The sequence below is a fragment of the Lysinibacillus cavernae genome, assembly GCF_009724685.1.
Classification (GTDB): Bacteria; Bacillota; Bacilli; order Bacillales_A; family Planococcaceae; genus Lysinibacillus; species Lysinibacillus cavernae.
On record NZ_WMEF01000015.1, the window covers coordinates 1 to 57,671 of the forward strand.

Sequence of the window (57,671 nt, forward strand, 5' to 3'; positions counted from 1 at the left end):
CGCTCGAAATGATGGATAGAACAGGGAAAGTGGAGGATAGAACGCTCAGATTGATGGATAGAAGAGAAACAGGTGGATAGAACTCTCGAAATGATGGATAGAGCAGGAAAAGTGGAGGATAGAATGCCAGAAGTGATGGATAGAGCTGGGAAAGTGGAGGATAGAACGCCAGAAGTGATGGATAGAGCAAAGAAAGAAGTGGATAGAATGCTCAAATTGATGGATAGAATGCCCGAAGTGAAGGATACAGCAGAAAAAATAGTATATAGCCATCCAAAAAAGTGATGGACTGCAAGCTGGCTCATGCAGTCCATCGTTTTTTAGATTATTGAGTTGGAGTGGGCTTCACTGCAACGACCACTGTAGCAATGGCCATTGTTACAAGGATGATGATTCCTAAGAAGCTACTATTTTGTAGTAAATTATCTGCACTTCCGCCAAAAATAATGGTGTAATAGCCATCAGCTCCGTAAGTAGCCGGCAGCAAAGCAGCGGCATTTTTGTACCCTTCAGATAGCATTGTTTTTGGCACAAGAACGCCTGAGGTTACTAGTTGGAGAGATAGGGCACAAATATTGATAACCATACCAATATTACCAAAGAGGATGACAAACACTTGTGCTAGGCAAAGGAAAGCTAGATACATCACAGATTGAAAGAAATATATAGCTAGAAAGCTTTCATTACTAGTAATATCAAAAAGATGCATCAAACCAATCGTTAACAAAGGTAGCGAAAAGGCTACCCCGATATTCAGCAGCTGTCTTGCAAAAAATAATTGCCACTTCGATAGGTTTTCTTGAACAATTTGTGCTGCTTGCTGGTGTTGCATAATCATTACCATAGCTCCGACGAAGGATGAGATGATGACCATAAGTGGGACAAAGTTTGCGGCAAATCCCTTCACATCATTGGTTTTAACAATGGTACTGTCGACTGCGTGGGCTTTGACATTCATCACCGTCGTCTTGACAGAGGCGGAAATTTGTTGTGCTGTATTTTGCTCAAAAGGAAGCTGTGTAAATTGTTGTGAAAAAACTTCTATCGCCTGATTTTGTTGCATTGGATAGAGGGTATGATTTATTTCTTCTGTTAGTTGCTTTGCTACTCCCTCCATCATGTTTTTCGCCATACTAGCATTGGCTTGATTAATAGCATAAATGATTTCTGCCTCTTTCCCTGCTTGTAATTGACTAGTAAAGTCGGCTGGAATTTGCATAATCATATTAATTTGTCGTTCGTTTAATGCCTGTTCTGCTTTTTTCATTGACGAATAGTCCTTTATTGTAAATGGAATGGAGCCTTTCATGTCCATTGCTACCTGTTGACCCACTTCGAGATCTTCAGCAACAAAGCCAATAGTTAATTGCTCGGCTCTTTCATTGACACCATCATAGGCGGTCATCCAAATAGTAAAGAAGATTAATTGAAAAGCAATGGTAGCGACAATGCCTATATAAGTTTCACGAACTCGCAATAAAGCTTGTAAACCTTTCATTTTTATACCCCCTTTATAAGTAAGTACTTACTTGCATTGATAGGAAAAATTTTTTCTAGGAAACGAGTCCCCTAGAAAAAATAGCTACACTTGTCTGTAATAGTTCTTCGGTTGGTATGTCCGACACTATAGTACCAAGACGGGCGCGAGACATAAAATGACCAAAATTAAGGGCAATAAGCGATAATGCTGCTGCTTCAAAATCAACCTCTCTTACTTTTCCTTGCTGATACATTTCTTCAAAGTAATGGATGAGTTCCTTTTTGATCAAGAGAGGCATATTCGCAATTTCTTCACTAATCTCAGGAAATTGTATGGACTCCTTAAAGGCAATCATCACAAAGTCTTTAATCGACATCAAAAACTGAAAATGCTTTAATGAGATGTTTAATAAATCTTTTTCTAATTCCCACGTCATATTTTGATTGATCTCCTGTTGTAAAAGAGGATAATAAGAAAATTGTTCAATAATAGCTTTCAATAAGCCTCGCTTGTTGCCAAAATGGCGGAAAAGAGTGACTTCATTGACGCCTGCTAGTTCTGCGATCGTTTTTGTAGTTGCAGCTGTATAGCCTTTTTCACTAATCAATTGTAGAGCAGCTTCGATAATTCGTTCTGCAGTTCCCTTCATTGTCAAAAACATACTTCCTTTCATGCAAGTAATCACTTACATCCTAGCATATTGTCCTAGTATCTGCAACAGCATGGTTAAACTAAAGGGAATAACAGGGAAAAAGTCGTTGACAACTATATCGACTGCTGATATATTTTACTTGTATCGACAGACGATATATTGATGGACGATATAAAGGGGGGGGTTGTATGACGCAGGAGCATCCGCCATTAACAGAAGGCGTTTATTATATATTATTAGCGTTATATGAGGCTAGGCATGGTTATGGCATTATGCAATTGGTGGAGGAAATGAGCAATGGGCGAGTTCGTTTAGGCGCAGGTACTATTTATGGCGCTATCAAAACATTGTTAGAAAGAGGTTGGATTGTGGCACTCGATGAGGATGGCAGAAAGAAAGAATATATTATTACTGAAACTGGAAAATCGGTAATTGAATACGAAATTTTGAGATTAAGGGAACTTTTTGACAATGGTATCCGTATAACGAAGGGAGTTGAATAATATGCATAAATATCGATTGATGATTAATCCCTATGCAATTGAAAATTGGGTCAATGACATGGCTTGTCAGGGCTGGCATTTGAAAAAATTCACATGGATTCGGTTTACGTTTGAACGTGGAGAACCAGGTAGCCATATTTATCGCTATGATGAATTGGAGCGATTTGGTACCGACTATGAAGAAGACTATCTCGAATTTCTTCAGTCCTCTGGCATTGAGCAAGTAAATCGTTCTGGTAATTTTGTGTTTTTTAGAAAAGCTGTACAGGAAGGGCCATTTGAGCTGTTTACAGATAAAAAAACAAGAATTGGGAACCTGTCAAAAAAAATGACCATCTTGCTTTCTCTTATTCTTCTTAATTTAATCATCGGAATAACGGGTTTGATTGGCGATTTTTCTAATCAAACGGCTGATTGGATTGGCTTCACTTTAAATAGCTTGAATTTAATCGTAGTTGTGTTATTCTCGCTCCCATTATATAAGCTTATGCGTGTACGAAACCTATTAAAGAAGGAACTAGATGTTTTTTCAGATTAAATTAGAATCAATTATTTTCTGGGAAATCAGAAAACTTTAATGAAGTAAACGTCATAATAGGGGTGAGATAATGAAGAAAAGAATATATCGTTTTTTTATTGATTACGAAAAAGAAGAGCAGTGGGTCAATGAAATGGCGGATCGGGGGTGGAATTTAAAAAAGTCAGTAGTAGGATACTTTGTATTCGAAAAAGGGACGCCGAGTCAATATATTTATCGTAACGAATTTGTGAATAGAAAATCAAAGGATTATTTTGAGTTTCTAGATACGATGAATATAGAGTGTGTGGCAAAATTTGGTTGTTGGGCCTATTATCGAAAACTAAAATCAGAGGGCCCCTTTGAAATATTTACAGATACAACCTCAAAAATTAACTATATAAAATCAATGAATCGGATGTTTATACTTTTGTTTCTATTGAATATACTAGCTGGAATTTATAATTTTTCGATAGGGTCTTCGGGACCATCTGTAGGATTATTAAACGCTAGTGTAGGATGCTTTAATTTTTTAGTAGCTGTCATGGTAAGTATTTCTATTGCAAAAAATCAAAGCCGTAAAAATGGCTTGAAACAAGACTTACATATATTTGAAGGATAAGGAGGATGACAACATGACTTTACAGTTACAGCATGTCACGAAAAAGTACAAAGATTTTACAGCTGTGGATGATTTGAATTTTACCATTGAAAAGGGTGAAATTTTTGGCCTAATTGGTCAAAATGGAGCAGGGAAAACAACAACATTCCGTATGATTTTAGATTTACAGGAGACTACAGCAGGTACCATTACTTGGAATGGGCAGCCAGTCAATGCCATTAACCGAGATGTACTTGGCTATTTACCTGAGGAGCGTGGTATTTTCCCAACGATGAAGGTAGAGGAGCAACTTTACTTTTTTGGTGAATTACGTGGCATGAAAAGAGCAGAACTAAAAAAGGAAATTGATTTTTGGATTCAACGTTTTGAACTGGAAGAAAAACGAAAAGATAAGGCAGAAACGTTGTCAAAGGGGAATCAACAAAAGGTCCAGCTTATTGCGAGCTTTATCCATAAACCGGAATTTTTAATTTTGGATGAACCGTTTAGTGGACTAGATCCTGTCAATAAAGATTTACTAAAGGATGCCATTCTACTATTAAAGAAGCAGGGAACAACTATTTTATTCTCTAGTCACCAAATGGATAATGTCGAGGAGCTTTGTGATCATTTGTGCTTATTAAAACGAGGTGTTTCTTTATTTTCTGGTAGCCTACTAGATTTAAAGAAACAATATGGTAAAACAAAGCTTGCTGTTCGTACGGATTGGTCGACAACTCAGTTATTGGCATTAGAAGGTGTCAAGGATGTGCGAGTAGAGAAGGAGCAAACTGTTCTTACATTAGCAGACGAAAGCTTCGCCCAAAGTATCTTCGAGCAGCTTTCTAATGGGAAATATATTGAAAAATTCAGCTTGGATTATTTATCGTTGGATGAAATCTTTAAAGATAAGGTAGGTGGCAATGTTGTCGAAGTTTAGTTTACTAATGATGCAATTATATAAATCAAAAATTAAATCTAAATCCTTTATTTTAATGACATGTTTATATGTACTTGTCATGTCTGTGGCTGTATTCTGGTCAGAAATTAAAGAACTTTTTACGGGTGATGATGAAGCGCAGCAAATCGCAATTATCAATGAAACATCTGCTGATTTAAGCGATATCTTTGTTTCTAATGGAGATATGGCGTTTATCCTGGATGAAAAAGATGTTTCAGCACTTGAAAAAAAAGTAAAGGACGGCAAGCTTGATGCCATTGTGACGATTAACGATCAAAATGGTCAGCTACAAGCAGAAATTGCTACGTTTACACCACTGAAATTAAATGATCAATCAACATTATCATCTTTATTACAATATGCGGGTCAGCATTATGCCGTACAGCAATTATCTTTATCACCTGAGCAAGCAGCACAAATCATGGCTGCTCAAACAACGATCTCGACTAAAAATTTAAACGAGGAGTCAGCTGGTGGAAAAAGTGAAGAAGAAAAGCAATCAGGGTTAGTTGTTTCCTATGCAGTCGGCATTTTAATCTATTTCTTTATTTCTACATTCCTATCCATGATTACGACTGAAATTGCCTCTGAAAAAGGTTCACGCGCAATGGAAATGCTTTTAGTAAGTGTCAAACCAGCAACGCATTTTAAAGCGAAGATTGCAGGGGTATTATTGCTCGCTTTAACACAGATGGGCATGATTGCAGCAGTATTCCTAATCTATGCGAAGTTTATTAAAGACGGAATTGTGTGGGATATGGCTGCTGACATTGTCAAAGAACTGTCCATTGGCTATGTAATCTATGCCATTGTATTCCTACTGTTAACGGTCATCCTTTATCTAATCATTGGGGCATTATTTGGCTCATTAGTTTCAAAAGTAGAGGAAGCAGGTCAAGTATTAATGCCTGCCATGATTATTACAATCATTGGCTTCTACGTAATGCTAACAGGCATGGGGAATCCAGATACGATTATCATTAAAATATTCTCCTATATCCCTCTAACTTCAGGTATGATTATGCCGATGCGAATTGGAGCTACAGATATTGGAGGCATTGTACCATTCCTATCATTAGGTATTTTAATCGCAACAATCGTTGTCGTGTATCTATTCAGTTTATCCTTCTATAAGCGCAGTGTGCTGACATATAGCTCAGGCGGCGTTATTCAAAAAATTAAAACGGTATTAAAAGTAACAACATAAGTCAAAGGCAGCTACATGGATGATGTAGCTGCCTTTATGTTGCTAAGACTCTTTTTTATAACTATAAATTCCATAAAGAACAACACCAATTAAAAAGCCTATTCCACTTCCTACACTAACAGTAACTACTAGAAAGCTAGGTTTGAAAAACAGTCCTACAATTACGCCAACAGCACAACCAAAAATCATGCCCAATGGTATCAAACTATCGATTAAATCTTTAGTCATACCTGACATTCCTTTCCGTCTTATGTTATTTCCATTGTAAAGGAATAGTTTGGATATGCTAAGTGGTTTAGTTATTTTTGTTAATTATTTCTTTGATTAGTTGATATTTAAAAAGCTACCATTTACGACAAGGAATTTACGTAATTAGTCGAATTTTGTATGGAAAGAAGCTATAATTTATAAAAAGGAAGATTCTTCAACAGAACCGGAATAAAGTGTTTTAGTTATTCTAGTCGAAATGAAACTTTTTTTCGTGGTAATCGTAAGTAATTAGTAGAGATAAATTGCAGGGGGTAAAACGTATGTCTGAATTTAACAATGATCTTTTAAAATCCAAGGACCCATTCGCTTCAGAAAATCCTTTATTACAGCCGAATCCACTTTTACAGCAAGAACCTGAGCAAAAGCCAGTACTTGTGTCGGAGCAGGAGTTATCACAAATCGCACAAAATCAGCTAATGTTAAAGAAAGATCCAGAGGTCCATGCACTTGCACAAAAAATTGATGTAAAAGATCAAATTGCCATGCTAGAGCTTGGTAAAGAAACAGCGAGTGGCATTTCTACTTTTTCAGATAAAATGCTGGCAACGATGAAAGCCAGTAAGCTGGAAGAATCGAGTGTTCTATTAAACAATCTCAATAAAATTATGGATAAGTTTGATCCACAAGATTTTGCGGAAGAAAAAAAGGGTGGTTTCATCTCAAAGCTCTTTAATAAAGGAAAAGAGCAATTGGAAAGATTCTTATCTAAATATGACAGCATGAACAAAGAAGTAGACGTCATTTACCGTGAAATCCAAAAATATGAAGGTGAAATGAAGCGAAACACCATCGATCTTGAGAATCTGTATGACCAAAACTTAAATTATTTCCAATCTTTAAGTAAGTTTGTCGCGGCGATTGAAGTAAAAATAGAGGATGTTCGCGCATCATTACCAGCCCTTGAACAAAAGGCACAAACGGGCGATCAATTAGCAGCAATGGAATATGAAACAATGCTCCGAGCTGTGGAATTATTAGAGCAACGTCGTTATGATTTAGAAATGGCGCAGCAAGTATCATTCCAATCAGCACCTCAAATTCGCTTAATGCAACAAGGGAATAACCATTTAATCGGAAAGATTAATTCTGCCTTTGTGACGACGATCCCAATATTTAAACAAGGTTTGATACATGCAGTCACATTGAAACGTCAAAAGCTTATTTCTGATTCTATGGTTGAATTAGACCGTCGTACGAACGAAATGCTAGTTCGCAATGCTGAAAATATTAGTAAAAACAGCGTCAATATCGCGCGTCAAGCTGGTAGCCCGAGCATTAAAATTGAAACAATTGAAACAACATGGCAAACGATTATGACTGGGATTCAAGAAACAAAGCAAATTCAAGCAGAAACAGCAAGAAATCGTGAAGAAGGGCGTAAACGAATTGAGCGTTTGCAATTAGAGTATGAAAAATTAAAAAAAATGTAAGCAAAAAGCTTCTTGCAGCAATGTTTGCAAGAAGCTTTTTTTACTTTGACAAAAACCAAAATAGTGATTATGATAAAATTAAATGAGAATGATTATCAAATAAAAAGGAAGCGGATAGATGTTACATAATGCAATACGATTATTTGAATGTATTCGTGGAGGAGTGAAGAAGTAATGCCGAATAAGTTAAAGCCCTCTCCATTGTCATATGAGCCTTTTAAAGATGGAACACTTGCTCTATACACGACAGATAGCTTAATGATCGTTCCCCAAAACCGCTATTTAGAACTGTTGCATATTGAAGAGTTATACAATACTATGCATACAGATTTAGATAAAAAGCAAGATGGTCTAGAACGAGAACGAAAAATGGTTAAAAAACAAAATGCGCAGCTTTCAGAAGAGATGCAAAAGTTGAAACAGCAAAATACGGTCCTTCTAAAAAAGGTAACAGAATTTAATTGCGTGGTAGAGGAGATGAAGGTGCTCCGCCAACAAAATACGGAGCTGCTTATTGAGTTAAGTAAATACACAGCTATGTCAAGGGAGTCACTGACAGGTCCTCTGAAGTCGATGATTCGAGATATGCGTGAGCAAGGGGTTGGCATTAAAGAAATCCATATTCGCATCAAACGCCAAATCAATCCAGATATTAGCTATAATACAGTGCGCAAATACATTTCCGAGCTAGAGTCCGAACAGAAAGGTTAACGCCTATTACAAGAAGCTAGAAATTAGGCATTTACAGTTGCCACTCAAAGTCCTATAATGAGTCTATTCTTTAACTAGTTTAAGATTATAGGAGATCGTTTATCGATTTCAATAAGAGTAGGAGCGTAAGTGGCAATGTCAAATGAAAAAAAAGGGGTTTTGGCGGCGTTTTTAGCCTATGCCTTTTGGGGTGCCTTTCCTCTATATTGGAAACTACTTGAACATGTACCAAGCATGGAGATTTTATTATCACGTGTAATTTGGTCCTTTGTCTTTACGGTACTTGCTGTCATCGTATTTCGAATGCGTAAGGATCTTCTGGTAGACTTAAAATATTTATGGTCACATCAAAAGCATTTCTGGCAGCTTGCGGGTGCGTCCTTCGTTATTTCAATGAACTGGTATTTGTATATTTGGGCAGTAACACATAACCATTTAATTGAAACGAGCTTAGGGTACTATATTAATCCACTATTGTCTGTTATTTTTGGCGTGATTTTCTTTAAAGAATCGCTAAGTCGTGCACAATGGTTAGCAACGGGAATTGCTTTTATCGCTGTGATTATTTTAACGATTAGTTATGGCTCTGTGCCATGGGTAGCATTATTAATCGCCTTGTCCTTCGCTATTTACGGTGTACTGAAAAAGAAAATTACACTAGATGCGACAAGAGGGTTAGCAATCGAAACGTTATTGATTTTACCCTTTGCATTGGGCTATTATATTTATCTGTTTGCAACCCATCAAACTTCGTTTTTACATGTCGATGTAAAAACAGATATCTTGATGATTTTCAGTGGGTTAGTAACTGCTGTGCCGCTTATCTTATTTGCGAAAGGCGCACAAAATATCCCATTGTATTTATTAGGCTTTATTCAATATGTTTCGCCAACGATTGTCTTAATTTTAGGCATCGTTCTGTACAAGGAGCCATTTAGTCAAGTAGAGCTCTTAGCATTCAGCATTATTTGGGCCGCTTTACTACTATTTTCAGGTTCTAAAATCATTGAGACAAGAAAAGCCCATCATAAATCTGTGACATAAAAGACTTGTAGAATGTTCTACAAGTCTTTTTTCATGACTATCCCAAAAGTGGCTCCTCTTTTGTTTTACGGCGGCACCTTTACTTTTATGTCAGCATATAGTAAAATGATGTCAATAATTAGATAACAATGATAATTTAATGTGAGGTGCTTGTTTGTGAGTGCGGTAGGTTCTAACTAGGTAAAAATTGAATGAAATAAATGATGTGACGACTGGGGATAACTGTCATTACCATACCCCTTGTTTTGTCATGGATTTATTTCAAAAACCTATGTAGATACCTACTATACTTTAATTAAGCGTGGCGTACATGGATGAAACTTCAGTTAGATGAAGTTTAATTTGTGATGCATTTGCCAGTCGCCTTTTGAAGATAAAGCTGTGGGGATCTCCCGCAGCTTTTTTTATGATTAATCATCATTGCTATCTAATATTGGGTAGGTGTCTTCATGCATGATAAAACATCAGAATGAGGAGCATGATCAAATGAATAGTACTACTCTTGACAAATTACAATACCATGAATTAAAGGATATCGTTAAATCCTACTGCGTTAGTGGATTAGGGAAACAACTTTTAGATAAATTAATGCCAAGTTCAAGCATAACAATTGTGAAAAATCGCTTAAATGAAACAACAGAAGCTCGTGCAATTTTAGATGCAGAGGGCCATGTCCCTTTTTTAGGTGTATCCAATATCGAACATATCATGACAAAGCTTGAAAAGGGCATGCTATTGGACCCAAGTGAGCTAGTAAGTATCTCTGACTTTTTACGAGGCTGTCGCAATATCAAAAAATTTATGTTGGATAAGGAATTTTTTGCGCCAGTCCTTTCATCTTACGCCAACTCAATGGCTGAATTTAAAAGCGTGGAAGAGGAAATTAATTTTGCGATAAAAGCCAATCGTGTAGATTCGGCTGCAAGTCGCGAATTAAAGCGAATTCGTCATCATATGGAAACGACAGAGGAAAAAATTAAAGAACGCTTAACGAAATTTTTGAATAACAGTGCGAACAAACTTTACATTCAGGAATTCTTTATTAGTCAAAAGGACGATCGCTATACGATTCCAATTAAGGCTTCCTACAAAAATCATGTACAGGGCACAATAGTGGAGATTTCTGCAAAAGGGGCGACCGTTTTTATGGAGCCGAGTGTCGTTGCTAAATTAAATGTAGAGTTGGCAACCTTAAAGGCTGAGGAAGCGGTGGAGGAGTATCAGATTTTAGCAACATTATCAGGACTATTAATGGAACATCTTCACGCCATTAACATTAATATGGAGTTGATTAGCCAATATGATATGGTCTTTGCTAAAGCTAAATTCAGTAGGCAAATAGGCGGCATGGAGCCACGTCTAAATGATTTTGGTTATATCAATTTAGTCAATGGTAAGCATCCGTTACTATCAGGAAATGCAGTGCCCCTTCAGTTTGCTATCGGTAAAGACTACCGTAGCTTAATTATTACTGGACCAAATGCTGGTGGGAAAACGGTCGTGTTGAAAACAATTGGCTTATTAACGTTAGCAACGATGTCAGGCTTCCATATCGTAGCGGATGAGGGAACCGAGATGGCTGTATTCGATCATATCTTTGTCGATATTGGTGATAATCAAAGTATAGAAAATGCGCTGAGTACGTTTTCATCCCATATGAAAAATCTCTCCGACATTATGAGAGCAGCTAATAATCATACACTCTTACTATTTGATGAAATCGGCAGTGGTACTGAGCCAAATGAAGGTGCAGCTCTGGCGATTGCGATTTTAGAAGAGTTCTATCAGATGGGCTGCATCACAGTTGCGACAACCCATTACGGCGAAATTAAACGATTTTCTGAGATGCACCCTGATTTTATGAATGCGGCAATGCGTTTTAATAGTGATACACTAGAGCCGCTTTATCAATTAATCATCGGCACATCTGGAGAAAGTAATGCCCTATGGATTTCAAAAAAAATGAATGTCCGTGAAACAGTTTTACAAAGAGCAGAGGATTATATGAACAACAAAGATTATCAGTTGACACTCGTTCAAGACAGTAAAATTCGCAAACCTAAAGTAGAGAAAACGAACGTGGTAGCGACGTATACATTTACAAAAGGGGACCGTGTGAAATTAGTAGATTATGATGATGTGGGGCTTGTTTATAAAGAAATGAATCAGTTCCATAATGTTAGCGTGTATTGTAACGGGCAAATGCTAGAGGTGAATGTCAAACGACTTGTACTAGAGTTACCAGCGACAGAATTATACCCTGAAGGATATGATTTGGAGACGTTGTTTGTGGACTATAAAGAGCGAAAGCTACAGCATGATATCGAACGGGGGTCAAAAAAAGCGCTCCGTAAAATTCAAAAGGAAATGAAAAAAGATAAATTGAACTGAAGATTAAGCAAATAAGTATGAGAGGCTGGGACAAAAGGAAAAAATGTTAGACCGAAATGCAATCGGTCTAACATTTTTTTGATTTAGAAAGGAATTATATATTCATTTAAGCAAAAAAAAGTTATTATCTATTTCCGCTATTTTTCAAAATAATTGAGTTTTGTCCCAGCCTCTTAGTATGCTTATATTATTAATATCCTGGGGCTCATAAACCGAATTTAGAGTAAGAAAAACTTAATTTTAGTGTTGTAGTATCTCTTCAATACGCTATGCTATCCATTGGATTTTTTTAAGATGAGTTCGATTTGCACCGAACTCATTATTTTTTATTCTTAAACAGAATTAATCTGTGCTTTTATCGTAAAATAGGTTTCCTCGATTTTTCGTTTGTAAGGTAAATCGACTAATTCCTGTGAATCCAGATAGGCCATTTTGGCAATTTCATAAGCTGTTGTTAACTCACCGAAATGTGCATAGCAAAGGGCTTTATAGGAAAAGCATTCATTTAAGCCCAAAATATCATATGGGTGGATGACGAAAATAGGTGTTGCTTGGAAATGCTCAAATGCAGCCCTCGCTTCCTCATAACGACCGAGTAAATATAAGGACTTTCCTTTTTCCGCATAATAATAGTTTGAATCCAAAATTTCTAAATCCTCATGCTTGAGCTCATTAAAGCTCTCAATTTCTATTAACGCCTGCTCATAATTAAACATGTAATTATTATAATAATGTGCCCGTAAAATATAGATTAAAGCATCTACTAGTGCGCGTTCGGCAAATGCCCGATATTGCTCCAGCTTCATAAACATATGCTCTGTTTGTTCAAAGTCATGGTCAATCATCGCGCAATAAGCACCAATACGATACATATCATCAATTTGATAGAACAGTTGGTTTTTATGAGCATTCGTAATGGTTTCGTTTATTAATTTTTTTCCTTCTTCATGTTCTCCGATGGCAAGCTGTAAAATGCTTGTATAATAAGCCATTAATAAAGCATCACGAGAATCAAACTGATAATCCTCTTGTTCAATCATTTCTTGTGCCTGTAAAATACAGGCATAGGCCAAGTCATATTGACGTTTTTCCGCCAATATGTTCATTTGAATGATGAATGTTTTAAACCAATGGCTAAGTAAATTAATTTCCTTAAAAATAGTGCGGGCTTGCAGGAGGGATGTTTCCCATGAAGCTAATCCTACTTCATACTGTGTGACAGCATATATATACAATAAACGGCCTGCTTCGTAGCTATCAGGAAGGCCCTCTACTGATGGTTTTATCAAATCAACAATTTCTTGATGACGAACTATATCTCCCCATTTTACCTCTGCAAATAAAATTTCAACCTGCTCTAAAAGTGAACGAATGGATGAAGGTGTTACTTCTTCGAGTAATTCACTAGCCTTGACACCTAACCGTTCAGCAATATAGTCAAGGCTTTCCATAGAGGGCTTGGCCTTTTCATTTTCTATTTGACTTAGCATTCCTTTTGTTAGACGATCACCGGCAAGCGCCTCTAATGTTAATTTTTGTTCTTTCCTTAATTTACGAATTCGTGCGCCTAGAGAGTTCACTGCCTCGCCTCCTTTTGTTTAATTATATTAAACTTTTTGTTGCGTGAAAAGAGGGAGCTATGGTATATTTTGTTTAATAGTATTAAACTTTTTAATCTAATTAAAAAACGAAGGGGTTTTAGGATGAATGAAGCGGAGAAATTAAAAAAGGCGTCCTATCATTTATGGACGTTTACAGCGAGTAAAATGATTGCCATGTTAGGAGCAAATGTGATGGCGTTTGGTTTCAGCTTGTATATTTTAGCCATGACTGGTTCGGCCATGAGCTTTGCAACGAATATGATTTGTTCTGTGTTGCCACGTGCCCTTGTAGCACCTTTAGCAGGTTATGTTGCGGATAATTTTCCGAAAAAACGAACAATTCTACTAGCACAGGCAGGGACCATTTTGACAGTTGGGGGCTTACTGTTATATACAGAAACGGTAGGGATGTCAGTTTATGCTATTTACATAGCTACAGTTTTTAATACAATCTGTTCAGCATTTTCTGGGGTAACGTTTTCATCCGCAATTGCCACGCTTGTTAATCCAGAGTGTTTACAGCGTGCTATGTCCTTTAATCAAATGTCCATGTCAGTGGCTGCGATTGGGGGACCAGTCATTGGAGGTATGATGTACGGATTTTTCAACATGGATGTATTTTTGATGGTCAATATAGTGGCCTATGCCATTGCCTTTTGTTTAGAGGCAACAATGGATTTTAACCTCTATAGTACAAGAGGGGAAGATGTGAAGAAAGAAAAGGTGTGGGAAGGACTTAAAAATGGTTTCCATTATATAAAGCAACGAAAGGTCATCAAAACCATTATGTGGGTCGCCTTATGGATTAACTTATTCTTTTCAGCCATCGCTGTTGGAGGAACGTACATTATCTTTGAATTGCTGAAAGTAAAATCCACGCATTTTGGTTTTATTCAGGCTTCAGGAGCAACAGGTATGCTTATAGCTTCCATTTATTTTGCGACTAGACCAGAAGTGAAGGTGCCATTACGTTTCTCGAAAATTAGCTTATTGCTATTGTCAGGAAGTGTGGCCTTAGCCGTCATTCCATTAGTCACAGATTTATCTTATGTAGCCATCGTCTTCTTTTATCTAATCATCTATTTTATTTTCGCCATTTTCGAAATGGGAATTAATATGCCAATTGGAGTGTATATGCAAAAAATCATTTCAGAAGAGTATCGTGGGCGTGTCTTTGGACTAATGGAAACGATGGCTATGTCCATGATGCCAATTGGTATGGTGGTCTATGGTATGTTATATGATACATTACCTGCAACGGTTATTTTGCCAGTAACAAGCGTGATTATTATTATACTTTCTTTAGTATTGCTACGTCCAACCATTTTAAGAGAAGCACATCCAGAGTATTATAATAAAGAAGTTCTGACAGAAAGTGTTCCTAATTCAACAACATAAACAACGGGCATGCATTCATTTGCATGCCTATTGTTGTTTTATCTGTCCTCAATCACAATATACGTTGCTTGAATAGGGCCATGTACGCCGACGATTAGAATCATTTCGATATCTGCTGAATTACTTGGACCAGTAATAAAATTAATGCAGGAGGCAATTTTCTCACCACGGCGGATTTTTTCACTAATCCAACGTGCTGCTTGTGTCATGCGAGGAACAATCGTACTTTTAGGAATTAAAATAATCGATTTTTCTGGTAAGAAACTAATACTTCTGCCTTTATCCTTGCTACTAAAGAGCACTGCAGTACCCGATTCGGCTAATGTTATTTCACTTATGGTAATACCGATATTTGCCTTCTCAGCTTGTCGAATATTTTCCTCCTGTTGCTGTGCATTCCATTCATAGAGTTCAATATTAGTTTGTGGCCAGTGTTCAGTCATTAATTGAGATAGTCCATAATCTTTAAACCGTTCGTCCTTCCATGTTATGACGGACTTACCACCATAATTGTCTACAACGGATTGTAAATCTTGTGAAAGCTTTGCAGTATCGGAAATGACAATATGAGTATGAATGTTGGCACATTGCTTCTTTAAAACCGCAACTAATTCCTCCTTTGTCGCATCTTTTAGAACACGATCTTGTGGTTGATATTGCCAAGTTGGGCGAGGAAGCTCTGTTTTAGGTGAACGTCCGAGCTGCTTCGCTATGTTTAATAAAAAAGTCTCTCGATGTTGAATCCTACCAGTCATTTGTGGTCGCCTCCTTTTGTACGGTGCTTCATCCAATCTCTAAAGTTGTCTTTATTGGGTGCAGGAAAATCTCTTGCTTCAGTCCAGGCTTTTAATGGACCAGGACCGTTCGAAATTGTGTTGTCCTTCGTAAAAGGAGACATTACTGGTGTCGCCATTTTTGTCGCCATTTTATACAGAGTGGGGGAGGAAGCCCCTAAACCAAATGCCTTCATTAATAGCTTTTCAGAAACGGGTGCTTTGCCTTCGTTTTCTACAATGACTTGACGATGTCGATGAATCAGCTGATGTAAAGGGATTTTGACAGGGCAAGCATCCGTACAGGCACCACACAATGTAGAGGCATATGGAAGTTCTTTAAAATCATCATAGCCACCTAATAATGGGGAGAGAACAACACCGACAGGACCTGAGTAAATAGAGCCATACGTATGCCCGCCAACATGACGATATACAGGACAAGCATTGACACAAGCAGCACAGCGAATGCATTGTAAAATAGGCTGGAATTCACTCCCTAAAATAGCAGAACGTCCATTATCAACAATGACTAAGTGGAATTCCTCTGGCCCATCCGTATCACCCTCGTCTTTAATTCCAGTTAACGTTGTAATATAGCTTGTTAGTTTTTGACCGACAGCACTTCTTGTTAATAAACTAACAAGGACCTCCATTTCTTCAAATGTAGGGACGATCCTTTCCATCCCCATGACCGTAATTTGCGTTTTCGGTAGAGCTGTGACTAAATCCGCATTTCCTTCATTCGTTACGAGTGTGATCGAACCGCTTTCTGCAATGGCAAAGTTACAGCCTGTAATACCAATTTCGGCTGTTAAATAGTCATTCCGTAATTTTTCACGAACATAAAGAGCAAGTTCCTCTGGCTTTTCTGTTTGATCGTAGCCTTGTTTTTCTTTAAAAACATCACGGATTTGCTCTTTATTTTTATGCAAGGCTGGGGCAACGATATGGGATGGGGGTTCGTGATCAGCGACCTGCAAAATGTATTCACCTAAATCTGTTTCAATTACCTCACAACCAAGTTCCTCTAAAGCCACATTTAAGTTAATTTCCTCTGTAACCATCGATTTGGACTTCACAATTTTCGCAGCATCTTTCTTTTTTGCAATGCTTTGAATGTAATCGGTTGCTTCTTGTGCAGTTTGGGCAAAGAAAACATGTCCGCCTCTTTTTGAAACATTTTCACTTAATTGATATAAGTAATAATCAAGGTTTTCTAACACGTGCTTGCGAATTTCTTCCCCATGTGCACGCCATTCTTCCCAATGTCCCAGTTCTTCTGCTTGTTGAAGTCGACGTGTTTGAAAACGTTCTTGGGCACTTGAAACAGCACTACGCATGAATTGATTTTCTAGCTCTTTCGTTACACGATGATGAAAACGATCATCACTTGTTTTCATAGCCATTGTTGTTTCCCCCTCTTATTGGCAGTTTAATACCTCTGCAATATGCATTACTTTAATCGGCTTTCCTTGGCGTTGAATACGGCCACCGATATTCATTAAACAACCAGCATCTGCCCCGATTAAAATATTCGCCCCGGTTTCTTCCACATTGTGTACTTTTTCATTGACCATTTCTCCAGAAATATTGCCCATTTTGACAGAGAATGTTCCACCAAATCCACAGCAACGATCCTTGCCGGGGAGGTCCACATAATGTAAACCCTTGACGTTTTTTAATAGTTTAAATGGTGCCTCTGTCACGCCAAGTAGTCGAGTCATGTGGCATGATGTGTGGTAAGTAGCATGGCCCTCTAAATGTGCGCCAACATCTTCAACCTTTAATACATGGACAATAAATTCTGTAAATTCATATGTTTTATCTGCTAATGCTTGTGCTTTTGGCTCCCAAATCGGGTCCCCCTTAAAAACTAGCGGGTATTCCTTAAACATAAAGGCACAAGAACCAGAAGGGGAGACCACATATTCAGCATGCTCAAAGGTTGTAATCATTTTTTTCATCGCATTCTTCGATTCTTTTACATAGCCGCTATTGTAAGCAGGCTGCCCACAGCAAATTTGGTTCTCTGGAAAGTCAATAGTACAGCCAAGTCTTTCTAATACTTCAACGACTGCCTTCCCTACATTTCCTTGAAACATATCCACTAAGCAAGTGGCAAATAGTGAGACGTTCATATTCATCGCTCCTTTATACAAACAACTGGTCATCTGATGACTTTTCTTTAGTTTTATCATACAACAATTTATAACGACAATAAACGTTTTTTTAATGAATTTTCAGAAAAAAAAACTACCTAGTGAGACTAGGCAGTTTTAGTGTGATTTGGGTTCTGTTGTTTCAAAATACTGTAAAAGCACTTTTTCAACATTACTTAAATGAGATGCCATAGCATGTTTGGCTAGCTCCTCATTTTGTTGTTTAATAGCGAGGAAAATTTGCATATGTTCGTCATATAATTGTTCGCTCGTTGTTTTTTTGGAGTACAACCAAATTCGGCGTGTTTCTTTCATCGTTTCAATCATAAGTCCAGAAATTTGATCTAGGATTGTAGCGAGGAGGGGGTTATGTGATGCAGTAGATAGAGCCGCATGAAATTGATAATCTACTTTTTCACCAAGTTCACCATTACCATGGGCTTGCTTCATCTCCTCTAAAATTTGTAGCATTGCTTGAATATCCTGTTCTGTGCGATGGATAGCTGCACTTGCTGCTGCTCCTACCTCAATAATCTTGCGTACTTCTAATAAATGAGCAATATCCTGTTTATTCGTTAACATGGCCGTGGACAAAGGGAAATCAAGCTGATTGGACGACACACTTTTTACAAAAGTCCCAGAGCCTTGTTTGATTTCAATCAATCCCATTGCCTTTAAAGCAGAAAGTGCCTCCCGTACAGCAGATCGACTAACTTGTAATTGTCCAGCAAGTTGCTCTACTGAGTCAAGACGATCACCAGGTTTTAAAACGCCGGATCGTATTTTTTCATGCAAGATTTCGGACACTTCTTCATAAATTTTTTTAGGTTTAATCTTTCTTAATTCCAAGGAGCTACACCTCTTTTTCTCGAACAATTGCTCAGACTCTATCACTATTATACATGAAGATAAGTCATTTACTCACTGAGTAACAAGAATACTTTGTTTTGAGGGGTATAACAGTCGAAATTTGAAAAAAAGCAATTCTATAAAAAACCTTATAATAAGGTCATCAGATGATAAGATTTTCTGATAAATATAGAGTGGGTTGTAAAAATAAATGGTTTCTTACAATAACATGTACGTAGTAGTATGTAAGCTTGTTTCAACATTAGCCGCAAGTAATCGACAATGTCAAGACTGGAGGAAAGAGGTTAGCTTTTCTTTTTATAGATAGGGAGAATATTGGCGAATTTTGTTGACAGGAAATCAGCAGGGGCGCATAATGCAGAAGTAGCTTGATGGAACTTCTTAAAAATCTCATAATTTCGTCATGAAACGTTCACAAACAGAAAGTACGCATTTTATCAAGTTTTTTGGTACGATGGAGGCAGTAACTGTAAGGAGCGATTAAAAAATATGGGATCTGATATTAACGTATTTTTAGCTTTTGGTGCAGGGTTTTTAAGTTTTATTTCACCATGTACTCTCCCACTGTATCCAGCATTTTTATCGTACATAACGGGTATGACATTAGATGAGCTAAAATCAGAAAAAGGTATGCTACAAAAGCGTGCCATTTTCCACACATTATTCTTTTTACTAGGATTTTCAATTATCTTTATCATTATTGGATTAAGTGCTTCCTATGCGGCAGAATTTTTCCTTAATTATCAAACTTTATTACGACAGATTGGAGCTATTCTAATCGTAGTATTTGGTTTAATGATTGTAGGATTATTGCAAATAGATTTCTTAATGAAGGATCGAAAATTTCAATTTAAAAATCGACCATCTGGCTATTTTGGATCTGTCTTAATTGGTATTGCCTTTGCGGCAGGTTGGACACCATGTACAGGACCAATCCTTGCATCGATAATTATGTTAGCTAGCACAAATCCAGGTGCGGGCTTTAGCTATATGTTTGCCTATTATTTAGGTTTTGCGATTCCATTCTTCGTGCTATCTTTCTTCATTTCACGTATGACATGGATTCGTACACACAGCCAAAAAATTGTGAAAATCGGTGGTTATGTGATGATTGCCGTTGGGATCTTGTTATTCTTTGATGGACTAACGTATATTACACGCGTTTTACAGCCGATTTTCGGTGGATTTACAGGCTTTTAATTTGTTAAACTAAAGAGGCATACCGAACTTTAGCGTGGAGGGAGATGAGCATGTGCCTACAGTTTTAGTAGTGGATGACACGCTATTTATGCGTGTTGCAATCAGTAATATGTTTACAGAATGGGGTTATGAGGTAGTCGGTAAGGCAGCAAATGGTAAAGAAGCTGTGGCGATGTATCGTGAGTTACAACCAGATTTAGTCACAATGGATGTAACGATGCCCGTTATGACAGGTATTGCGGCAGTAAAAAAAATTGTCCCAGAATTTCCGAATGCAAAAATTATTATGGTGACTGCATTAGGACAACAAAAATTAATCGTAGAAGCGATTGAAAGTGGAGCAAAAGATTTTATCACAAAGCCTTTCGAACCAGAAAGATTAAAGGCTGTAGCTGATCAATTACTTGGACAAAATTGCTAATTAGACATTAGAGGAGGATTTTTTTTATGTTGAGCAGTATCCCTTCTCACTATTATGTTATAGGGTCGACCATCATGGCCATTCTGATGGGGAGCTTCGTGATGGTCATACGAATGAGAGCTTCCAAAAAACCAACAAATGAGAAGAAAATTATTATTCCACCAATAGCGATGTCTTCTGGTGCACTGATGTTTTTATTTGAGCAATTCCGAGTGCCTCCAATGCAAATATTAGAGGCAGCGGCTGTGGGAATGGTGTTCTCGACCATATTAATTGCTACATCAAAATTTGAAGTAAGGGGTCGAGATATTTATTTAAAACGTTCAAAAGCATTCGTTTTTATATTAATGGGTTTGTTAATATTCCGAGTGGTTGCGAAAATGATTTTAAGTAACTCCATTGATGTCGGTGAATTAGCAGGTATGTTCTGGATATTAGCCTTTGCCATGTTAGTACCTTGGCGAATTGCTATGCTGCTCCAGTTTAAAAGAGTCAAAAAAACAATTCCAAAACTACACTAGAGTTAAAGCTAGTGTAGTTTTTTTGTGCTTCAGCGTGGATGTAACTCTGTTAGTGGTGGATAGAACTCCAAAAGTGAAGGATAGAACGTGCAAAGTGATGGATAGAACTCCAAAAGTGAAGGGTAGAGCGTGCAAAGTGGTGGATAGAACTCCGAAAGTGACGGATAGAACCTCGAAAAGTGAAGGGTAGGGCGTGCAAAGTGGTGCATAGAACCTCGCAAGAACAGGATAGAGTGTGCAAAGAGTGAATAGAACTCTAAAAGTGAAGGATAGAGCGTGAAAAGTGGTGGATAGAATCATCAAGCGTAGATAGAGCCGCAAAGTAGTGGATAGAACTCCAAAAGTGAAGGATAGAGTGTGCAAAGTGGTGGATAGAACCTCGAAAGTACTGGATAGAGCCACAAAGAGTGGATAGAACTTCAAAAGTGAAGGATAGAGCGTGCAAAGTGGTGGATAGAACTCCAAAAGTGAAGGATAGAGCGTGCAAAGTGGTGGATAGAACTCCAAAAGTACTGGATAGAGTTTCAAAGAGTGGATAGAATCTCAAAAGTGAAGGATAGAGTGTGCAAAGTGGTGGATAGAACCTCGAAAGTACTGGATAGAGCCACAAAGAGTGGATAGAACTCCGAAAGTGAAGGATAGAGCGTGCAAAGTAGTGGATAGAACTCTAAAAGTGAAGGATAGAGCCTCGAAAAGTGAAGGGTAGAGCCTCGAAAAGTGAAGGGTAGGGCGTGCAAAGTGGTGCATAGAACCTCGAAAGAACAGGATAGAGTGTGCAAAGAGTGGATAGAATCTCAAAAGTGAAGGATAGAGCGTGCAATGTGGTGGATAGAACTCCAAAAGTGAAGGATAGAGCGTGCAAAGTGGTGGATAGAATCATCAAGTGTAGATAGAGCCGCAAAGTAGTGGATAGAACTCCAAAAGTGAAGGATAGAGTGTGCAAAGTGGTGGATAGAACCTCGAAAGTACTGGATAGAGCCACAAAGAGTGGATAGAACTTCAAAAGTGAAGGATAGAGCGTGCAAAGTGGTGGATAGAACTCCAAAAGTGAAGGATAGAGCGTGCAAAGTGGTGGATAGAACTCCAAAAGTACTGGATAGAGTTTCAAAGAGTGGATAGAATCTCAAAAGTGAAGGATAGAGCCGCAAAGTAGTGGATTGAACTCCAAAAGTAGTGGATAGAACTCCGAAAGTGGTGGATAGAACACCGAAAGTGACGGATAGAACTTCAAAAGTGCTGGATAGAACCCCAAAAGGAACGAATACCCCTTCACACACGCGCAGCTAATAAGAGAAAAACGCTGCACAAGTTTCTGTGCAGCGTTACATTAATCGAATAAATGTTCATATGGGGCGATGTCAATTTGCATTTGCTCTAATTTTTTGCGTAAAAATTTGTGATCGCGTTTTGGTGTTGCTTGGATATATCCACGAATAATGAGGTCGTTATTAATGGCTGCCGCTTTTTCCTCTAAAGCTAGCGCGCCAATTTTCCCTGCAATTTTTTCCTTTGCCACTTGTCTAAAGAGCTCGGGTACAGGGCTTACTAGCTCATATAGTAAGTCTTTTTCAGCTTGTCCCCATAAGTGAATAGTTTTATCTAAATAGTATTCTTGCCAATCTAAATCTGATTTTCCATCTTGCTTAGGTAGTGCTTTTAAAAATTTTCGGAACATGAAGAATCCGCCAATAGCCATCAATGAAATGAGGACAACAACCCAAAATAAAATAAACCATAAAAACCAACCTTGTAACAAATCGTTCACCTCTTTGCCTTCTCTTACTCTATTATAAAAGCTTACGAAAAAAAATTCATCCTAAATGTCTCTTTTTTAGCAATTCACCATTATATAGTGTGTAGAAGGGAGGTGACGCGAGATGGTAAACACTCATTTTTTAAATGCTACACTGCGCCTCAAGTATGTGGATGGCTATGATGAACAAAACGAACCAACGTTCATAACGAAATCGTATCGAAATGTCAATAATACACATCATGCAGACGATTTAGTAGCTGTTGCACATGCCATTGCTAGTCTATCATCGCAGACACTTTCAAGCATTGTAAAGCAAGAAACACATGAATTATCTTAAGGGAGGGATCACTGCATGACGCAAGTATTAGAATTACAATTTGCTACGGCTGACGGTAAAACGACATCACTTACGATTGATGCACCAAAACCGAATGTTACAGCAGCTGAAATTCAGCAGGTCATGGAAACCATTATGGCTAAAAATGTTTTTGTTGGACAAGCAGGAGCCTTGTCAGCCATAAAAGGAGCGCGCATTGTCGAGCGACAAGTAACAGAATTTGAAGTAGCAACAGAATAGTTCAAAAATGGTCTTTGCACAGTGAACTGCAAAGACCATTTTTACCGTAAACGAAAGGAGGAGTCCTAATGGAACAGTGGTTGAACATGATATCCGATATTGGTTTTCCGATTTTAGTGTCATTTTATTTATTGCACCGTGTCGAAGTAAAACTAGATGCGATTCATGCTGCGCTTGTTTCGTTAAAATGAAATTGATTTCACAAAGATGTACGAAAGCTGTCACTTTGAAGTTCTTGTCAACGCTTACAACCTACGTTAGGATGAGGATAGTGTAGGTTAGGGAGAGTGTTGACATGAAACGTAAATTAATGGGGCTAGTCTTTCTTTTAGCCTGTGCGTCTGTGCTAGGCGCATGTGGTAATTCAAAATTTAAAGCAGATTATAGCCTGGAAATACCTGATTTTGAACATGTTAATCAACGAGGTGAGACTGTTTCCTTAGAAAGTTTAAAAGGAAAGCCTTGGATTGGCATGTATATTTTCACGAACTGTGTGTCGATTTGCCCTCCAATGTCATTGAACATGGCACAAGTGCAAGAAAAGCTCCAGAAAAAAGGAGTAGAGGATTATAACATCGTTGCCTTTTCAATAGATCCAGACGTTGATAAACCAGAAGTATTAGCCAATTATATTAGTAAATACAATGTACCAGATGAATCTAAATGGAATCTTCTTACAGGGTATTCACAAAAATATATTGAACAGTTTGCGGTTAAAAATACGAAGATTTTAGTGAAGGACGATCCTAACAGTGACCAAGTCATTCATGGTAATCAATTTTTCTTAGTCGATAAAGATGGTGTCATCGTCAAAATGTATAATGGTTACGCTGAAAATATTGAAGATGTACCTATTGATACGATAGCTTCTGATATCGAAACATATATTGATGAAAATTTATAAATAGGTAGAAAACCGTCTCGTACATTAGAGGCGGTTTTTTTTTGCCATTTTGAATCTGGAAAAATAATCTTTTTCTGGTTGGGAATCGTTTATAGTGTAGAAGGAGGGAGAATGCATGTCTGATAACGAAAAATTAGAACAGCTAATGGCTATACATACGGAGCAATTGTTTCGAATTGCTTTTTACTATACAAAGGATTTACAAATAGCCGAGGATATCGTGCAGGATGTTTTTATTAAATTCTATCATCAAAAACAATATGAAGAACGAGGAGAAATGAAGGCCTACCTTGCCCGCATGACGATCAATAAATGCAAAGATTACTTAAAAAGCTGGGCATATCGAAAAATCACATTTCAGCATAAATTTTTTACAAAACAAAAATCTGTATTGCAGGAATCACTTATTCTTCAAGATGAACAAGCTCTATTAGATGAAGCGATTTTACGCTTACCAATCAAGCAGCGCGAAGCAATTGTCTATTTTTATTTGGAGGAGATGACGATTAAAGAGATTCCTGAACTACTTGCAATTCCTGAGGGTACGGTGAAATCTCGGTTAAAGAAGGGCAAGGAGCTATTAAAAGTGGATTTACAGCATATTGAATGGGAGGTGCTTTTCCATGGATAAGCATACAATGCACGTATTACAGGATGTATCAGAACACAAAGAAGCAATTATTCAAAAGGTTCGACAACAAATACAGCAAGAGCCTTTTCCGTCTGAGCCAAAATGGACGTATCGTGCAGTCACCATCATGATTACTTGCTCTATTTTATTATTCATTGCCTGGCAAGCAGCACAACCATTGGACCAGCTTGCGACAGAGGTAACGGATGAGGAGAAGATACTTACATTCACTGATTTATTTCAAACAGAGGTAGAAGGAACAGCTACCACATACAGTCAGTATTTTCAATTAGCTGATCAACTCAATCAGCGCGAAAATATAAAGTTTTATGCACCACTTCAAGGTTTCAAGGCTATGCAAGAAGTAGCAACTACGATGGGGGATGCCGTTCATCTAATAGATCCTGAAAATCTCCCATTTAAAGCAAATATTCAAGAGGTCTATGCGGTAACATCGGATATGAAAGATGGTAGTCTACAAAAGCAATTTCAATTTAGCTATAAAGAAAAGTCTCTCACTGGTGTGGATTTACAATATGTTCATTTTACTGTAACTAATGTAGCTAGCAACCCTTTAGCAAACCGTGAAATTACTGAAAATATCGAGAGTATTGAAGGGAGTAATCTCAAGAATGTAGGCATTAATTTTATAAACCCAATGTATTATCGAGAGATGACACCAGAATTGGGTTTTGTTTACATGTACTATAATTACGATGAAGCAGCCAAGCGAATTTTTCATATGACTACTAGAGCCAATGAATTTTATACGTACTATAACGGCTATGTCTATCATATCGGTTATCAATTAAATGGGGACCGACAAAAGGTTCAAGAAAAAATGACAAGCATCGTAAGGGAGTTTATTCTTGGCGATTAGCTTGTAGAGACATTCCATGTTAACTAGTATAAAATGGTAGAAATAAGGGATGGGGGTTCAAAAATGACGGTGGCACAAACTTATTTACATGTGGTCCAAAAAAGATTTAAAAGTGTGAAAGAGTTAGGCGATAAAGCACTTGCCCAATTAGAGGAGACACAATTGCACTGGTCGTATAATGAAGAATCCAATAGTATTGCGGTCATTGTGAAGCATGTAAGTGGCAATATGATTTCACGCTGGACGGACTTTTTAACGACAGATGGGGAAAAGCCTACTAGAAATCGAGACGATGAATTTATGGATAGTCTACACACCAAAGAAGCCATTATTGTAGCTTGGGAAAAGGGCTGGCAAGTATTTTTAGATGCTTTAGCAAATTTGGCGGAGTCTGATTTGCAGGGACATGTCACAATTAGAGGTGAACGGCTAGAGGTGATGGATGCGATTGAAAGACAGATGGCACATTATGCGCAGCATGTTGGCCAAATCATTTATATCGCGAAACAAGTAAAGGGCTCTGATTGGCAAACGCTAAGTATACCAAAAGGACAGTCGCAAGCCTTTACAGAGGCCATGCTCGACAAACATCAACAATAAATAAGGAAGATCGTAGCAATCATCAATCGCTACGATCTTTTTTTATGCTAGATAAAGCTTATACAGGGCAGTTTCTGAGTCGATAGCTTGAGCTAATTCAAATGCTTCCTGCTGATTTTTTTGATTCGTGATGACTTCATAGAAAAAACGAATGAGAAACATGAGATTCGCGTTACCCTCTATATAATCATCAGGTGCTAAGTAGGAGTGACAGCCACTCTCTAAAAAGGCAGAAGCTAGCTGCTGCCAACCTAATGTACAGCCTGCTGCAATGATTTTCACGCCCTGTAGCTGACAATAGGATCGGACATCCTGAGGTCCAAAGTATATACTTTTTGGTTCATTGTCTTCATACACATCTTCGCCTAACTCAGGTAAACAAAATCGTCCTTCATCGCCATGGAAATTCAAAATAAGATAGTCCATTTTGTTGTGAAGGTCATTCCCAGACAAGACATCAATTAAATCATTCGGTCTTCCGATTAAATGAAGCGTCACACTTGCACCAAAGGACTCAAGGGCTGCTCTGATGGCCATCGATTCGAAATCACAATCAGGTCCTACTGCTATATTGATATATAATTCAGGCTTACTCATATTCATCTCCACCTCCATGATTAGTATAAATGAAAGTTATTGGATGAGTAAACTGTATATAGAAATAAATACTATATATGTAAAATGTGTTGAGGGGAGGCTAAATATACATTTTTACTTTTCGTTATTCTGAGTACTAGCACTCTTCTACTATTTATTTACAATGGAAGGCTGCAAAGAGGGGTTTCTTCTAAAATAATCCCATTCTTTTGGTTTTATCTCTACGGTTTCCAAATATTTTTTACCTATTTAAACTAGCGATATAGTGGATATTATTGTCAATAGATTGAACGTGGAATTCTTATTTTTGTTAAATTTTAGCGTTAATTTATGAGAATGGTTGTATATTATATAGGTTAATAGGTTTAGGTAGGATATACTCAAGGTGATTATAGGAGAATAGAGGGAATCATATGAGACTAACTGTGGAACGGAAACTGCAAATTGCTTTTGGAATTGTACTAGTCTTCTTGCTGCTCATAACTGGCATTGCTATGTACTACTTGACTAATAATAACCAGACACTAGCAGAAATAGAAGGTAATACGGAATTAATTCATTTATATCAAGATGTCTCGTTCCAAACTGTACGAGCAAATGCAGCGATCCGTGGCTATATATTATATGGTAAGGAAGACATGCTCAACAATCATCATGACATTCGCAATACCTTACATACGTCGATAAATCGTCTTCAGGAAATAAGCGATAACAATTCGGACTTTGAGCAGTTTTTACAACAGCTCGATGACTGGGAAAAGGCAATAGATGGGCAGATTGTCCCGTTGTATCAACGTGGAGAACATCAACAAGCACAACAAGTAGCTTTACCGATTTTAGGAGAAGGCTCTCAAAAATTGGTTGTCTTTGGAAAGACAATGGCAACTGCTCAACAACAAGATATGCAGGCACATATTGAGAGTACCAAGCAAAAAGGAGAAAGAAGTGGTATCGAAATTATGATACTAGCAGCTATATCTTTCTTTATTAGTATCATCATTGCGACAGTATTCGGCCGCCGTATTGCTAAAAGCATTCAGCTAACAGCTATCGAAATGGGTAAATTCTCAGAGGGGAATTTGCACGCCCATTTACAATTTAAAACAAAGGATGAGTTTGCACACTTAGCTGAATCCTTCAATATCATGTCTGAAAAGCTTCGACAAATGATGAAACAGGTAGGGAACTCCTCCGAGCAGGTAGCAGCCACATCGGAACAGCTAACTGCTAGTAGCATGGAGGTTACACAGGCGACAGAAGTGGTCACAGCATCCATTCATGACATTGCCCAAGGAATCGATCAGCAAGATACGTTAACAAGCGATGTACGGAATTTATCTGCTCATATTTTGAAGAAAATGAATGATATTTCCACAAGCATACAAAATGTCAATCATGCGACAGTCGAAACGAAAAATATGGCTAGTATAGGTCGTTCCTCTGTACATGATGTAACCGAACAAATGAATGAAATCTCCGCCAATACAAGCGAATTAAATACACGTGTACAGGATCTTGATGACAATACTGCTGCCATTGTAGCAGCTGTGAATGTCATTAAAAGTATTGCGACACAAACCAATCTATTAGCGATCAATGCCTCTATCGAAGCGGCACGAAGCGGTGAACATGGGAAAGGTTTTGCCGTTGTCGCAGAGGAAGTCCGCAAGCTAGCAGACGAGTCTAATTTGGCGGCAGTTGATATTGAAAAAGTGGTGGCACAAATTACTGATAGCACAAGAATTATCGAAGAAGATATGGTCAACAGTAATGATTCTGTCCATGTCGGTCGTGAAAAGGTCGATGTGGCAAGAGATAATTTTATACAGATTGATGATGCTATTAATGATGTACAAGGACAGACCGAGTTAGTGACCTCAGCCATTCGCACAATCCATCAGGATATTGAACAGTTAGTCAAAGAGATTGACTATATTAGTGAAGTGTCGATGAAATCCAGCCATCATGTACAAAGTGTTGCAGCCTCTTCAGAAGAGCAAACTGCGTCAATGGAGGAAGTTGCTGCTGCCTCTACACATCTAGCAAAAATGGCTATAGACCTACAAGAGTCCATCCAATCATTTAAATACTAAATCAAGCTTACCCCTGAATGTCATCAATTTTATGGCATTTATAGGGGTTTTTTATTTATCTGTAAAACCTGAATAGTAAGAAAATCATAAAAGTAGTGTGAAAAAATATATTTCGTCCGATAAAAGCTTTGGGAGAAATGTAAAGCAGATAAAGAAAGGGAAAGGTTGTGGAAAAATATCTGGCTTACTCAAAAATATAGCATGAAAAACATTTAGGATATTTTTTCACTTCAAGAAACAAAAGGAGACTGATCTATGAAAAAAATATTTAGCAGTTTTAAGGGCAAACTCTATACGCTGTTTGCACTAGTATTACTAATTCCTGTCATATCTGTTGGGAGTCTATCTTATTTATCTGCAAGAGACTCTATTAAAGAAGAAATCTTATTTAGTGCCAATGAAAGTGTGGAAATTCTAAATAAGCTCATTGATAAAACCATTAGTGAAAAAATAAATGACATTAGTGTGATTAGTAGCGAAATAGACGCGCTACAGTATCAGCAATCACATGCATCTATGCTTTCAAAATTTCAGCAATATGCAAAGCATAATCCAGACGTTTCAAGTATTTATATTGGCATGAATGACGGTGCATTTACGCAAGAGCCGTATTTGAACGATTCAGACTATAATCCATTAGACCGAGATTGGTATAAAGAAGCAACGGCCCTTAAGGGAGAAACGTTAATCACAAATCCTTACAAGGATGCGGGAACTGGAGATATGGTTGTGACAGTTGCTAAGCAGGTCAAGGATCATTCTGGGGTTGTGGCAATTGATATTAAACTAACAGACCTTCAAAAAATTGCAGATTCAATTCAAATCGGAAAAAATGGCTATTCCTCTATTTTTGGTGAAGACAATTTGGTCATCTCACACCCTACGCTAGAAGCGGGAGGAGAGCTGAAAGAAAGCTTCCTTGATCAAATGTACGAAAGCCCATCTGGCACCTATGAATATAGCTTTGATGGCGATGACCGTATATTGTTCTATACGACAAATGAATTGACTAATTGGAAAATCACAGGAACAATTTTTGCTAAAGAAATTGACGAGTCAGCTTCCTCAATTTTATATCATACAATTCTTGTGCTAGTAGCCGCTATTATTATAAGTTCCATCGTCTTTTATTTTGTAATGAAGGCTGTTATTAAACCAATTAAAGCCTTAAAGGATAGTGCCGTTACAATTAGTAAAGGTGATCTGACAGAAACGGTAGCGATTACGTCGAACGATGAAATTGGACAATTAGGACAAGCGTTTAATGATATGCAAGAAAGCTTACGAACAGTTATTCAAAAAATCGAACAAAATGCAGAGGAAGTTGCTTCTTCGGCAGAAGAACTAACAGCCAATGCTAATCAGACAAGTATTGCAACAGAAAAAGTAGCCATTTCAATTCAAGATGTTGCATCAAGTGCAGATTCACAAACGATCAGTGCCAATAAAAATGCAGAGTCACTGCATGAGCTTTCAACAGCTATTTTTCATATTGCGGAAATTTCCTCTGCTGTTACGGACCTTTCACAGCACGCTACATCGCAAGCGGATGAAGGTGGGCAAGCCGTTCAAAATACGAAGAATCAAATGCAGTCTATTCATTTATCTGTAGCGGATTCTAATGCGAAAATTCAGACATTACATGAACGCTCTCAGCAAATTACATCCATTTTAGATGTTATTACGAACATTGCGGATCAAACAAACTTACTGGCATTAAATGCAGCCATCGAGGCCGCAAGAGCAGGTGAGCATGGGAAAGGATTTGCTGTCGTGGCAGATGAAGTCCGCAAGTTGGCAGAGCAATCACAGGCATCGGCAAAACAAATTTTTGAGCTTATTCAAGGCATTCAGCAAGAAACAGAGCAATCAGTTCGTATTATGGCGAAGGTGACAGAGGATGTGCAAAGTGGTTTGCATATTTCTGATGAAGCCATTACAAAATTCAGCGTAATTATGGCAAGTATGAATGAAATTACACCTAAAATGGAGGAAGTATCTTCTGCTTCTGAGCAAATGTCAGCAGGTGTCCAAGAGGTAGCAGCGGTTACAGAGGATTTGGCATTCTCAGCTAAAGGCAATGCGACTGCGTCTGAGGATGTAGCTGCATCAACAGAGGAACAATTAGCTTCAATGGAAGAAATCAACGCCTCTGCACAAGCACTCGCACATATGGCAGATGAATTAAAGCAACTGATTAGTCAGTTTAAATATTAAAGCACAACGCCACTCCTTTAGCTTAAAAGGAGTGGCGTTATGTTGTTAGCGATCTTCTTCCCAACAATCAGTGTTTTTTAATGTTGGAATTGATTTTGCATAAAAGACTGGGTTCTTGCCTGCTTTGCGTTGTTTCGTAAAGTCATCCAACACGAGGAAGGCAATTTTGCCGAGAATCATAATAATGGAAATATTGATGAGAGCCATGAGCCCCATAAATAAGTCAGCTAAGTTCCACACAAGTTGTACTTGAGCCATAGAGCCAAACATTACCATGGCTAATACTAAAATACGATAGCTAAACATCCAACCTTTATGTGCATTCAAAAATTCAATATTGGATTCACCATAATAATAGTTACCGATAATGGAACTGAAGGCAAAGAAGATGATGGAAATAGCAATAAAGTAAGGAGCCCATTCACCAACATGGACAGCTAAAGAATTTTGCGTCAAAATTATGCCGTTGCTTTCACCTTTATCATATAAGCCAGCTAAAATAATGATAAAAGCTGTCGCCGTACAAATCATAATCGTATCAAAAAAGACACCTAAACTTTGCACAAGCCCCTGCTTGGCAGGATGTGAGGTATTGGCAGTAGCTGCTGCATTTGGCACACTACCCATCCCAGCTTCATTGGAAAATAACCCACGACGTACACCTTGCATGATAGCAACTCCGATTGCGCCACCAGCAGCTTCTTGTAGGCCAAATGCGTGTGTGAAAATTAGTTTAAAGACATTCGGAATTTCCGATAAATTTGTCACCACAACAAAAAGAGCTACAAGTAAATAGAAGATGGCCATGACAGGTACAAGAATTTGTGTAACCTTCACAATTCGATGTACGCCACCAAAAATAATTAACGCTGTTAATACAACAAGCATTATGCCAATGGCTTTTGGACTAATATCAAAAGCTTCCCCAACGGAAGTAGCGATTGTATTGGACTGTACAGCATTGAAGATAAATCCGAAGCTTAATGTTAATAGAATACTAAAGATAATGCCTAGCTTTCTTTGCCCTAATGCCTTTTCTATATAGTAGGCAGGCCCACCTCGGAATGTCTCGCCATCCTTTACTTTATACACCTGTGCTAATGTACTTTCAATGAAGGCTGTTGCCATCCCTAAAATAGCAATAATCCACATCCAAAAGACTGCACCTGGTCCACCTACACCAATGGCTAAAGCAACACCAGTAATATTACCTGTGCCGACACGAGAAGCAGCACTAATCGTAAAGGCTTGGAACGGTGATACACCCGACTCGCCCTCTCTTTTTTCTACAATTAAACGAAACATTTCAGGAAAAAGACGAATTTGTACAAACTTCGTACCAAATGAAAAATATAGCCCTGCTGCTAAAAGTAAGATAATCAGGATATATGTCCATAAAATATTATTTCCGCTATCAACAATAGTTGAAATCCATTCCATAAGTTGTCCCTCCTTTCACAGTACGCTTTAGTCTACACTGTTTTTTTATGAAAAATCAACTTTTCTAAAATAATGAATTGCGATAAAATTTTGATATTTATAAATTTAAAGTTAGATATTTTACTCTTAAATAATATTTTTTAGAAAAATCAATAATTTTTTCTTCGAGACAGGATTTCTTTGGAATTGAATTTGGAAAATTCTCTTATTTCAGGCGTATAATAATAGATTAAAAGGAGTGTGATTTTGATGAAAACGATTGGTTTAATTGGTGGTATGAGCTGGGAATCCTCCGCGGAATATTATAGGCTCATAAACGAGCAAGTAAAACATCAGCTAGGAGGTCTACATTCTGCCAAATGTATTTTGTATAGTGTAGATTTCCAGCAAATCGAGCATTTTCAAGCTAGGGGAGAGTGGGACGAAGCTGGTCATGTCCTTGCACAAGCGGCGCAATCACTTGAGCGTGCAGGTGCAGATTTACTCATTATTTGTACGAATACGATGCACAAGGTCATTGATGTCATCGAGGCGGCCATCACAATCCCGATTTTACATATTGCGGATGCAACGGCTAGACAAATTAAAGAGGCAGGATTACAGAAAATAGCACTCCTTGGCACTATGTATACAATGGAGCAGGAATTTTATAAGGCTAGGGTGGAGGGATTTGGTATTGACGTTATTGTGCCAGACAAGATTGCACGAATGGAGGTAAACCGTATTATTTATGAAGAATTGTGTTTGGGCAACATTGTATCTGCCTCTAAATCGTACTATATGCAAATCATCGACGAGCTTGTGAAAGCAGGAGCACAAGGAGTGATTCTAGGCTGTACGGAGATTGGTCTACTTATTCAGCAGGAGGATGTCCACGTTCCAGTATTTGATACAGCCGCCATCCATGCACAGGCTGCAGTATCGATAGCTATTCAGGAGGAGACGTAATATGCAAGGAAAAATAAGACAATGGGGCATTGAAATTGGCTCGTTACCAGTAGGAACGAAAAACTGTATTACCGATGTAGCAGGCGTACAAGTTGGGCATGTCACATTAGATGAGCCAGTAAATCAGGATGGAGCTTATGCATGTACAGGCGTCACAGCGATTTTACCGCATGGAGGCAATTTATTTCAGCAAAAGGTGACAGCGGCAAGCTATGTACTGAATGGTTTTGGAAAAACAACGGGGCTTGTGCAAGTGAATGAGCTTGGTGTGATTGAATCACCTATTATGTTAACCAATACTTTTGGCGTGCCAGCCGTTATGCAAGGAACACTGCGCTATATGTTGGACATGAATGAAGACATTGGACTAACAACTGGAACAATTAATCTCGTTGTAGGCGAATGTAATGATAGTTATTTAAATTCGATCAGGGCTTGTCCAGTGACACCTGAGCAGGCTATTGAAGCTATTCGTCAAGCTTCTAATCAGACGGCACAGGAAGGGGCAATTGGTGCAGGAAAAGGGATGATGTGTTTTGGCTATAAAGGGGGGATTGGTTCATCTTCCCGCATTGTTAAAATAGAACAAAGTGAGGTTAGCTATACAGTAGGCTGTATGGTACTTAGCAATTTTGGACAAAGCTCTGAGTTTATTGCCGAGCGTTACGTAACCTCAAATACGCAAAGTCAATCGACCTTATCTCCGACAGATGGTTCGATTATTATTGTTCTTGCGACAGATGCTCCACTTAGCAGCCGTCAACTAAAACGAGTGCTTAAACGTTGCGGTATAGGTCTAGGACGGACAGGCAGCCATTATTCACATGGAAGTGGCGATATTGTTATTGGTTTTACGACTGCACACAGTATTCCACATGTCACAGATCAACTTGTCGAAACACGGACACAGATACGTGAGGATCATCCAGTTATGAATCAGTTGTTTACCGCTGCTGCTGAAGCGACAGAGGAAGCTATTATCAATTCACTTTCACAGGCACAGACTACGATTGGTCGCAATGGGCATACAGTTGAAGCCTACTCATTTAAAAAAGCATAGCGAGAAAAGTTATTGAGACATAAACAACGTTTCAATAACTTTTTTTGTGCAATAAAAACAGCATTCGGCATTTTTTTAGCATGAGTGAGCAGTGCTACGAATAAAATCCTTAAATAGAGGATAAAGGAAGTATTTCGACCAACTTTTGACGTAATGTGTGTCATTGTAAGAGAATAACCAGTATCTTGTAATTATTCTTTTTTTATCTAGTCAATGTTATAGAGATATGATACTATTCATTTTAAAAAACTGAATTATCTAAAAATTTGAGGTGGTGTTCCACTATAGTAAACATCTTTCAACCAATAGCGGCAACTATTGATGTGAACCCTCCTATGGTTCCGTCTGTTTGTGAAAGCTTTGAGCCTCTTATCCAGATAACAGACAATCATCCGAGAATATTCATCGAGCCTATTTACTATCAGCAACAGGTACCTAATAGTTTACGAGCTATCTATGTACGTGAAGGCGTATCTGAGTGCTTGCATGATGCATTAACGTTATTACCTCAAGAATATAGTCTATTACTTTATGATGGCTATCGTCCCTTTCAAGTACAGCAGTATTTGTTTACCTATTTTTCTAACCAAGTAGCAAAATTATTGCCACATTCGACACCGCAAGAAATCATGCAAGTAACTAAAAAGTATGTTGCCTTTCCAAGTGAAGAATCAGCACATTTGGTACCACATTTAACAGGGGGAGCAATCGATGTCACGCTAGCTGATGTCCATGGTAAAGCATTGGATCTTGGTACAGCATTTGATGAAATGAATGAAAAATCAGCTACACGGTATTTTGAAACGTACGCTGAAGAAAATCCTCAGGCTTGTCAATATAGGCGTTTGCTGTATAACTGTATGACATTTGCTGGATTTACGAATTACGCGGAGGAATGGTGGCATTACGATTATCAAAATGCGGCTTGGGCAAGACGTGTTCAAGCTCAGGTAGCACATTATGGAGCAGTACGCGCAACAATACAAAATCATAACGTAAAGGAGTTTAAATTTTTATGAAAATTTATATTAGTGCAGATATTGAAGGCATTACTGGCACAACCACATGGAGTGAGACTGAATTAAACGCACCAGATTATCAATTTTTTCAAAGACAAATGACACGAGAAGTGGAAGCGGCTATTGAAGGGGCCATAGCAGGGGGGGCAACAGAAATTTTATTAAAGGATGCGCATGATTCTGCTCGCAATCTCGACATTACTAATTTACCAATCAATTGTAAAGTAATCCGTGGCTGGACATACGATCCAATGTGTATGGTAGCAGGTCTTGATCAAAGCTTTGATCGTGCCATTTTTATTGGCTACCACAGTAAAGGTGGAAGTGAGCGCAATCCGCTGGCTCATACACTTTGCACATATGCTGATGTCAAAATGAATGGTGAATATGCAAGTGAATTTTTAATCAATACGTATGCAGCGGCATTACATGGTGTTCCTGTGTCGTTTGTTAGTGGTGATGTGGGTTTAACAGAAGAAATTCAGTCCTTAAATGAACACATTCAAACGTTTGCCACAAAAGAAGGGATAGGGAATGCGACGATCAGTGTCAGTCCACAGCTAACCATTATGGAAACAAAGCGACTGGTAGAGTCTTCTATGCAAGTGCCACGTGCCGATTTACAGGTCACTTTGCCAGAACGCTTTGTGGTGGAGGTTATTTATCGTGACCATACACGAGCCTATCGCAACTCTTTCTATCCAAATGCCACATTCAAGCCACATAATACCGTGGAATTTATTACAGATGATTTTTATGAGGTATTACGTCTTTTGCAGTTTTTGACATGATGAAGAAACCCATTGGGTGAGGGGTCTGCTTAACAATGGTTGAAAAGCGCTCAGTAATAAAACCACTCAAAAGGGCATCAAAGGTGGTCCATTCAACGGAGGGCTTTGCTCAAAGGTATATTCAACGAGCAGTAGGACACGCTGTCGCCATGGATTGATTTCATATAAAAAGGATATTATCGAACCTAATAAAGGCATCGTAGCAAAACAAATTGCATAGTGCCGTTGTCCATTTCATCGATAGACGATCAATTTAGACGGACCTAGCTTATGTTTGAACGATTCTATTGATCAGCCTCACAATAGGATTTTCATTATAAAAAGATGACTAGGGGGATGCTTGTGAAAAAGTATTGGTTGCTGTTAGTATGTCTGGTCGTATTGTTTTGTGTAGCCTGTAATGATAAGTCTTCGAATGAAAAATCATCGGAATATCGGGTCGTGTATTCGGGGGAAATTAAAACGTTAAATTATTTAAAGACGTCTGAAACAAATGAATTTGCGGTGGCCGCGAATATGGTGGATGGGCTCATTGAATATGATAAATATGGAGTTGTCCAGCCAGGATTAGCCAAAGAGTGGTCTGCTAATGATGATGCAACCGTGTGGACATTCAAGTTGCGTGATGATGCGAAATGGGTCACACATGAGGGCGAGAAATATGCAGATGTTGTTGCACAGGATTTTGTGGACGGCTTACACTACGTTCTTGATGCAAAAAATGAATCATCGACAGCATGGATTGCGACGGTAGTAAAAAATGGGGAAGCATTTTATAACGGTGAGATGACCGATTTCAAGAAAGTTGGCATAAAGGCGCTAGATGAACATACAGTAGAATATACTTTAGAAGCACCGACACCTTATTTTCTTTCTATGTTGAATTACGTTTGTTTCTTCCCAGTGAATGGACAGTTCATTGCAGAAAAGGGAGAGAATTTTGGCACAACGCGTGAAAATTTCCTTTATAATGGCTCCTATATTTTAGATAAATTCGAGCCGCAAAATGAGCGTGTTCTTGTAAAAAATGAGTCGTATTGGGATAAAGACAAAGTGCTGATTGACCGTATCCGCTATAAATACAATAAAGAAGCGGCAACAGTTGCGCCAGAGCTATTTTTACGTGGAGAAATTGATTCAGCTAGTATTCCAACATCGATTATTGATGAATGGTTTAAAGATGATAAGAAAAAATCTCAGGTTCGTCAAACACAAAATAACTTCTATACCTACTTCTATGCACTCAACTTCAACCCACAATTTGACGCACAATATGAGCCAGATAACTGGAAGGTCGCTGTCAACAATAAAGATTTCCGGAAATCATTATTCCATGCGCTTGATCGTGTTTCTGCGATGTTAACAGTTGAGCCTTATAACCCTGCAGATTTGTTGAGTAATACCATTACGCCGAAAAACTTTGTCGATGTTGAAGGAGTGGATTATACACAATTAGCGCCACTTGCTGCCATTTCCAATGAAGATTCCTTCAATAAAGACTTAGCACTGGAATTTAAAGAAAAAGCTAAAACAGCTTTAGCTGGTAAAGCAACATTCCCGGTGAAAGTATTAATGCCCTATAACTCGGGTAGCCCAGATTGGGCCAATCGTTCTCAAGTAGTAGAGCAGCAAATAGAAAAATTACTAGGAACAGATTATGTCGACATGATCGTTGAAGCTGGTCCATCCACAGGCTTCTTATCTGAGGTGCGCCGCCCTGGTAAATTTGCTCTTTTAGAAGCGAACTGGGGTCCTGATTTTGCAGATCCATCTACGTATACAGATCCATTCACAGTGGATGGAACTTACAATAAACCAGAATTAGCAGAGGGTTATACAGAGGCAAATGGTAATACGACATATCAAAATCTTGTGGATCAAGCCAAAGAAACGATTGACACGGCGAAACGCTATGAGCTATTTGCGAAGGCAGAGGCCTTTTTAATTGATGAAGCCTTTGTTATTCCATATTCAGTAGGTGGTAGTGGCTATGTGGCTTCCAAATTAAATCCGTTTGAGGCACAGTATTCTCCATTTGGTGTAACAGCTGAGAAATTTAAAGGACAGCAAGTGCTTGAAAAGCCAATGAGTAATGAAGACTTCAAAAAAGCGCTCGCACAATGGGAGCAAGAACGAGCTGAAGCTTTAGCAAATGCTGAAAAGTAGTATTGAATCGTAGTTACTAAAGGAGATACCGAAAAAAATAGTCGGCATCTCCTTTAGTCTTTTTGACAAAGGAGGATGGCGCGATGTTGCAGTATATAGGAAAACGACTCTTACAATCCGTATTAACCCTTTTTATAATCATAACCATTGTCTTTTCATTATTACGGTTAATGCCGGAGGAAGGGTATCTAGGAGCGGCAGCGGATAAAATGTCACCAGCTCAGCAAGAAATTTACCTAACAAATCTAGGATTGCGTGATCCATTGCTTGTTCAGTTGGGTCATTTTTACAACAATTTACTGCAAGGGGATTTAGGAAAATCAGTGACCTATCGCACAGATGTCCCTGTTGTTACGATTATAGGAGATAAAATTTCGTATTCTCTGCTTTTCGGATTAGGAGCAGTTGCTTTATCTCTTATCATAGGTGTCCCTTTAGGCATTATGATGGCCTACCGCAAGGGGCGTTGGCTGGATCGACTTGGGACAGGCTATATCGTTTTTGTTGTTGCAGTCCCTGCAGCCGTCTATTACTTAGTTATCCAAATGTATATTACGGATCTCTTTCAATTACCGATGCTTTTTGATGAATACAGGCCAATCACATGGATTCTTCCTCTTACGTCAATGGCTTTGGCACCGACAGCTTCCTATGCGATGTGGATGCGACGATACATGGTTGACGAACTGAACAAGGACTATATTAAGCTGGCAAGGGCCAAGGGTGTGAAAGAACGGACATTGATGTTCAAGCATGTATTACGAAATGCCTTTATTCCCATGGCACAATATTTACCTGCCACTATTTTGTTTACGATTACAGGCTCTATCTATATTGAATCGTTGTATTCCATTCCAGGGATGGGCGGCTTACTCGTTGATGCCATTCAGAGACAGGATAATACGATTGTACAAGGTTTAGTGCTAGTGTTCTCTTCTCTTGGCATTATCGGACTTATTTTAGGGGATATTGCGATGGCTCTTGTGGATCCACGCATTAAATTAGGCAAGGGAGGTGGAGTACGTTAGTGGGCATGTATACAGACGAAATCAATAATATTTCGAATAAGTCTCGTGAAACATTGTTTGAATTTGCTGAAGTCGATGCACGTCAGGCAGAAGAAATAGGTTACTCTAATTACTCTTATTGGCGATCTACATGGCAATCCTTTTTGAAAAATCGACTAGCCGTTTTTTTATTAGTTGGCGTGCTTATTATCGTAGGTTTTACCATTCTCCAGCCCTATTTACCAGTGCAAAAATCACCCACTGAAATTTACCTAGATGAGCAAACAGGGATGCAGGCACGTAATATTGCGCCAAATGCAGAATTTTGGTTTGGCACGAACTCGATTGGTCAGGATTTATGGTCTCGTATTTGGGCTGGCACAAGAACGTCTCTATTTATTGGCTGTGTTGTCGCATTAGTGGAGGCAGTAGTTGGTATTACGATAGGTACGCTGTGGGGCTTTTCACGGAAATTAGAAGCGCCTATTACACAGCTTTATAACGTTGTTGATAATATCCCGACAACCATTGTTTTGATTTTAATGTCTTATATTTTACGTCCAAGTATTTCAACAATTATTATCGCCATGTGTATAACGGGTTGGGTGGAAATGGCTCGATTTATTCGCAATCAAATTGTTATTTTACGTGACCGTGAATACAACCTCGCCTCTAAATGTTTAGGCACACCTGATTATCGGATAATCCTAAAAAATCTATTACCCTATTTAATTTCTGTAATTATGTTACGGATGAGCCTAGCCATTCCTTTCGCGATTGGCGCTGAAGTTTTTTTAACGTATATCGGCTTAGGGCTTCCAATCAGTGAGCCGTCTTTAGGGAATTTAATCAATGAAGGGCGCGTCCTCATGATGTCACCAGACTTACGCTATCAGCTCATCTTTCCAAGTATTGTGTTAAGTGTCATTACGATTGCATTTTATATTATTGGTAATTCCTTTGCAGATGCAGCAGACCCGAAAAACCATGTGTAAGGAGATGAAACAAGTGACGCCAAAAAAATCCCGCATATTAGTTATACAAAATTTAGTTATTCAATTTACGTTACGTGGTCGCGTATTAACAGCTATCCGAGATATTTCACTCGATCTATACAAAGGCGAAAGTTTAGCCATAGTCGGTGAATCAGGCTCAGGTAAATCGGTGCTGATGAAATCCATTATGGGCTTGCTTGATAAAAACGGCAGCATTAAGCAGGGGAGAATTATTTATAATGCACAGGATTTGGGCCAGTTTACGACAGAGCAAGAATGGCTAGGTATTCGAGGTAAAGAAATAGCAATGGTGACGCAGGACCCGATGACATCATTGAACCCGCTCAAAACAATTGGTAAGCAAATAGAGGAATGTGTTGTCATGCATCAAGGCTTAAAAGGCAAGGAAGCCTATGAGGAAACACTGAAATTACTAACAGATGTAGGAATTACTGATGTGAAAAAGCGCTATAAGCAATACCCTCATGAATTTTCAGGGGGGATGCGCCAACGCATTGTGATTGCCATTGCGATTGCCTGCAAGCCAGCTATTTTAATTTGTGATGAACCAACGACAGCTTTAGATGTAACGATACAAGCTCAGATTTTACAGCTATTAAAGAATCTCCAGCAAAAGTACGGCTTATCGATTGTCTATATTACGCATGATTTAGGTGTTGTTGCAAAGGTGGCTGATCGTATTGCGGTGATGTATGCAGGTGATGTGATCGAAGTCGGAGAGACACACGAAATTTTCTTTAATAGTAAACATCCATATACGTGGGCACTAATTTCCTCCTTACCCCAGCTTGGCTCTAAGGGGGAACAATTGTATTCCATTAAGGGCACCCCACCTAATCTTTTTCAAGAAATAAATGGTGATGCCTTTGCACCTCGCAATCAATATGCATTAAAAATTGATTTTATAGAGCGTCCTCCTTTTTTTCAAATTAGTGACACGCATTATGCGCGAACATGGTTATTAGACCCGCTCGCACCAAAAGTAGATCCTCCCGCAGCTTTACAAGCGTTTTTTGCAGAGGGGAGGAGTTATGCCAATGACTGACAAAGAAGTGCTTGTAGAGGTAAAAAATTTAACAGTTGTTTTTGGCAAAGGAAAAAATAAATTTACAGCGATTGATGATGTCAGTTTTCATATTTTCAAAGGTGAAACATTTGGTATAGTAGGCGAATCAGGCTCAGGGAAAACAACGATAGGTCGGGCAATTATGCGCATCAACGAGGTCACAGAAGGGCAAATTCTGTACCATGGCAAAAGTATACAGGGTAAAATCCCAAAAGATTGGGACAAAGAAATTACGCAGAAAATCCAAATGATCTTCCAGGATCCGATGGCATCCCTTAATGAACGAGCGAAGGTTGACTATATTATTTCAGAAGGTTTATATCCCTCAAAAAAATATAAGGATGAGGCTGATCGTCAGCGAAAGGTTCGCAATGCCTTATTAAATGTAGGGCTACTACCAGAGTTCTCAAGCCGCTTTCCACACGAATTTTCAGGAGGACAACGCCAGCGTATCGGCATTGCCCGTGCCTTAGTGATGGAGCCAGAGTTCATCATTGCAGATGAGCCAATATCTGCCTTAGACGTATCCATTCGTGCACAAGTATTGAATTTACTAGCAAGCTTGCAACAGCAAAATCATTTAACGTATTTATTTATAGCACATGATTTATCGATTGTCCGTTTTATTACTGACCGGACAGCGGTGATTTATAAAGGAAAAATTGTTGAGCTGGCGGAAACGGAAAAGCTTTTTGCCCATCCTCTTCATCCTTATACAAGGGCACTGTTATCAGCAGTTCCTGAGCCAAATCCATATAAGGAACGAGGAAAAGTGGTAGAAGTATACGATCCGTCACAACACAGCTACGATCAAAATCCTCCTTCATTCGTTGAAATTGAGGAGGGCCATTTTGTTTTAGCGAATGAAGAAGAACTAGTCAATTATCGCACTTCACTGAAAATGGAGGTAAATAAATGATTCATCCAAAGGCATTGAAAAAAGGTGACACCATTGGTCTGCTTAGTGCTTCTGGGGCAACACCATCAGGTAAATTGCAGCCAGCTATTGCTAGTATTGAAAAGCTAGGGCTAAAAGTTGTCGTTGGAGAAACATGTCACGCAAGGCACGGTTATTTAGCAGGATCTGATGAGTTGCGAGCAGCTGATGTCAATCGAATGTTTAGAGATCCAACCATTGATGGTGTTTTTTGTATACGTGGAGGATATGGCGCCACAAAGATTTTACCGCAATTAGACTTTGATATGATCAGGGCGAATCCTAAAGTATTTGCTGGCTATAGTGATGTGACAGCTTTACATATAGCCTTGAATCAGCTTTGTGGCTTTGTTACCTACCATACACCAATGCCGTCTACTGAATTTATTAGACAAGAGATGGATGATTATACATGGCAATCCTTTATCCAGCAGATTATGGCGAATGAAGAAAAAGCACTTTACCTGGAAAATCCTTCTGAACAATCAATGTCAACACTTGTAGCTGGCAATGCCACAGGTCAGCTCATCGGTGGCAACTTAACATTAGTCACGGCATCACTTGGCACACCATATGAAATTGATACACGAGGTAAAATACTTTTTTTAGAAGATATCGATGAATCGGAACAACGAGTGGATCGCATGCTGACGCAATTAAAACTAGCAGGGAAACTAGATGACGTGGCGGGCATTTTATTGGGTGCTTGGACAGATTGTGGACCAGAAAATCCCCAAAAGCCAGAGCATAGCTTATCACTACAAACTATTTTCGAAGAAATTCTAGTTCCTCTAGGTAGGCCTATTATTGCTGATTTAGCATGTGGACATTGTTTACCAACAATGTCTTTGCCTTTAGGAAGCACAATCATGATGGATGCAGACAAACAACGAATCCATGTTGCTGGGTAGGTGTGCTATGGAGCAGATGATTCAAGAGATGATCAAAGAGACGCCTTATAACGCGCATCTATTTGTTAAAAATCTAAAAACCAACCAGTTGCTCATTGACTATCAGTTGGAGAGTTCCTTTTCTAGTGCGAGTGTAATAAAAGTTCCTATTCTTCTAGCGTTATTAACGTATATGGAGAACAACAATATTTCTCTTGATTCTACGCGTTCGATTTCTCCAGACGATTGGGTAGATTTTAGTGTGATTAGTGAACTGCGGCTTACACAAAGTACTTTATATGAGCTTCTTGTATGGATGATAATTACGAGTGATAATACGGCAACTAATGTATGTATCGATGTAGTGGGGATGGAATTTTTGAATGACTATTTTCGTCAAATTGGTCTACAGGACACGGTGCTACAGCGAAAAATGATGGATGTTGAGCGCCTTGCAAAGGGCATAGACAATCGCACATCAGCACGGGACATGGCTCATCTCTTTACACGTATTTATCAACAAGATGTATTGTCACCCTCTTACAGTAAACTGGTCATTGATATTTTAAGTCGACAGCGCGTACATGACTCCTTAATGCGCTATCTAGTGGATGATGTCAAACTCGCACATAAAACAGGTGGACTTGATACCGTAGATCATGATGTAGGGATCGTTTACAGTAGCGCAATCGATTATAGTATCGGTGTATTTTTAACGAACGTGACGGATAATGATCAGGCTCGTCAACTAATTGGTCGTCTATCAAAAGTTGTTTATGACCAATTGGTGGAGCGGAAGGGGAGATAGCAATGAAGGCTACTGTGACAGCAATGATTGCCAATTTGCATAGTAAGCCAGATCAATCTTCTGAATTAGTAGATGAAGTACTTTATGGGATGACCGTAGACATCACCAAGGATTTGGGCGAGGGATGGGTGTACATCCAAACAGCCTATCGCTATGAAGGGTATTGTCAGAAAGCTGACTTGCTACTAGATGAAGCACTTGCATCTACTTGGCAACATGAATCACGGCATGTCATTATTCAAAGCTTTGCGGATGTTTTACAGCAACCCCGTATTCAAAGCACTAAATTGATTACACTTGTGAAAGGCTCATCAGTTTGTGCCATTGCAGTTGATAACTTACAGGAAGAATGGTCAGCCGTACAATTAGTATCAGGACAAACGGGGTATGTTCGAAAAAAATGGCTACATGCAAAAATAACAGACCATCCATCATCTGAGCAGCTATTTCGCGAAAACGTTGTGCAAACTGCGTTAAGTTATTTAGCGACACCTTATCGATGGGGTGGTAAATCGCCGTTAGGTATTGATTGCTCGGGTTTGTGCTCGATGGCATATATGTTAAATGGCGTTACTATTTATCGGGATGCCAAGATTGTTGAAGGCTTTCCAATTGTGAAAATAGACAGAGACCTTATGCAGAAGGGTGATTTAATTTATTTTCCAGGTCACATTGCTTTATACATGGGGGATCATCTTTATGTTCACTCATCGCTTGGTGGTAATGAAGTGACAGTTAATAGCTTAGATGAATATCATCCACTCTATCGACACGATTTAGCGACTACCTTACAAGAAGTAGGTACTTTATTTCAGGAGAAGCCAAATAGTTAGGCTTCTCTTTTTTTAGGAACATACTAGAGAGCGATAATCGATAGGAAGTGTGCTATAATAGTAAAAAATTTTGAGGGTAGGAGGGGAGTAGTTGTCACTAGACTTACAAGAATTGTTGCGTTCCGTTTTAAGAGAAGAGTTGGCGCCAGTCAATCACCGTTTAGAGTCTATGGAAACTCGCTTAGATACGATTGAAAGTGAAGTTCGAGATATAAAGAAAGATGTTCATATACTGAAGGGTGAAGTCCGAGAGCTGAAGGAAGATGTTCATGTACTAAAAGGTGAAGTTCGGGAGCTGAAGGAAGATGTTCTTGTAATGAAAGAAGACATTCAAGAGCTTAAGGAAGATGTTCATGTATTGAAAGATGAAGTCCAAGAGCTAAAGACAGATGTCCATGTATTGAAAGATGAAATTCAAGAGCTAAAGACAGATGTTCATATATTGAAAGATGGAGTCCAAGGACTGAAAGATGGACAAGCTGAGCTTCAAAAAAACATCGTCGAGAACTTGGGTAAATTTACGGAAAAAATAGCCCATCAAGTAGAGGACAGCTCAGGTGCACTAAATACACGTGTCTTTCAGATCGAAACTACTATCCATCGATTAACAAATTCAGTGAATGTTTGATGTTATGCTTTAATAGGTTAAATCCTATAAAGCTTTTTTTATGGCCATCAAAAGTTTTGTGCTTACGAAGAGACTGAGATTAACAATAGATAATGCCACTAGCTGCCATAAGCCGATTAAAAAAGTACTCATGTATAATTCAAATGTTGCCTCACCTGGGGGCATGTGGGGGTAGGGCTCTAATTGACGATAATGCCAAGCAAAATAACAGGCTAATGAAGTACCCTGCCCTACGTAGATGAAGATCGAATGGATATAAAATGGTATTTTTAGTCGACAACACCATAGCAATAGGTTCAGCAATAGTATGATCGTAGGGAAAATGAAAAGTTGAAAAGAACTCTCATCTATTTTTGTTGCAAATAAAAGGTTGTAGCAAAACTGTATGAATGGCAAAAGTACAAGATTCACGGTGATAAGACTGAGTAGTTGTTTACGCGTCACGATGTTCCTATCCTTTCCGCATTTTTCATGTAGACGTTTGAAATACGAATGGGTTTCATACAATAAACCCTCCATACTCGTTGTTGATGAGCATGAAGGGTTTAGGTTAATAATGATAAATATTTAGCTGTTGACCTGCTTCAAGGCGATCTGATCGAAGCTGATTCCATTGTTTAATAGATGTCACTTTCACATTGTATACCTCTGCAATTTTCATTAATGAGTCCCCGTCAGTCACAGTAATCGTTTTCTTGTCCTTTACAGGGCTATCATATTGTTGTAGGTCATAATTTGCGATAAGTGTATTCAATTTTTCGCTGTATTTTGAATCGGTAGCATAAGAGCCTGTTAAAAACTTCGTTGCATCTGTATAGGCATTTGTGTTGCTTCTGTAAACGCCCGCATAAAAATCTTTGTTCCAAGAAACCCCGTTACGCATTAACTTTACATAATCTTGCATTGATTCCTCATAGGAAGGGTATTTACGGAAGGCAGCCATAATCGTTGATAGATTGCCTGAACCGTCATCTTCTGTCGTTTCGAGTGTCACGGAGTTATTTTGATAGCTGCCTTTCATGCCAAACAGATTATAATTGGGGGCAGAGCCGAGACCACTTTGCCCGTGCTCGCTCTCTAGTATAGCTTGGGCAATCATTACGGATGCATATAAGTCGTTATCAGCACCAAGGTCTCGTGCAATCTCAGCAATCTCGCCAATGAACTCTTCCACACTTGGTCGATCATCAATGACCACAGGCTCTTCTCTTTCAGTCGTATTAAATAGCTGCGTCACCATATAAAACGAAATACAAATAACAACAATGGTGATGATGAGTCCTTTTAAAAAATTAACTACGTATTTCATAGTACGCTTGATGTTGGTCGTGACCACATCTCCCTCCCTTCTATCAAAGTATAGCTATCTCTCATTATTACAGAGAGTGAAAGAGATGTATAGTTGAATAGATTCCATCATTATTAGAACGTCACCAGCAACAATTAGTTCCATGTCATGCCACTTAGATGTCCATCTTAAAATTCTTGGACATAAAATGTTTAAATCTCTCAAAATACTGTTCGGAAGCCTCCCAGCGTCTAATATTTAAAAAGGCTATCTCTTGGCGACCATAATGGTTAGGAGGTTGATAGTGCCGAGAAACATAGGATTGATTTTCTAATGTATAAAAATAATACGCTTCGTCAGGCGTCTGAATTTCAATACGAGCGTTTATAAAATCCCCATCCTCATCTGTATAGGCTTGACGGAAGCTATAATATTTGGAACCGTCCCAGAAACCATCATTGTCCTCATCAAGCCCTTGAATTTCTGGATGCTGTAAAATATGTTCCACATACTGAACTTCGATGTTGTGCAAATAAAGGGTTGCAACATTTACACAGGTTAATAGCTTGATCCAGTGATCGTGAATATCGATTAATTGCTCTTGCGATAAATCCGTAATGTCCCACCATTCAGCTTCTTTTTCTAGTGTTTTTCTCAAGAGGGAGACGGATTGATCGTCATTGAGCCAAATAAAATAATGATACTGTGCAGTCTTCATATAAACGCTGTCATTACGCTTGTCTCCGTCAGCATTGATATGGGCTCGCTGAACCATGAAATGCACATCTTCTTCCTCAATATCGAAAGAAGAATTGTCTTCGGTCATAAGAATACACCGAGTCAGTTTCAAAATATTTTCTGCATCCATACGATTGTGCGTAAAATATACATGAGTTGCCTTCGATTTCAGGGGAGCGTCATGTAAATGAGCAAGTGCGGAACGTCCTTCTTTCAGAATACTTACTAGCGTCGCAAATGAAAATCCAATATCATCCTCATCTTCATCCTCATCCATATCTAAAAAAACTTCATCGATTAACACATCCTGAATAAAGATGGGAAGTCCCTGAAAAACACCATCTCCGTGCCAAACGTTTACGATACATTGTATTGACTTTTGTCCATTAACAGTGAAGTGATACTCGTCATCCTGAACTAAAACAGTAGCTTGAAGATTGCCTTTCACAATGGTTTCCCCATGATTATAGGAGCCACACAAAATATCCTCGACTGACAAATCTCCGTGTACATAGATTTCCTGTCCACCTACGGCTATATTTTTGGCTGTCAAATTGCCCATTACCAAAAGCCCTATCGCACCATCTGTTTCTGTATTATAAAGGTTGTCTATTGTTAAATTGCCATTGATAAAAATAATAATCGTGTTGTCTTGCTGTGGAAAAGGCATGCCCCAATCCAAATCAAGAAAAGGGAGCGTTAAATCGCCCTCATAGTACGCAGCAAAATCGTTATTCCTAAAATCTTTGTAAAACTTTGCCCACCAAGAGTCTTCTGGAAACTTTTCAGCTAGTTGGCTAATAGGCATGAATTGAAAGTCGTTGCTCATAGTTCACTACCTCTCGATTTGCTATTTTTTTCATCTTCTCATAACTAGCAATTGGTAGTCAATTTCATAGATTGGTAGTTAAAAGCACAAATTGATAGAAAATGGTATGATGAACTTTAAAGAGATCTTGCTTTCGTTTTTTTGTTTGTGAAATATTTATAAGTGAAATAACGTCACTAATAACGAAATTTCATTAGCGAATGAAAAGGAGATGACAGATGATAACATTTGACAATGTTTCAAAAAAATATGGTAACGACCATGTGGCAGTCAAAGCCCTGAACGTAGAGATAAAGAAGGGTGAATTTTTTGTTATCGTTGGCCCGAGTGGATGTGGCAAAACTACTTTATTGAAGATGATAAACCGATTGATTCCATTAACAGAGGGTACTATCTGGATCAATGGCAAAAGAATTAGCGATTACAATATTCATGAATTACGCTGGAGTATCGGTTATGTATTACAACAAATTGCTCTTTTTCCACATATGACGATTGAAGAAAATATTGCTGTTGTACCAGAATTAAAAAAATGGAGTAAAATGAAAATCCAAAAACGTGTTGATGAGTTATTGAAGATGGTTGGGCTGGAGCCTGAAACATATCGTCAGCGTAAGCCAAAAGAGTTATCAGGAGGCGAACAGCAAAGAGTTGGCGTCATCCGTGCCTTAGCAGCTGACCCAGAGATTATCTTAATGGATGAACCTTTCAGTGCATTAGATCCAATTAGTCGTACAAAACTCCAGGATGATCTACTGGAAATGCAGCGTACGATACAGAAAACAATTGTATTTGTTTCGCATGATATGCAGGAGGCACTGAAATTAGGGGATCGCCTTTGTGTCATGAAAGATGGACAAATTGTCCAGGTCGGCACGCCTCAAGAGATTGTACAAAACCCTGTAAATGATTTTGTTCAACAGTTTATTGGTATTAAGGGTAATTTATTTGATATCCATGCTGTTATGCAACCAATTGAAGCAGCAATCGAGTTAGGCGATACAATTACTGTGAATGATTCGTTCACTACAATTCTAGAAACATTAGCCCAGCATGACTTTTTAGGTGTCGAGGACGATGGAAAACGCATCGGTATGGTGACAAGAGCATCTATGCTGCACTATTTTGCAGAGAACGCTAAAGAAAGAGGACATGCCCATGACTAATATTATGGAGATGTTTCAGGAACGGAAGGAACAACTACTGACAGCATTACTAGAACATATACAAATCTCCTTTATCGCACTATTTTTTGCGGTCATCATTGCCATTCCTCTAGGTATCTATTTAACAAATAAAAAGAAAATAGCAGAAAGTATCATTGGTGTCAGTGCGGTCTTACAAACGATTCCTTCATTAGCACTACTTGGTTTATTAATACCACTATTTGGTATTGGAAAAGTTCCTGCGATTATTGCCTTAGTCGTTTATGCGCTATTACCTATATTACGCAACACCTACACGGGCATTAATGAGGTAGATCCTTCATTGAAAGAGGCAGCGGTAGCCATGGGAATGAATATGCCTAAGCGTTTAGTAAAGGTAGAATTACCACTTGCTATGCCTGTCATGATGGCTGGGATACGAACAGCGATGGTGTTAATTGTTGGTACAGCAACATTAGCCGCTTTAATTGGTGCAGGAGGATTAGGAGATATCATTTTACTTGGAATTGACCGTAATAATACATCACTAATTCTGCTAGGAGCTATACCAGCAGCCATTTTAGCACTGATATTTGATATTTTGCTCAAAAAACTAGAATCCCTGTCATTTAAACAGACATTGACGACATTGTGTTTCATTAGTATAGCGGCATTAGTAATGATTTTTTTCCCGCTACTAAGTGGTAAACAACAAGATGAAATTGTTATTGCAGGAAAGCTTGGTGCTGAACCAGAAATTCTCATTAATATGTATAAATATTTGATTGAGCAAGAAACAGATTTAACTGTGCAATTAAAGCCAGGGCTTGGTAAAACCTCGTTTGTATTCAATGCGTTGAAATCGGGGAGTATTGATATTTACCCTGAGTTTACGGGCACAGCCATTTCGGAATTTTTAAAAGCAGAAGCCATCAATAATAGTCAATCGGATGTCTACCGTCAGGCGAAAGATGGAATGTTGGAGCAATTTGATATGGTCATGCTTAACCCCATGAAATATAACAATACGTATGCATTGGCTGTATCAAAGGAATTGGCAGAGTCCTATCAACTACAAACCATTTCAGACCTTAAACCAATAGAACAGACGATTAAAGCAGGTTTTACGTTAGAATTTAATGACCGGGAAGATGGGTATGTAGGTATTCAAAAACGTTATGGCATTGCATTTTCAACTATTGCTACGATGGAGCCAAAGCTTCGCTATCAAGCAATAGAATCGGGTGATATCAACTTACTAGATGCATATTCAACAGATAGTGAAATTCGTCAATACAAGTTACACGTTTTAGAGGATGATCAAGCGTTGTTTCCACCATACCAGGGAGCACCATTACTGAGGAAAGCAACGTTGTTAAAATATCCAGCCATTGAAAAAGCCTTAAACAAACTAGCTGATCAAATTACAGACGATGAAATGCGGGGAATGAATTATCAAGTGAATGTGGAAGGTAAGCTTGCAGCAGAGGTAGCAAAAGCTTATTTAGTAGATGCAGGATTACTTAAATAAATAAGATGTAACGACCCTCTAGCGATTAAATTCTAGAGGGTTTGATTTCTATTACTAGTTATTTAACGATAAACATTAAAAAATTATTGATAAGGATAAAAGGCACTGTATAATAAAAAGAAAGAAAGGGGATGCTTCAATGGAGCAAACGATTCAAAGCAAAGAATTTCAATTGTTGACAAAGGGGCTTCGTACCGTGTTCACCATCATCATGGTGTTGATGATTTTTGGCTTGACAACGCTTGCCATTTTTTTTGTTGGGACGATGGTGGTGTCAGAACAGGAAGTAAATCAGGTAATAGCCAAGGGAAGTGTGACGGCTTCCGTTCATTTTGAAGGATTGCAAATTATGCTGGCAGACCAGGTGGCAAAGGATATTCATTACACAAAAAAAGATGTTTTGACATTACTATTTACTGCTACAATATACATAACTATTTTATTATTAATTGTTGTTCAAGTAAGGAATATTTTAAGTAATTTATTAAAAGGTATCATATTTTCATTAGCTAATAGTAAAAAAATAGAGAGAATTGCATACTGTGTGATCGTGTTGAGCTTGACAGTGAGTGCATTCCGTACATATATTGCCTATCTTATCATGCAACAATTGAACCTTGAGTCACTATTTGTTGGGACGAAATGGATCGAGGGGATTAGCTATCATTTTACAGGCATTAATTGGACACTATTACTATGTGGTGTGGTGATTTGGACCATTGCACGTATTTTCCGATACGGTGCATTTCTACAGGATGAATATGATGCGACAGCTTAGGAAGTGAGAACATGACCATAATTATTCGCTTAGATCGCATGCTAGCAGATCGTAAAATGCAGCTGAGTGAACTGGCAGAGAAGGTTGATGTGTCGATTGTCAATCTCTCAAACTTAAAAACGGGTAAGGTAAGAGCCGTGCGTTTTTCTACTTTAAATGCGATTTGTAAAGCGTTGGGGTGCCAGCCAGGAGATATATTGGAGTATGTAGAGGAAGAAGATTAAATGTAGCAGCGACGAAGAAAGGATTTTTCTAAAATGACGGCTTTTAGTTTTTTATTCATTGCTATTGTAGCAGAGGTTTTTGCAAGCTCCATGCTAAAGCGCACGGAGGGTTTCACTCGTATTTGGCCATCCCTCGGTGTGGTAGTTGGCTATGGATCGGCTTTTTATTGTTTAGCTTTAACATTAAAGGTTATACCTATCGGCACCGCCTATGCGATATGGGCGGGTTTAGGCACAGCATTAACAGCTATTGTTGGTGTTGTATTGTATAAGGAAATTTTCAATCGCAAGAAGGTAATGGGAATTCTGTGCATTATTATGGGTGTCGTGGTCCTAAATCTTGCGGGTGGTCATTAGGAGGCTTGACAGGATGAAAGGCTATTTATTTTTAACATTATCGATTATTAGTGAGGTCTTTGCGACAACAATGCTCAAGCTTTCCGATGGTTTCACTCTACTAGGTCCATCTTTGGCAGTGGCATTGGGCTATGGGATTTCATTTTATAGCTTATCATTATGCTTAAAAACATTGCCATTAAGCTTAGCCTACGCCATTTGGTCGGGTGTCGGCACAGCTTTAACGGTCATTGTAGGTATTATGGTTTGGAACGATATTTTTAATCTCTACTCTGCAATAGGCATTGCCCTCATTATTGGAGGCGTTATTTTGTTAAATCAAGGGGATAAAAATGACAAAGTGGCGGATAGCAATGCAGAAGTGGACTGTTAGCAATGTAAAAGTGGCGGATAGAACTGCAGAAGTGGTGGATAGAGCTGTAGAAGTGACGGATAGAATTACAGAAGTGGCGGATAGAAGAGCAAGAGTGACGGATAGCATACAGAGTGACGGATAGAACAGCAAAAGTTGCCGATAGAACTGCAGAAGTGACGGATAGAACAGTAAAAGTGACGGATAGAATTACAGAAGTGAAGGATAGAACAGCAAAAGTGACGGATAGCATGCAGAGTGACGGATAGAACAGTAAAAGTTGCCGATAGAATTACAGAAGTGACGGATAGAACAGTAAAAGTGACGGATAGAATTACAGAAGTGATGGATAGAACAGCAAAAGTGGTGGATAGAGTGCAGAGTGAAGGATAGAACTGCAGAAGTGGTGGATAGAGCTGTAGAAGTGACGGATAGAATTACAGAAGTGACGGATAGAAGAGCAAGAGTGACGGATAGCATGCAGAGTGACGGATAGAACAGCAAAAGTGGTGGAAAGTGTGCAGAGTGACTGATAGAACTGCAGAAGTGACGGATAGAACAGTAAAAGTGACGGATAGAACAGTAAAAGTGACGGATAGAACAGCAAAAGTGACGGATAGCATGCAGAGTGACGGATAGAACAGCAAAAGTTGCCGATAGAAATGCAGAGTGACGGATAGAACAGCAAAAGTGGCGGATAGAAATGCAGAGTGACTGATAGAACAGCAAAAGTGACGATTAGAACAGAAAACAAAAAGCTCATTGAAGGGGAAAAGTACGATGATAAAAGCCATTGTTTTTGATTTTGACGGTACGATTATTGATACAGAAACGGCTTGGTATAGCGTTTTTAGAGATGCCTATGCACGCTATGGTGTTGAGTTATCGTTAGAAACGTATGCTAGATGCCTTGGTACAAATCTTCAAGATTTTAATCCTTATACATATCTTGTTACACATCATCAAATACAATTGGATGTGGTGGCATTTCGATCATCTATTCAACAATGCCATGCACAGCTGATGGAAAAGGAATCGCTGAGACCGGGTATTTTAACTTTGCTGCAGCAAGCAAAGGAAGCGGGTTTACAAATTGGTTTAGCTAGTAGCTCAAGCCGTCAATGGATTGATCAGTATGTCGATAAGCTCGGTATACGAGAATTTTTTGATTGCTATTGTACTGCTGACACTGTAACAAATGTTAAGCCTGATCCGGAGCTATATTTGCAGGCACTGGAACAATTAGGTGTACAGCCTAACGAAGCAATGGCAATTGAGGATTCTCCTAATGGTGCACAAGCAGCAGTAGCGGCAGGACTCTATACATTGGTCATACCTAATGTACTTACTAAACAATTACCATTTGGTGTGGGGCATCACACTATTGATACATTAGAACAATATGATATACACGATCTTTTAGCATGTTTCTCTAAATAATGTTATGACAAAGACCTCTCCATTCATTGGTAGAGGTTTTTTTAGTTTCTTTGTGAAAAAGTCGTCATATTTGTTATCGCTACATATTATAACGAGAGGGCAACTTACATGGACCAAAACGCTTACTCAGACTAGAGAGGGGGCTATAAATTGAATAGTGAGAAGAAAAAAAACCACTTTTTATGCGAAGCTTTAGGCGATTTGAAAGATCTGCAGGACATTATGATGAATTTTCATTCTAAATATTTCGGTCAGCTGCTTGTCAAAATAGTCGGGAGTGATACAATTCCATTTTTTTTAATTACACATAGTGGCGCTCATTTGAGGTTAATGGATACGGTCAAACAGTTTGAAACGGAATATTTCCGTATTGAGGCGATCGATAAAGAGCGTTGTCGTGGCACAGTGTCTTTGTTGCGGGCTTTTGATTATGAAGGGAACGATACAAATTCTATTGCGGATGTGGTGAGGTTAGAAAAAACGAGTACGGAAAAATCCATTGAACTTAGTGGTATTTCTGCAATTCAGCTATTAAAGCCAGACATGTTGAAAGGGAAATTTATCATTGAGCCTAAATGGTAGAGCCATATTAAACTACTAAAGCTAGAGCATCTGTCTATGCGTAACGGATACAAAATGAATGTAATAGAGAGAGAATCTAATGAAAGGAAGTTTAGCGATGACGATTATTGGTATGCTGCATCATCGACTTGATCCGACAACCGTTCTCAAGTCGTATGCCTATGCAGCAGTTGCGAAGGCAGAAGGGGCACAGTTTTTTTACTTCACACCTAAAAGTGTGGACTTTGCCAAACGATCCATTCGAGCAAAGGTCTATGAGAATGGGCAATGGCAGGAAAAAACAATGCCCTTTCCAGATGTTATCTATAATGCAGGAAGTCCTGAGAAATTATCCGTGTCAAAAGATATTATCAATCGTTTAAAGGAAGAGATTCCATTTACGACCTATTCAATAGGGAATAAATGGAACGTAATGAAGCGCTTGAAGGAAGCAAAGGAATTTGAACAGTACTTAATTCCATCTGAAATTGTGGAGGATATCGATTTATTTCACAAGTTCATTAATTATTATAAAAGGGTTGTATTTAAACCGATTGATGGTCGAAAGGGTAAGGGGATTTATTTTATTACGAAGGCTGGAACGAAACATTTTGAGGTTAGAAAGGATAGCACAAATACCAACTATTCAAAACCTCAATTAGACGCATTGATAAAGGAGCAGCTTGCATCTGGTACCTTTATTATGCAGCCTTATATTCAATCGGTGACAAAATCGGGTCAAGTATATGATTTCCGTCTGCATGTACAAAAAAATGGTGAGGGTAAATGGGTAGTGACGACAGTGTACCCACGAATTGCACCGAATGGTTCGATCATACCGAACATTAATAATGGTGGCTATACCAACTATTTAGATCCTTTTTTGGAGCAAGAATTCAAGGAAGAGGCCTATAATATTCGGCGAATGCTTGAGCATTTTTCATTATCGTTGGCACATCATCTTGATGAAATTCAAATGGAGAAGTTTGGGGAAGTCATTGATGAAATTGGCATTGATGTTGGCTTAGATCAACATCAAAAAATTTGGATGTATGAGGTCAATTGGCGCCCAGGCTGTCCTCCTGCCTTTTACTTGGAATTAGATGTAGTCATCCATTCCATCCGCTATGCCATGTACCTTGCTAAAAATCAAAAACGTTTGAAAAAGAATACCGTTCAACAAAAAAATATGCAGAAAGAAACCGTCCAACAAAAAAATATACAGATGGATACTGTCCAGCAAAAAAATATGGATAAGGAAATCGTCCAACAGAAAAATAAGCAAATGGAACCGAAGAAGAGCTTGCCGATTATTGCGATTACTGGAAGTGCTGGGAAAACAACAACAAAGGCATTTGTTGGTTCAATTTTATCGAAAAAGTGGAATGTTTTTGAATCGAAGGATTATTGGAACACGACAGAGCATACGAAGAAGCATAAGGAAGAAATCAATGATTCTCATCAAGCAGTCGTTTTAGAGTATGGCATGGCTTACCCAGGCATTATTACCAACCATTGTAGCATTATCCAACCGAATATTAGTATTGTGACAAATATTGGTTTGGCGCATGTTGGGAACTTTGATGGAGATGTAAGGGGCGTTGCAAAGGCGAAATCCGAATTGATTCATGGTATGGATCAACAGGGATTACTCATTGTCAATCAAGATGATGATAATTCAAGATACTTAGAGACACAGCAATTTAAAGGGAAAATCATTACGGTGGGCATTAAAAAGGATGCCAACTACCGTGCGTATGATCTACAGTATAAGGATATCGGCATGTCCTTTAAAATGAAGCTACATGGGCAAGAAATCGAATTGTATATTCCTATTTTAGGAGAACATCATGTTTACAATGCATTGAATGCAGTGGCAGTGGCTGATCTTTTAGGGTTTAGTCCACTTGATATTCAAGCAGGGCTCAACTTTAAAAAACCACCAAGACGTTTAACGATTTATAACTGCCGTGATGATATAACGGTCATTGATGATACGGTTCACTCTCATCCACAGGGGGTTCGTGCTGCGATAGATGTTCTGACGAATATCGCAAAGAATCGGAAAGTAGCGATTATTGGCCAAATGCGTGAACTTGGTGTCTTAAGGGAAGAAGAATATAAAAAGGTTGGGGAGTATATTTACGAGGTAGGCATTGACGAATTTATTACCTATGGATTTAGGACAGAAGAAATGAGCAATGCCGCCATAGCGAAGGGCATGCACCCATCCAAGGTACATCATTTTATTAATAAAGACCAATTACATGCACTTTTGGAGAAGCTGATAAAGCCAAATGATACGATTCTTGTTAAAGGTGCTAGTAAAACAAACATGTTTGAAACCGTGAAGTTCTTAGACCAAACATTTAAAGAAGAATAATCAATTTTTCTGCGTTTGACGGGCCACTCTCTGTTTTTAGGTGAGGGCTTGTCTTTAAACATATTGCTAAATGAAAATAAAAAGCCCGAGTAACTGTCCACTGGCAAGCGGCAATTATTCGGGATATTTTTTTCAGACTCTTAAAATAAATTTAATCTCTTTTGCTGCATTTGTTGCATGATTTCTAGCCTCTCTCAATGTTGCCCCCTCTGCAATAACATAGGCATAACGGTGACCCATAGATAAAGGTGGGGTTAAGAGGGTACCTTTTCTTGGTTTGACATATACTTCTACGACGCCAGTTGACTTAGTCGCTCTCGCCTTCCCAATAACCCTCTCTAATATCCCTTTATTTTCTACAATGACATATTTTGTGTAGACATATTTTTTATGTCTTGGCTTAAGATTAGGCTGTTCACCAAGTAATAGCTTCAGTGTTTCTTCTACTAAGCTAAATCCTAGCGCTGC

At 38.6% G+C, this 57,671-nt stretch carries 65 protein-coding genes (1 of these 65 running past the window's edge); 51 read left to right on the forward strand and 14 right to left on the reverse strand.

Going from position 1 to position 57,671, the window contains the following annotated elements; translation table 11 throughout:
* The first annotated feature begins 93 nt into the window (after window positions 1-93).
* Entirely contained in the window at window positions 94-285 is a 192-nt protein-coding gene (locus GJU32_RS20450; RefSeq protein ID WP_196426756.1) for a hypothetical protein, read from the forward strand.
* 40 nt (window positions 286-325) lie between these two features.
* Here GJU32_RS20450 and GJU32_RS20455 read toward each other — a convergent pair whose 3' ends face one another.
* The gene (locus GJU32_RS20455; RefSeq protein ID WP_155593771.1) at window positions 326-1,498 is read right to left on the reverse strand and encodes a YhgE/Pip domain-containing protein; all 1,173 of its coding nucleotides are present in this window, start codon (window positions 1,496-1,498) and stop codon (window positions 326-328) included.
* 55 nt (window positions 1,499-1,553) lie between these two features.
* The gene (locus GJU32_RS20460; protein ID WP_230875109.1) at window positions 1,554-2,141 is read right to left on the reverse strand and encodes a TetR/AcrR family transcriptional regulator; all 588 of its coding nucleotides are present in this window, start codon (window positions 2,139-2,141) and stop codon (window positions 1,554-1,556) included.
* A 179-nt stretch (window positions 2,142-2,320) separates the two neighbouring features.
* Here GJU32_RS20460 and GJU32_RS20465 point away from each other — a divergent pair, with 179 nt between their 5' ends.
* The 5 genes from GJU32_RS20465 (at window position 2,321) to GJU32_RS20485 (ending at window position 5,921) form a co-directional block, all read left to right on the forward strand.
* A complete protein-coding gene (locus GJU32_RS20465) occupies window positions 2,321-2,635 on the forward strand; it encodes a PadR family transcriptional regulator (RefSeq protein ID WP_155593773.1) in 315 nt (104 codons plus the stop codon).
* A 1-nt stretch (window position 2,636) separates the two neighbouring features.
* Window positions 2,637-3,173: a DUF2812 domain-containing protein gene (locus GJU32_RS20470; RefSeq protein WP_155593774.1), complete on the forward strand. Its 537-nt coding sequence runs from the start codon at window positions 2,637-2,639 to the stop codon at window positions 3,171-3,173.
* Window positions 3,174-3,243: 70 nt separating this feature from the next.
* Window positions 3,244-3,774, forward strand: coding sequence for a DUF2812 domain-containing protein (locus GJU32_RS20475; protein ID WP_155593775.1), 531 nt, complete (start codon window positions 3,244-3,246; stop codon window positions 3,772-3,774).
* Window positions 3,775-3,787: 13 nt separating this feature from the next.
* The gene (locus GJU32_RS20480) at window positions 3,788-4,693 is read left to right on the forward strand and encodes an ABC transporter ATP-binding protein (protein WP_155593776.1); all 906 of its coding nucleotides are present in this window, start codon (window positions 3,788-3,790) and stop codon (window positions 4,691-4,693) included.
* Window positions 4,677-5,921 (forward strand): ABC transporter permease, encoded by a 1,245-nt coding sequence (locus tag GJU32_RS20485; protein ID WP_155593777.1) that lies wholly within the window; start codon window positions 4,677-4,679, stop codon window positions 5,919-5,921. The genes GJU32_RS20480 and GJU32_RS20485 overlap by 17 nt, the downstream gene beginning before the upstream one ends.
* 42 nt (window positions 5,922-5,963) lie before the next feature.
* Here the strand turns inward: GJU32_RS20485 and GJU32_RS20490 are convergent, their stop codons facing one another.
* Window positions 5,964-6,149, reverse strand: coding sequence for a hypothetical protein (locus tag GJU32_RS20490; RefSeq protein ID WP_230875107.1), 186 nt, complete (start codon window positions 6,147-6,149; stop codon window positions 5,964-5,966).
* Window positions 6,150-6,451: 302 nt separating this feature from the next.
* Between GJU32_RS20490 and GJU32_RS20495 the strand changes: the two genes are divergently transcribed.
* From GJU32_RS20495 to GJU32_RS20510, 4 genes are all read left to right on the forward strand, one after another.
* Window positions 6,452-7,621 carry a toxic anion resistance protein gene (locus GJU32_RS20495; RefSeq protein WP_155593779.1) on the forward strand — a complete coding sequence of 390 codons (1,170 nt, stop codon included), beginning with the start codon at window positions 6,452-6,454 and terminating at the stop codon, window positions 7,619-7,621.
* 174 nt (window positions 7,622-7,795) lie between these two features.
* A complete protein-coding gene (locus GJU32_RS20500) occupies window positions 7,796-8,332 on the forward strand; it encodes a hypothetical protein (RefSeq protein WP_155593780.1) in 537 nt (178 codons plus the stop codon).
* 135 nt (window positions 8,333-8,467) lie between these two features.
* A complete protein-coding gene (rarD, locus tag GJU32_RS20505) occupies window positions 8,468-9,376 on the forward strand; it encodes an EamA family transporter RarD (protein ID WP_155593781.1) in 909 nt (302 codons plus the stop codon).
* A 486-nt stretch (window positions 9,377-9,862) separates the two neighbouring features.
* Window positions 9,863-11,767: an endonuclease MutS2 gene (locus GJU32_RS20510; protein WP_155593848.1), complete on the forward strand. Its 1,905-nt coding sequence runs from the start codon at window positions 9,863-9,865 to the stop codon at window positions 11,765-11,767.
* 332 nt (window positions 11,768-12,099) lie between these two features.
* Here GJU32_RS20510 and GJU32_RS20515 read toward each other — a convergent pair whose 3' ends face one another.
* Window positions 12,100-13,347 (reverse strand): helix-turn-helix domain-containing protein, encoded by a 1,248-nt coding sequence (locus GJU32_RS20515; protein WP_155593782.1) that lies wholly within the window; start codon window positions 13,345-13,347, stop codon window positions 12,100-12,102.
* Window positions 13,348-13,470: 123 nt separating this feature from the next.
* On the opposite strand from GJU32_RS20515, the gene GJU32_RS20520 reads away from it, so the two are divergent.
* Window positions 13,471-14,766, forward strand: coding sequence for an MFS transporter (locus GJU32_RS20520; RefSeq protein ID WP_155593783.1), 1,296 nt, complete (start codon window positions 13,471-13,473; stop codon window positions 14,764-14,766).
* 38 nt (window positions 14,767-14,804) lie between these two features.
* On the opposite strand, the gene GJU32_RS20525 is transcribed toward GJU32_RS20520, so the two are convergent.
* From GJU32_RS20525 to GJU32_RS20540, 4 genes are all read right to left on the reverse strand, one after another.
* On the reverse strand, window positions 14,805-15,521 hold the full coding sequence (locus GJU32_RS20525; RefSeq protein WP_155593784.1) for a LutC/YkgG family protein: 717 nt from the start codon (window positions 15,519-15,521) through the stop codon (window positions 14,805-14,807).
* Window positions 15,518-16,948: a LutB/LldF family L-lactate oxidation iron-sulfur protein gene (locus GJU32_RS20530; RefSeq protein ID WP_155593785.1), complete on the reverse strand. Its 1,431-nt coding sequence runs from the start codon at window positions 16,946-16,948 to the stop codon at window positions 15,518-15,520. The genes GJU32_RS20525 and GJU32_RS20530 overlap by 4 nt, the downstream gene beginning before the upstream one ends.
* Before the next feature lie 15 nt (window positions 16,949-16,963).
* Window positions 16,964-17,680 (reverse strand): (Fe-S)-binding protein, encoded by a 717-nt coding sequence (locus GJU32_RS20535; protein WP_155593786.1) that lies wholly within the window; start codon window positions 17,678-17,680, stop codon window positions 16,964-16,966.
* 138 nt (window positions 17,681-17,818) lie between these two features.
* Window positions 17,819-18,550, reverse strand: coding sequence for a FadR/GntR family transcriptional regulator (locus GJU32_RS20540; protein ID WP_155593787.1), 732 nt, complete (start codon window positions 18,548-18,550; stop codon window positions 17,819-17,821).
* Between the two features lie 510 nt (window positions 18,551-19,060).
* Here GJU32_RS20540 and GJU32_RS20545 point away from each other — a divergent pair.
* The 6 genes from GJU32_RS20545 (at window position 19,061) to GJU32_RS23680 (ending at window position 21,832) form a co-directional block, all read left to right on the forward strand.
* Window positions 19,061-19,771, forward strand: coding sequence for a cytochrome c biogenesis CcdA family protein (locus GJU32_RS20545; RefSeq protein ID WP_155593788.1), 711 nt, complete (start codon window positions 19,061-19,063; stop codon window positions 19,769-19,771).
* A 34-nt stretch (window positions 19,772-19,805) separates the two neighbouring features.
* Entirely contained in the window at window positions 19,806-20,192 is a 387-nt protein-coding gene (locus GJU32_RS20550) for a response regulator (protein ID WP_155593789.1), read from the forward strand.
* A 26-nt stretch (window positions 20,193-20,218) separates the two neighbouring features.
* Window positions 20,219-20,713: a CcdC family protein gene (locus GJU32_RS20555; RefSeq protein WP_155593790.1), complete on the forward strand. Its 495-nt coding sequence runs from the start codon at window positions 20,219-20,221 to the stop codon at window positions 20,711-20,713.
* Between the two features lie 34 nt (window positions 20,714-20,747).
* A complete protein-coding gene (locus tag GJU32_RS23235; protein WP_196426758.1) occupies window positions 20,748-20,903 on the forward strand; it encodes a hypothetical protein in 156 nt (51 codons plus the stop codon).
* A 217-nt stretch (window positions 20,904-21,120) separates the two neighbouring features.
* Window positions 21,121-21,252, forward strand: coding sequence for a hypothetical protein (locus GJU32_RS23675; RefSeq protein WP_274381836.1), 132 nt, complete (start codon window positions 21,121-21,123; stop codon window positions 21,250-21,252).
* A 448-nt stretch (window positions 21,253-21,700) separates the two neighbouring features.
* Entirely contained in the window at window positions 21,701-21,832 is a 132-nt protein-coding gene (locus GJU32_RS23680; RefSeq protein ID WP_274381836.1) for a hypothetical protein, read from the forward strand.
* 208 nt (window positions 21,833-22,040) lie between these two features.
* Here GJU32_RS23680 and GJU32_RS20560 read toward each other — a convergent pair whose 3' ends face one another.
* On the reverse strand, window positions 22,041-22,469 hold the full coding sequence (locus GJU32_RS20560) for a DUF2621 family protein (RefSeq protein ID WP_155593849.1): 429 nt from the start codon (window positions 22,467-22,469) through the stop codon (window positions 22,041-22,043).
* 121 nt (window positions 22,470-22,590) lie between these two features.
* Here GJU32_RS20560 and GJU32_RS20565 point away from each other — a divergent pair, with 121 nt between their 5' ends.
* The 7 genes from GJU32_RS20565 (at window position 22,591) to GJU32_RS20595 (ending at window position 26,061) form a co-directional block, all read left to right on the forward strand.
* On the forward strand, window positions 22,591-22,806 hold the full coding sequence (locus GJU32_RS20565) for a DUF1659 domain-containing protein (RefSeq protein ID WP_155593791.1): 216 nt from the start codon (window positions 22,591-22,593) through the stop codon (window positions 22,804-22,806).
* Window positions 22,807-22,821: 15 nt separating this feature from the next.
* Window positions 22,822-23,046, forward strand: a complete 225-nt coding sequence (locus GJU32_RS20570) for a DUF2922 domain-containing protein (RefSeq protein WP_155593792.1) — start codon at window positions 22,822-22,824, stop codon at window positions 23,044-23,046.
* 68 nt (window positions 23,047-23,114) lie between these two features.
* Complete coding sequence (locus GJU32_RS20575) at window positions 23,115-23,237, forward strand: YvrJ family protein (RefSeq protein WP_004229459.1); 123 nt, start codon at window positions 23,115-23,117, stop codon at window positions 23,235-23,237.
* A 104-nt stretch (window positions 23,238-23,341) separates the two neighbouring features.
* Entirely contained in the window at window positions 23,342-23,950 is a 609-nt protein-coding gene (locus GJU32_RS20580) for an SCO family protein (protein ID WP_155593793.1), read from the forward strand.
* Window positions 23,951-24,065: 115 nt separating this feature from the next.
* Entirely contained in the window at window positions 24,066-24,581 is a 516-nt protein-coding gene (locus GJU32_RS20585; protein ID WP_155593794.1) for a sigma-70 family RNA polymerase sigma factor, read from the forward strand.
* Window positions 24,574-25,461, forward strand: a complete 888-nt coding sequence (locus tag GJU32_RS20590; RefSeq protein ID WP_155593795.1) for a hypothetical protein — start codon at window positions 24,574-24,576, stop codon at window positions 25,459-25,461. Before GJU32_RS20585 ends, GJU32_RS20590 begins: the two co-directional genes overlap by 8 nt.
* A 63-nt stretch (window positions 25,462-25,524) precedes the next feature.
* Window positions 25,525-26,061, forward strand: coding sequence for a DUF1572 family protein (locus GJU32_RS20595; protein ID WP_155593796.1), 537 nt, complete (start codon window positions 25,525-25,527; stop codon window positions 26,059-26,061).
* Window positions 26,062-26,103: 42 nt separating this feature from the next.
* Here GJU32_RS20595 and GJU32_RS20600 read toward each other — a convergent pair whose 3' ends face one another.
* Window positions 26,104-26,658: a delta-aminolevulinic acid dehydratase gene (locus GJU32_RS20600; RefSeq protein ID WP_155593797.1), complete on the reverse strand. Its 555-nt coding sequence runs from the start codon at window positions 26,656-26,658 to the stop codon at window positions 26,104-26,106.
* A gap of 413 nt (window positions 26,659-27,071) precedes the next feature.
* Between GJU32_RS20600 and GJU32_RS20605 the strand changes: the two genes are divergently transcribed.
* Both GJU32_RS20605 and GJU32_RS20610 read left to right on the forward strand, forming a co-directional pair.
* A complete protein-coding gene (locus GJU32_RS20605) occupies window positions 27,072-28,751 on the forward strand; it encodes a methyl-accepting chemotaxis protein (RefSeq protein ID WP_155593798.1) in 1,680 nt (559 codons plus the stop codon).
* 255 nt (window positions 28,752-29,006) lie between these two features.
* Window positions 29,007-30,968, forward strand: a complete 1,962-nt coding sequence (locus GJU32_RS20610; RefSeq protein WP_155593799.1) for a methyl-accepting chemotaxis protein — start codon at window positions 29,007-29,009, stop codon at window positions 30,966-30,968.
* Window positions 30,969-31,013: 45 nt separating this feature from the next.
* On the opposite strand, the gene GJU32_RS20615 is transcribed toward GJU32_RS20610, so the two are convergent.
* On the reverse strand, window positions 31,014-32,408 hold the full coding sequence (locus GJU32_RS20615; protein ID WP_155593800.1) for an alanine/glycine:cation symporter family protein: 1,395 nt from the start codon (window positions 32,406-32,408) through the stop codon (window positions 31,014-31,016).
* Window positions 32,409-32,657: 249 nt separating this feature from the next.
* On the opposite strand from GJU32_RS20615, the gene GJU32_RS20620 reads away from it, so the two are divergent.
* From GJU32_RS20620 to GJU32_RS20680, 13 genes are all read left to right on the forward strand, one after another.
* On the forward strand, window positions 32,658-33,356 hold the full coding sequence (locus GJU32_RS20620) for an aspartate/glutamate racemase family protein (protein WP_155593801.1): 699 nt from the start codon (window positions 32,658-32,660) through the stop codon (window positions 33,354-33,356).
* A gap of 1 nt (window position 33,357) precedes the next feature.
* Complete coding sequence (locus tag GJU32_RS20625; RefSeq protein WP_155593802.1) at window positions 33,358-34,416, forward strand: DmpA family aminopeptidase; 1,059 nt, start codon at window positions 33,358-33,360, stop codon at window positions 34,414-34,416.
* A gap of 335 nt (window positions 34,417-34,751) precedes the next feature.
* On the forward strand, window positions 34,752-35,435 hold the full coding sequence (locus tag GJU32_RS20630) for a M15 family metallopeptidase (RefSeq protein WP_196426759.1): 684 nt from the start codon (window positions 34,752-34,754) through the stop codon (window positions 35,433-35,435).
* On the forward strand, window positions 35,432-36,226 hold the full coding sequence (locus tag GJU32_RS20635; RefSeq protein ID WP_155593803.1) for a M55 family metallopeptidase: 795 nt from the start codon (window positions 35,432-35,434) through the stop codon (window positions 36,224-36,226). The genes GJU32_RS20630 and GJU32_RS20635 overlap by 4 nt, the downstream gene beginning before the upstream one ends.
* Before the next feature lie 342 nt (window positions 36,227-36,568).
* On the forward strand, window positions 36,569-38,392 hold the full coding sequence (locus GJU32_RS20640; protein WP_155593804.1) for an ABC transporter substrate-binding protein: 1,824 nt from the start codon (window positions 36,569-36,571) through the stop codon (window positions 38,390-38,392).
* Between the two features lie 83 nt (window positions 38,393-38,475).
* Complete coding sequence (locus tag GJU32_RS20645; protein WP_155593805.1) at window positions 38,476-39,420, forward strand: ABC transporter permease; 945 nt, start codon at window positions 38,476-38,478, stop codon at window positions 39,418-39,420.
* Window positions 39,421-39,425: 5 nt separating this feature from the next.
* A complete protein-coding gene (locus GJU32_RS20650; RefSeq protein ID WP_230875112.1) occupies window positions 39,426-40,394 on the forward strand; it encodes an ABC transporter permease in 969 nt (322 codons plus the stop codon).
* Complete coding sequence (locus GJU32_RS20655; protein WP_155593807.1) at window positions 40,387-41,460, forward strand: ABC transporter ATP-binding protein; 1,074 nt, start codon at window positions 40,387-40,389, stop codon at window positions 41,458-41,460. The genes GJU32_RS20650 and GJU32_RS20655 overlap by 8 nt, the downstream gene beginning before the upstream one ends.
* Window positions 41,453-42,400 (forward strand): ATP-binding cassette domain-containing protein, encoded by a 948-nt coding sequence (locus tag GJU32_RS20660; RefSeq protein WP_155593808.1) that lies wholly within the window; start codon window positions 41,453-41,455, stop codon window positions 42,398-42,400. Before GJU32_RS20655 ends, GJU32_RS20660 begins: the two co-directional genes overlap by 8 nt.
* Window positions 42,397-43,329 (forward strand): S66 peptidase family protein, encoded by a 933-nt coding sequence (locus GJU32_RS20665; protein WP_155593809.1) that lies wholly within the window; start codon window positions 42,397-42,399, stop codon window positions 43,327-43,329. Before GJU32_RS20660 ends, GJU32_RS20665 begins: the two co-directional genes overlap by 4 nt.
* 7 nt (window positions 43,330-43,336) lie before the next feature.
* A complete protein-coding gene (locus GJU32_RS20670) occupies window positions 43,337-44,116 on the forward strand; it encodes a serine hydrolase (protein ID WP_155593810.1) in 780 nt (259 codons plus the stop codon).
* A 2-nt stretch (window positions 44,117-44,118) separates the two neighbouring features.
* Window positions 44,119-44,949, forward strand: a complete 831-nt coding sequence (locus GJU32_RS20675; RefSeq protein ID WP_155593811.1) for an SH3 domain-containing C40 family peptidase — start codon at window positions 44,119-44,121, stop codon at window positions 44,947-44,949.
* Window positions 44,950-45,040: 91 nt separating this feature from the next.
* Window positions 45,041-45,577, forward strand: coding sequence for a hypothetical protein (locus GJU32_RS20680; RefSeq protein WP_155593812.1), 537 nt, complete (start codon window positions 45,041-45,043; stop codon window positions 45,575-45,577).
* Between the two features lie 550 nt (window positions 45,578-46,127).
* On the opposite strand, the gene GJU32_RS20685 is transcribed toward GJU32_RS20680, so the two are convergent.
* Together GJU32_RS20685 and GJU32_RS20690 are read right to left on the reverse strand one after the other, a co-directional pair.
* The gene (locus tag GJU32_RS20685) at window positions 46,128-46,886 is read right to left on the reverse strand and encodes a glucosaminidase domain-containing protein (protein ID WP_155593851.1); all 759 of its coding nucleotides are present in this window, start codon (window positions 46,884-46,886) and stop codon (window positions 46,128-46,130) included.
* 154 nt (window positions 46,887-47,040) lie between these two features.
* Window positions 47,041-48,432: a hypothetical protein gene (locus GJU32_RS20690; protein WP_155593813.1), complete on the reverse strand. Its 1,392-nt coding sequence runs from the start codon at window positions 48,430-48,432 to the stop codon at window positions 47,041-47,043.
* A gap of 218 nt (window positions 48,433-48,650) precedes the next feature.
* On the opposite strand from GJU32_RS20690, the gene GJU32_RS20695 reads away from it, so the two are divergent.
* The 12 genes from GJU32_RS20695 (at window position 48,651) to GJU32_RS20740 (ending at window position 57,203) form a co-directional block, all read left to right on the forward strand.
* Entirely contained in the window at window positions 48,651-49,598 is a 948-nt protein-coding gene (locus GJU32_RS20695) for an ABC transporter ATP-binding protein (protein ID WP_155593814.1), read from the forward strand.
* Entirely contained in the window at window positions 49,591-51,108 is a 1,518-nt protein-coding gene (opuFB, locus tag GJU32_RS20700; RefSeq protein ID WP_155593815.1) for an osmoprotectant update ABC transporter permease/substrate-binding subunit OpuFB, read from the forward strand. The genes GJU32_RS20695 and opuFB overlap by 8 nt, the downstream gene beginning before the upstream one ends.
* Window positions 51,109-51,247: 139 nt before the next feature.
* Entirely contained in the window at window positions 51,248-51,886 is a 639-nt protein-coding gene (locus GJU32_RS20705; RefSeq protein ID WP_155593816.1) for a DUF2975 domain-containing protein, read from the forward strand.
* An 11-nt stretch (window positions 51,887-51,897) separates the two neighbouring features.
* Window positions 51,898-52,110 (forward strand): helix-turn-helix domain-containing protein, encoded by a 213-nt coding sequence (locus GJU32_RS20710; RefSeq protein WP_025114958.1) that lies wholly within the window; start codon window positions 51,898-51,900, stop codon window positions 52,108-52,110.
* Window positions 52,111-52,143: 33 nt separating this feature from the next.
* Window positions 52,144-52,467 (forward strand): DMT family transporter, encoded by a 324-nt coding sequence (locus tag GJU32_RS20715; protein ID WP_155593817.1) that lies wholly within the window; start codon window positions 52,144-52,146, stop codon window positions 52,465-52,467.
* A gap of 13 nt (window positions 52,468-52,480) precedes the next feature.
* A complete protein-coding gene (locus tag GJU32_RS20720; RefSeq protein WP_155593818.1) occupies window positions 52,481-52,840 on the forward strand; it encodes a DMT family transporter in 360 nt (119 codons plus the stop codon).
* Window positions 52,821-52,964, forward strand: a complete 144-nt coding sequence (locus tag GJU32_RS20725; protein ID WP_155593819.1) for a hypothetical protein — start codon at window positions 52,821-52,823, stop codon at window positions 52,962-52,964. The genes GJU32_RS20720 and GJU32_RS20725 overlap by 20 nt, the downstream gene beginning before the upstream one ends.
* Complete coding sequence (locus GJU32_RS23685; protein ID WP_274381837.1) at window positions 52,954-53,088, forward strand: hypothetical protein; 135 nt, start codon at window positions 52,954-52,956, stop codon at window positions 53,086-53,088. The genes GJU32_RS20725 and GJU32_RS23685 overlap by 11 nt, the downstream gene beginning before the upstream one ends.
* The gene (locus tag GJU32_RS23690; RefSeq protein ID WP_274381838.1) at window positions 53,078-53,212 is read left to right on the forward strand and encodes a hypothetical protein; all 135 of its coding nucleotides are present in this window, start codon (window positions 53,078-53,080) and stop codon (window positions 53,210-53,212) included. Before GJU32_RS23685 ends, GJU32_RS23690 begins: the two co-directional genes overlap by 11 nt.
* 387 nt (window positions 53,213-53,599) lie before the next feature.
* Window positions 53,600-54,259, forward strand: a complete 660-nt coding sequence (locus tag GJU32_RS20730) for an HAD family hydrolase (protein WP_155593820.1) — start codon at window positions 53,600-53,602, stop codon at window positions 54,257-54,259.
* 150 nt (window positions 54,260-54,409) lie between these two features.
* The gene (locus GJU32_RS20735) at window positions 54,410-54,841 is read left to right on the forward strand and encodes a hypothetical protein (protein ID WP_155593821.1); all 432 of its coding nucleotides are present in this window, start codon (window positions 54,410-54,412) and stop codon (window positions 54,839-54,841) included.
* A gap of 79 nt (window positions 54,842-54,920) precedes the next feature.
* A complete protein-coding gene (locus tag GJU32_RS20740; protein ID WP_155593822.1) occupies window positions 54,921-57,203 on the forward strand; it encodes a YheC/YheD family protein in 2,283 nt (760 codons plus the stop codon).
* 132 nt (window positions 57,204-57,335) lie between these two features.
* Here the strand turns inward: GJU32_RS20740 and GJU32_RS20745 are convergent, their stop codons facing one another.
* A protein-coding gene (locus tag GJU32_RS20745; protein WP_155593823.1) for an ATP-grasp domain-containing protein crosses the window boundary here: on the reverse strand, window positions 57,336-57,671 show its final stretch. It continues 876 nt past the right edge of the window; the window shows 336 of its 1,212 coding nt (coding positions 877-1,212); its start codon lies off the right edge, out of view — the gene reads right to left on this strand; the stop codon is at window positions 57,336-57,338.

Coding starts and splice junctions, on each gene's coding strand:
- GJU32_RS20650 (WP_230875112.1), top strand. CDS start 39,426: ATGTATACAGACGAAATCAATAATATTTCGAATAAGTCTCGTGAAACA.
- GJU32_RS20590 (WP_155593795.1), top strand. CDS start 24,574: ATGGATAAGCATACAATGCACGTATTACAGGATGTATCAGAACACAAA.
- GJU32_RS20475 (WP_155593775.1), top strand. CDS start 3,244: ATGAAGAAAAGAATATATCGTTTTTTTATTGATTACGAAAAAGAAGAG.
- GJU32_RS20660 (WP_155593808.1), top strand. CDS start 41,453: ATGACTGACAAAGAAGTGCTTGTAGAGGTAAAAAATTTAACAGTTGTT.
- GJU32_RS20670 (WP_155593810.1), top strand. CDS start 43,337: ATGGAGCAGATGATTCAAGAGATGATCAAAGAGACGCCTTATAACGCG.
- GJU32_RS20470 (WP_155593774.1), top strand. CDS start 2,637: ATGCATAAATATCGATTGATGATTAATCCCTATGCAATTGAAAATTGG.
- GJU32_RS20520 (WP_155593783.1), top strand. CDS start 13,471: ATGAATGAAGCGGAGAAATTAAAAAAGGCGTCCTATCATTTATGGACG.
- GJU32_RS20580 (WP_155593793.1), top strand. CDS start 23,342: ATGAAACGTAAATTAATGGGGCTAGTCTTTCTTTTAGCCTGTGCGTCT.
- GJU32_RS20645 (WP_155593805.1), top strand. CDS start 38,476: ATGTTGCAGTATATAGGAAAACGACTCTTACAATCCGTATTAACCCTT.
- GJU32_RS20695 (WP_155593814.1), top strand. CDS start 48,651: ATGATAACATTTGACAATGTTTCAAAAAAATATGGTAACGACCATGTG.
- GJU32_RS20610 (WP_155593799.1), top strand. CDS start 29,007: ATGAAAAAAATATTTAGCAGTTTTAAGGGCAAACTCTATACGCTGTTT.
- GJU32_RS20715 (WP_155593817.1), top strand. CDS start 52,144: ATGACGGCTTTTAGTTTTTTATTCATTGCTATTGTAGCAGAGGTTTTT.
- GJU32_RS20665 (WP_155593809.1), top strand. CDS start 42,397: ATGATTCATCCAAAGGCATTGAAAAAAGGTGACACCATTGGTCTGCTT.
- GJU32_RS20655 (WP_155593807.1), top strand. CDS start 40,387: ATGTGTAAGGAGATGAAACAAGTGACGCCAAAAAAATCCCGCATATTA.
- GJU32_RS20720 (WP_155593818.1), top strand. CDS start 52,481: ATGAAAGGCTATTTATTTTTAACATTATCGATTATTAGTGAGGTCTTT.
- GJU32_RS20595 (WP_155593796.1), top strand. CDS start 25,525: ATGACGGTGGCACAAACTTATTTACATGTGGTCCAAAAAAGATTTAAA.
- GJU32_RS20740 (WP_155593822.1), top strand. CDS start 54,921: ATGAAAGGAAGTTTAGCGATGACGATTATTGGTATGCTGCATCATCGA.
- GJU32_RS20530 (WP_155593785.1), bottom strand. CDS start 16,948: ATGGCTATGAAAACAAGTGATGATCGTTTTCATCATCGTGTAACGAAA.
- GJU32_RS20500 (WP_155593780.1), top strand. CDS start 7,796: ATGCCGAATAAGTTAAAGCCCTCTCCATTGTCATATGAGCCTTTTAAA.
- GJU32_RS20685 (WP_155593851.1), bottom strand. CDS start 46,886: ATGAAATACGTAGTTAATTTTTTAAAAGGACTCATCATCACCATTGTT.
- GJU32_RS20555 (WP_155593790.1), top strand. CDS start 20,219: ATGTTGAGCAGTATCCCTTCTCACTATTATGTTATAGGGTCGACCATC.
- GJU32_RS20480 (WP_155593776.1), top strand. CDS start 3,788: ATGACTTTACAGTTACAGCATGTCACGAAAAAGTACAAAGATTTTACA.
- GJU32_RS20455 (WP_155593771.1), bottom strand. CDS start 1,498: ATGAAAGGTTTACAAGCTTTATTGCGAGTTCGTGAAACTTATATAGGC.
- GJU32_RS20725 (WP_155593819.1), top strand. CDS start 52,821: ATGCAGAAGTGGACTGTTAGCAATGTAAAAGTGGCGGATAGAACTGCA.
- GJU32_RS20620 (WP_155593801.1), top strand. CDS start 32,658: ATGAAAACGATTGGTTTAATTGGTGGTATGAGCTGGGAATCCTCCGCG.
- rarD (WP_155593781.1), top strand. CDS start 8,468: ATGTCAAATGAAAAAAAAGGGGTTTTGGCGGCGTTTTTAGCCTATGCC.
- GJU32_RS20625 (WP_155593802.1), top strand. CDS start 33,358: ATGCAAGGAAAAATAAGACAATGGGGCATTGAAATTGGCTCGTTACCA.
- GJU32_RS20465 (WP_155593773.1), top strand. CDS start 2,321: ATGACGCAGGAGCATCCGCCATTAACAGAAGGCGTTTATTATATATTA.
- GJU32_RS20460 (WP_230875109.1), bottom strand. CDS start 2,141: ATGTTTTTGACAATGAAGGGAACTGCAGAACGAATTATCGAAGCTGCT.
- GJU32_RS20570 (WP_155593792.1), top strand. CDS start 22,822: ATGACGCAAGTATTAGAATTACAATTTGCTACGGCTGACGGTAAAACG.
- GJU32_RS20585 (WP_155593794.1), top strand. CDS start 24,066: ATGTCTGATAACGAAAAATTAGAACAGCTAATGGCTATACATACGGAG.
- GJU32_RS20510 (WP_155593848.1), top strand. CDS start 9,863: ATGAATAGTACTACTCTTGACAAATTACAATACCATGAATTAAAGGAT.
- GJU32_RS20605 (WP_155593798.1), top strand. CDS start 27,072: ATGAGACTAACTGTGGAACGGAAACTGCAAATTGCTTTTGGAATTGTA.
- opuFB (WP_155593815.1), top strand. CDS start 49,591: ATGACTAATATTATGGAGATGTTTCAGGAACGGAAGGAACAACTACTG.
- GJU32_RS20565 (WP_155593791.1), top strand. CDS start 22,591: ATGGTAAACACTCATTTTTTAAATGCTACACTGCGCCTCAAGTATGTG.
- GJU32_RS20575 (WP_004229459.1), top strand. CDS start 23,115: ATGGAACAGTGGTTGAACATGATATCCGATATTGGTTTTCCGATTTTA.
- GJU32_RS20485 (WP_155593777.1), top strand. CDS start 4,677: ATGTTGTCGAAGTTTAGTTTACTAATGATGCAATTATATAAATCAAAA.
- GJU32_RS20690 (WP_155593813.1), bottom strand. CDS start 48,432: ATGAGCAACGACTTTCAATTCATGCCTATTAGCCAACTAGCTGAAAAG.
- GJU32_RS20630 (WP_196426759.1), top strand. CDS start 34,752: ATGGTTCCGTCTGTTTGTGAAAGCTTTGAGCCTCTTATCCAGATAACA.
- GJU32_RS20490 (WP_230875107.1), bottom strand. CDS start 6,149: ATGACTAAAGATTTAATCGATAGTTTGATACCATTGGGCATGATTTTT.
- GJU32_RS20635 (WP_155593803.1), top strand. CDS start 35,432: ATGAAAATTTATATTAGTGCAGATATTGAAGGCATTACTGGCACAACC.
- GJU32_RS20495 (WP_155593779.1), top strand. CDS start 6,452: ATGTCTGAATTTAACAATGATCTTTTAAAATCCAAGGACCCATTCGCT.
- GJU32_RS20710 (WP_025114958.1), top strand. CDS start 51,898: ATGACCATAATTATTCGCTTAGATCGCATGCTAGCAGATCGTAAAATG.
- GJU32_RS20615 (WP_155593800.1), bottom strand. CDS start 32,408: ATGGAATGGATTTCAACTATTGTTGATAGCGGAAATAATATTTTATGG.
- GJU32_RS20545 (WP_155593788.1), top strand. CDS start 19,061: ATGGGATCTGATATTAACGTATTTTTAGCTTTTGGTGCAGGGTTTTTA.
- GJU32_RS20600 (WP_155593797.1), bottom strand. CDS start 26,658: ATGAGTAAGCCTGAATTATATATCAATATAGCAGTAGGACCTGATTGT.
- GJU32_RS20675 (WP_155593811.1), top strand. CDS start 44,119: ATGAAGGCTACTGTGACAGCAATGATTGCCAATTTGCATAGTAAGCCA.
- GJU32_RS20535 (WP_155593786.1), bottom strand. CDS start 17,680: ATGAACGTCTCACTATTTGCCACTTGCTTAGTGGATATGTTTCAAGGA.
- GJU32_RS20730 (WP_155593820.1), top strand. CDS start 53,600: ATGATAAAAGCCATTGTTTTTGATTTTGACGGTACGATTATTGATACA.
- GJU32_RS20705 (WP_155593816.1), top strand. CDS start 51,248: ATGGAGCAAACGATTCAAAGCAAAGAATTTCAATTGTTGACAAAGGGG.
- GJU32_RS20450 (WP_196426756.1), top strand. CDS start 94: ATGGATAGAGCAGGAAAAGTGGAGGATAGAATGCCAGAAGTGATGGAT.
- GJU32_RS20525 (WP_155593784.1), bottom strand. CDS start 15,521: ATGACTGGTAGGATTCAACATCGAGAGACTTTTTTATTAAACATAGCG.